The following is a 57,671-nucleotide window of genomic DNA, read 5'->3' on the forward strand; positions in this document are numbered from 1 at the left end:
TTCCATTGTAAATCCCCGAAAAAACAAATAGGAAGATATTAAAAAGAAGCCCGGGACAGCAATCTGCGCTACTGTATTCCCCCAAAAACGCTCCAGTAAGTCTACCCGATAGGCAACGCCGGTCTTTCCTAAAAACAGTACTGCATTATAAGAATGAACCCAGATCACCAGTACACTGAATATAAATGTAAACCAGATCACTTTGTTGCGAAAATATTTTTCTTCCATTGGGTCCCCCCTCTCACTTTCATGCAATCAAATTAACACATCTTATCCAGTACTGATGAAGATACCCTCTCATTCACCTGATTACAGGTGTCAAAATATCGTCTGTAATATTCCGTATACATTAAATCAATCAGAAAGAGCTGACTGATTTCCGAGGATGTGGATCCTCCCTGCAAAGGTCCTTCGTTCGCTCCGCAAAGCAGCGTTATGTCGGCAAATGAGGTAAGAGGAGATTTTACAAAACGGGTGATACAGATAGTAGCCGCACCGGACTTTTTTGCAAGCTCTGCAACATGAATGGTATCTTTCGTAGCACCAGAATAAGAGAATATCACAGCTGCTTCTCCCTCCCTCAGCATGGAGGCTACCATCGCCTGCATGTGGGAATCTGATACACAGGATACCTTGGGTTCAATTCTTAAGAACTTGTTTGCAGCTTTCATGGCGGACAGCATACTGGCTCCCACTCCAAAAAAACATATCCTTTTTGCTTCGTGAAGATAACGGATTACCTGGTCAAAGCTTTCCTCATTTAATAAGGAATACGTTTCCTCAAGTGCGCTCATATTTGTGTTAAGAACTTTCCTGGATACTTCCGCAAAAGAATCTTTCAGGCTGATATCACCTTCTAAACGCCCCTGTCCCGTTGTTTCATCATGCAGACTTAAAGATAACTGCATCTTAAATTCCTGATAACCTTTCAGCTCCAATGTTTTGCAAAAGCGGAATACACTGGTATCTCCAACTTCACACGCTTCAGCCAGATCAGTAATGGACATAAACAGCACCTCTCTGTAGTTCTGGAGTATGTAATCTGCTACTTTCCGCTCAGCCTTCGTAAACTGATTATATTCTGCACGAATCCTGGTTAAAAAATCACCTTTCATCACTCTGCTTCTCCCTTTTTATCTGTTTTTTCTCCAGTGCGGCACTCTGCACCGGTTATAAAATCACGGGTTATCTCTCTGGGTCTTGTAATGGCACTTCCTACTACTGCCGCCCATGCTCCCGCTTTGAATACAGCTTTCAGCTGATCCGGGGTCTTAATACCACCTTCTGCAATCACGTGTTTCCCACTATCTGTGGACAGCCGCCTGATTAGTTCCAGATTTGGAAGAACGGCAGTCCGGGTATACTGGGTATAGCCGCATAAAGTCGTCCCTATCAGATCAATACCAATATGAGCAGCAGTCATTCCCTCTTCGTAATCAGAGCAATCTGCCATAAAAAGCTGATTAGGATATTTTAATCTGATCTTTCTCAAAAAATCCCCCATGCTCTCTCCATCCGGCCGTGGTCTGTCAGTACAGTCCAGGGCAATGATGTCCACACCCTCAGAAACAAGAGCTTCCACTTCCTTCATAGTAGGTGTAATAACAATATCTGCCCCTTTATATTTTTGCTTTATAATGCCTATTATGGGTAAATCCACATTTTTCTTAATTTCACGTATATCAGATATGGAATTAGTCCGGATACCAACCGCACCGCCTTCCATGGCCGCATATGCCATTCGTGACATAATATAAGAACTGAAAAGAGGTTCATCAGGCAGAGCCTGGCATGAGACTATCAGTCCGCCTGCCAACCGGTTGAATATTGCATTCTCCATTTTTCTTCCTCCCTTATCTAAACAAAGTAATCATATCACAGATGAAAAAGGTATTTCAATAAAAAGCCATAAGAGATTTGGATAAAATTAAGATTATTTTCACATAATTTTCCAGCAATCCCCGTAGGGTTTATGATATAATAAGGAAATCGTAAAGACAGTTCATTATATAAGGAGTAAAAAATCATGAAAAAGATAACACGCGCCGCATGCATATCTCTCGCAATTTTATTTGCAGGGATCCTTTTCTTAATGAATCCTGATTCAGCGGACAGCAGACCCGGCGCATCAAAAGAACTGCTTCATATATTTACAAACGAACAGGGACAGGATTTGCATGTTATGGCATTGGGACCCGGGCTTAATAACCTCTCTGCCTCTGATGAATTTTCCACGTATCAGTGGGGCTTAAAGAATGATGGTGAATTCCGCCTCATCGAATTGGTGCAGAAATTTAGAAACGTAGATAATCTATACAACGAAAATGACAACTCAGGTAATCTTGCCATTCCAACACCGGGTCCAGGAAACTATGAATCAAAAGTTACACATGCAGTTTCAGGAATTGACATTAACATTCAGCCTGCCTGGGCTCTCTATGATCAGGCAGAAAATAAGCGATCTGTTATCGTGGCAATCATAGATACAGGAATTGATATCGGTCATCAGGAGCTGCAGAATGCGATCTGGACAAACCCAGGGGAGACAGACGGAGACGGCATTGATAACGACGGCAATGGTTATGCAGATGATATCCATGGCTGGAACTTTTATTCAGGCAACAACCAGATCTTTGCCGGCAGCGAGGATAGCCACGGCACCCATGCAGCCGGAACGATCGGTGCATCAAGAGGAAGTTTTGGAATAGCAGGTATCACGGACAACAACTATGTCAAAATTATGCCATTAAAGGCTCTTGGAGGCAAAGAAGGAGTCGGTTCTCCTGTCGCTGTAATCAATGCGATTCACTATGCAGAACGAAATGGGGCATCCATCTGCAACTTAAGTATGGGAACAACCGGATACAGCGAAGAGCTCGCCCAGACAATTAAGAATTCCCATATGCTTTTTGTTGTCTCCTGCGGGAATGGCGGAATATCCGGTCTTGGGTATAATACGGACGTATATCCGGTTTATCCTGCATCTCTTCCATATGATAATGTTATCTCTGTGGCAAATATCCTGTTTGACGGTTCCTTAAGCAAGGATTCCAATTATGGAGCGGCAAGCGTAGATATCGCTGCACCCGGAACCTATATCCTAAGCACTATACCAGATAATTCCTATGGATATATGAGCGGAACTTCTATGGCAGCACCTATGGTTACAGGTGTTGCAGCCATGCTTTATTCGTATCGTACAGATATTACTTTAGCCGATGTAAAAAACACTATTATAAACTCCAGCAGAAAACTGGATACACTTTCAGGTAAACTGGTAAGCGGAGGTCTCCTGGATGCTTACAGTGCTTTAACCTGGAAATAATGCGTTTGATTCAAATAGAAAGCAAGAAAAAAGCTGCCATGAATTCATGACAGCTTTTTTTTATTTCTCTAATGCTCTCCACTTAAAGTTAGGAATCACATCAGACCATTTTTGTATACCAATAATTGATTTAGCAAACTCCGTTGTTTCTAATGTACTCTTTTTCTTATCTATCTCATGGAAGACCTGCCAGATCTTGCGCCGTCTGGTTGCCACGATATCATCTCCCTTATTCATGTCACATGCCCAGAGTCCAAAGGCAAGACCACTTCTGACTTCCAGGGGAGCATCCACCTGCCGGCTTAAGATATAAGCGTCAATATAAGGATTACTGTCAACCATGTAATAGGAATAAGCATAGGCTGCAGCCTGTATCTGGGAAACATCTTCACCAGACTGGGTTTTTGCCGTAAATCCCTGCTCTGTCAGAATAATATGTCTTACCTTTCCGGTAGGCGCTTTCAGACAATCCTGAGCCATATAGTCAGTCAGCGTATTTAAATTCTTAAAATTAATAACTGGTGAATCAAAATCATTGGTAATCAATCCGGTCTTATCATCATCCCAGAATTCCGGCTCAGTCATCGGGCATGGGTATGGGTGATACGATAATCCCCAGTCCATCTGCCCCTGCTCATTGGCAATGGCATTGAAAGCATTAATCACTTCTTTACCGCCGTATTTCAGTTTATTATCAATCTCATTGTTCCAGTTATAATCCAGGGAAAAGTAAACCCGGTCATTGGCACTGGTACTTTTAATTGCTGTGTAGAAAACGCGGAATGCATTCTGGTATGCATGAAGGTAGCTGGTTAAATCCCTGGCTCCTACGTAATTCCACTGCTGATTGTTGATTTCATTTCCTATAATCCAGTTGGATATCTTACCATACTGGGGATTGGTACCATTATAACGCTCAGCCAGAAATGATGCTATCGCTCTAGTCTGCTCATATCCTTCTGGTGTTGCAGTATTAAACATGTAATAGAATGCCTTGGAATTTTTCTTTGTCCCAGGATAAATCAGGTCAGGATTTGATGGATTCCAACCATTCAGAATAATCGCCGTAACGGTCATTCCTTTTCCGGAGAGAGCACTGATGGTCTCATCGTAACTCTTTATGGCGTTGGTATCAAAATGATAGGTCTTTCCGTCATACTGATAATCAATCCCCTGTCCCAGAATCTGGTGGAATGAAATATTCGTAGCTACATGTTTCACTCCCAGTTCAAATGCATCCCCCAGCATGTTAAGCTGAATGTTTAACCCTTTTTTGGTAAGAGGATCATTGAACTCCTTCTTATTAGCCGCTACTGCTTCCGGATTGGTGATGTAATGAGGTTTACTCACAGGTATATACTTGCTGCCATCCCAGACTGCCACAACAAACCTACTATAAAGTCTGTCCTGCAGGGTATTACGATTCAGGGAAAAAGTGAATGCAGCAGAGTCTCCTAAAGATGCTTTGGCTGCATAATCCGTTCTTCCTTCCAAGCTGTTTTGATAGGGCTGAAGCTCCACCAGATAAAGTACACCATCAGTTCCCTCAGCAGGTGCATGATTTGAAGCTTTTACCGTTACGCTGGTTAAATCTGAATTAACGAGACAGGACTGAATAACCACCTGATCATCGGTAAATACTTCATCCGCTAGCGAAACAAAAGCAGAGGCACAGCATAAAAATCCGGCTGCTAAAAATCCGGCAAAGACTCTGCTTATTTTAAATTTTATCATTTTCGCATTCCCTCCATGTAGTCTTAATCAAGATTCCTTACAATGATACCTAATTTCCCTGATTTTTACAATAACGTTTTTATTACGTATTTGTAATAAAACCTTAAGGCGATCATGATTTTTGTAACCCACCTTAAGAGCTGGTATAAGATATATCTCTCTGGTATTGTCACGCATATGCATTTAACCGGTATACTCCACCAGACCCGTTTGTTTAATTCTCATAAATATTCCATATACCTCATTTGGAGAAATATTTAATTACATTCAATCGAACAGCAAGGATTTTATTTCTCCTTATCATATCTCGTTTTTCTGCATATAATATACGATTTCTCGCTCCACAGTCGAACACAAGCGTTTTATTTCTCTTTACAACCATGCCGCTAATATGCTATATTATAACTACAAAAGGAACAACCGCCCACAAGGGGTTGACCTAGCTTAAGAGTTGAAAGAACCCCTGAACCGGTCAAGTTCACAGGGGTTTTTTCTATGTATTACTTCTTTGTTATAGTATAAACAAAGGTCAGTAACGCAAAAATGAATATTCCGAATTGCATTAGCTCTCCAAATGATATATTCATCTGCCTCACCTCCCTTCATGTAAAATGAAAAGAGGTCAACACACCCTGTAACACGATTGTTCCATGGCACTATGGTAACATATCTCGTTTCAATGTGCAATTACTTTTCCCTGCTGCAGGCCACAATGGTTCTGCTGCTTTTTTCTCGACTTTCTTTCGACTTCATCCCTTTTCTCGTAGTTGGTTTTACCTACTGACGAAAACCTCCTGCACTCTCCGGCTCAACTTTGAGCTCGGCTTCCGGTATGATCCGTATGTGATCGGTACAAAGTATCGCCCCTTGTTCGCCATAACACCTCTTAAAAGGTTCCTCCCCTCTTCTCATTGCAGAACGCCTGGGGCATGAGGATATTAATACTACACTTCAGACATACAGTCACCTATACCCAAATAAACAAAACGAAGTTGTTCAGAAATTCGACTCCTTAAAATAGTACCATTTTAGTACCACAAGACAAAAAGAAAAAGCCGAACCCCTCATAAACAAAGGGTTCGGCTTATTAATTTAATTATTCAACGATAGTAGCAACTCTACCTGAACCTACAGTACGTCCACCTTCACGGATAGCGAAACGAAGACCCTGCTCCATAGCGATTGGGTGAATCAGTTCAACAGACATTTCTACGTTATCGCCAGGCATACACATCTCTGTGCCAGCTGGTAAATCACAAACACCAGTTACGTCAGTTGTTCTGAAGTAGAACTGAGGTCTGTAGTTGTTGAAGAAAGGAGTATGACGTCCACCTTCATCTTTTGTCAGAACGTAAACCTGAGCTGTAAATTTCTTATGGCAGTTTACAGAACCTGGTTTAACAAGACACTGTCCTCTTTCGATTTCAGTTCTCTGAACACCACGAAGTAATGCACCGATGTTATCACCAGCCTGAGCCTCGTCAAGTAACTTACGGAACATCTCGATTCCAGTTACAACAACTTTACGAGTCTCTTCATGGATACCAATGATTTCAACTTCATCAGATACATGTAATGTACCACGCTCTACTCTACCAGTAGCAACAGTACCACGGCCTGTGATGGAGAAAACGTCCTCGATTGGCATTAAGAATGGCTTGTCTGTTTCACGAACTGGATCTGGAACCCACTCGTCAACTGCACTCATTAATTCAAGAACCTTGTCGCCCCAAGTACTTGTAGGATCTTCAAGAGCCTTTAAAGCAGAACCCTGGATGATTGGTGTATCATCGCCTGGGAATTCATACTCGTTTAACAGCTCACGGATTTCCATGTCTACTAACTCAAGTAACTCAGCATCGTCAACCATATCGCACTTGTTCATGAATACAACGATATAAGGAACACCTACCTGACGGGAAAGCAGGATGTGCTCTCTTGTCTGAGCCATAACACCATCGGTAGCAGCTACAACTAAGATAGCACCATCCATCTGAGCAGCACCAGTGATCATGTTCTTAACGTAGTCAGCATGTCCTGGACAGTCAACGTGTGCATAGTGTCTTTTCTCTGTCTCATACTCAACGTGAGCAGTAGAGATAGTGATTCCACGCTCTCTCTCTTCTGGAGCCTTATCGATGTTCTCGAAAGCTACTGCCTCTCCAGTACCTAATCTCTCATGAAGTGTTTTTGTGATAGCAGCTGTTAAAGTTGTTTTACCGTGGTCAACGTGACCGATGGTACCGATGTTACAATGGATTTTGTTTCTTTCAAACTTAGCTTTAGCCATTTTATAACGTCCTCCTTAATTTATGCTCTTTCTGAGCTTAATTATATGTTAGGCTGTTTTTTATTATATGCTATTTGTGCACTATTTTCAAGCCTATTTGAGGGATTCCGGGCGGACTTCGCAGCCCGGAATCCAGTGGAACCTGTTAGGAATTATTTGCCCTTTTTCTCTGTAAGAACTTTTTCCTGAATATTCTTCGGTACCTGCTCATATTTCTCAAAGAACATAGAGAAGTTACCGCGGCCCTGAGTTCTGGACCGTAAATCTGTGGAATAACCAAACATCTCGGAAAGCGGAACGTATGCTTTGATTAACTTACCGCCGCCGATGTCATCCATACCTTCGATACGGCCACGACGGGAGTTGATATCACCGATAACGTCGCCCATATATTCTTCCGGCATAGTTACTTCAACCTTCATGATCGGCTCAAGAAGAATGGAACCACCCTTGTTCATAGCATCCTTAAATGCCATGGAACCGGCAATGTGGAATGCCATTTCACTGGAATCGACTTCATGGTAGGAACCGTCGTATACAGTAGCCTTAACGCCTACTACCGGGAATCCACCAAGAATACCAGCCTTAGTTGCTTCCTCAATACCTTCCCCAACTGCAGGAATGTACTCTTTCGGAATAGAACCGCCGACAACCGCTGACTCGAACTTGAACAGTTCTTCGCCGTTGGCATCCATCGGCTCAAAGCGAACCTTACAGTGACCATACTGACCACGTCCACCAGACTGTTTTGCATACTTGCTGTCAATATCAACTGGCTTTGTAAAGGTTTCTTTGTAAGCAACCTGAGGAGCACCTACGTTTGCTTCTACGTTAAATTCACGAAGCAGACGGTCAACGATGATCTCAAGATGAAGCTCACCCATACCGGAAATGATAACCTGACCAGTTTCCTGATTGGTTTTCGCACGGAATGTAGGATCTTCTTCAGCAAGCTTTGCCAAAGCTTCGCCCATCTTGCCCTGACCAGCTTTGGTCTTTGGCTCGATCGCGATATCGATAACTGGCTCTGGGAATTCCATGGATTCAAGAATTACCGGATGCTGATCATCACAGATGGTATCACCAGTTGTGGTAACCTTGAAACCAACAGCTGCCGCGATATCTCCAGAATATACTTTGTCTAACTCACTTCTCTTGTTTGCATGCATCTGCAGGATACGTCCAACACGCTCTTTTTTGCCTTTAGTAGCATTCAGTACATAGGAACCGGAATTCATAATACCGGAGTATACACGGAAGAATGCAAGCTTTCCAACGAACGGATCAGTCATGATCTTAAATGCAAGCGCTGAGAACGGCTCATCATCAGAAGAGTGACGTTCAATTTCATTGCCGTCCATATCAACACCCTTAATAGAAGCAATGTCAGTAGGAGCAGGCATAAATTCAAGAACTGCATCAAGAAGCTTCTGAACGCCTTTGTTTCTGTATGCGCTTCCGCAGCATACAGGAATGGCTGTACAGTTACAGGTTGCAGCTCTTAAACCTTTCTTTAATTCTTCAACAGAAGGCTCTTCACCCTCTAAATACTGCATCATCAGCTCATCGTCTAATTCGCAGATTTTCTCTACTAACTCTCCACGGTAAAGTTCTGCATCGTCCTTCATATCCTCCGGGATATCAACGATAGAGATATCATCACCCTTGTCATCATTGTAGATATATGCTTTCATCTCAAACAGATCGATAATTCCTTTGAATTCATCTTCTGCTCCGATTGGAAGCTGGATGCAGATAGCATTCTTACCAAGACGTGTCTTGATCTGCTCTACTGCACCAAAAAAGTTTGCACCCATGATATCCATCTTGTTGATGAATGCCATACGGGGTACGTTGTAGGTATCAGCCTGACGCCATACGTTCTCGGACTGTGGTTCTACACCGCCCTTTGCGCAGAATACGCCGACTGCACCATCAAGCACTCGAAGGGAGCGCTCTACTTCAACAGTAAAGTCAACGTGTCCTGGAGTATCAATGATATTGATACGATGCTCTAATGCACCTGGTTTTACCTTGGTGTTTTCATGCATGGTCCAGTGACAGGTTGTAGCAGCTGAAGTAATTGTGATACCTCTTTCCTGCTCCTGTTCCATCCAGTCCATGGTAGCAGTACCTTCATGAGTATCACCGATTTTGTAGTTTACACCAGTATAATAGAGGATACGCTCGGTCAATGTAGTCTTTCCTGCATCGATGTGGGCCATAATACCAATATTTCTGGTTCTTTCCAATGGATATTCTCTTCCAGCCAAAGCTTTTTCCTCCTATTAGAATCTGTAGTGAGCAAATGCCTTGTTTGCTTCAGCCATCTTGTGCATATCTTCTTTCTTCTTTACAGCTGCACCGGTGTTGTTAGCAGCATCAAGGAGCTCATTTGCCAGTCTCTCTTCCTGAGTTTTCTCTCCTCTTTTACGTGAGTAAAGAGTAAGCCATCTCAGGGCCAATGCCTGTCTTCTGTCTGGTCTTACTTCGATCGGTACCTGATAAGTAGCTCCACCGATACGTTTTGCCTTTACCTCAAGTACAGGCATAATGTTGTTCATCGCTTCTTCGAAGATTTCAACGGCTGGTTTGCCGGCTTTTGCTTCGATACGGCCGAATGCACCGTATACGATCTTCTGAGCAACACCTCTTTTACCATCTAACATAATGTTGTTAATTAACTTGGTAACAACCTTGTTATTGTAAAGCGGGTCTGCTAATACGTCTCTTTTTTGAGTATGTCCTTTACGTGGCACGTTACTTCCCTCCTTAATATCGCCGTCTTTTCATACGAATAAACAGCTATTCATTAGATCCTCGGTACTCACAAACATTTTAGTTGCGTTCGCGCTCGGTTTCTATCTATATAATCCTGCAACCTACAGGTTCAATATCTAAAGTCCGGCACTAGAAATTCAAATGTGTGGTATTAATTATTTTTTGTCTTTAGGTCTCTTAGCACCGTATTTGGAACGAGCCTGTCTTCTGTTCGCTACTCCTGCAGTATCCAGTGTACCTCTGACGATATGATATCTGGTACCTGGTAAATCTTTTACTCTACCGCCGCGAATTAAAACAACGCTATGCTCCTGAAGGTTGTGACCCTCACCGGGGATGTAGCTTGTTACTTCGATTCCGTTTGAAAGACGAACTCTGGCGATCTTTCTGAGAGCAGAGTTAGGTTTCTTAGGGGTTGCAGTTTTTACTGCTGTACAAACGCCTCTTTTCTGAGGAGCAGAAATATCAGTCGCCTTCTTCTGTAAAGAGTTGTAACCCTTCTGCAGAGCTGGTGCTGTGGATTTCTTAACGCCTGTCTGTCTTCCCTTTCTTACTAACTGGTTAAATGTTGGCATTCCATTCACCTCCTGTGATATTGTCTGTGGTTGCTGTCATCTTCAGCTTAATTTACGCACAAAAACATGACGCGTTTATGCACGCCTAATTATTATATACATATTGTTTTTTTTTGTCAAGGTTTTCTTTTTTCAATATTATTGATTTAAAAAGGACCGCCGTAATAAGATATTTACGGCAGTCCAGGTTCTTTTTTATTACTCCTTCAGCTCTTTCAGCTTTTCATTGATCAGTCCATCCATTTCTTCTGTATACTGATCAACGGTCAGTTTACCAGCAAGAACCTCTACAAGCTTATCACGCAGATCACTCTGAACAGCTCCTGTCAGCGCCTGATACCCCCACTCTGCGCCGGGTCGGGAAGAAGTCGCAGCCAGTTCCTTTGAAAAAATATTAAAATAATCCTTGCCAAAAGCATAATTTAGACTTTCATTTCCCTTTACCTGAGATAAGTAGCTGTTTTCTTCGCAGTATTTTGCGTTATTCTCCGGCTTTGAGATCCATTCGATGAATTCTGCTGCTTCCTTTTCCACTCCTGTGTTCTTAAAAGCTGCCAGATACTTACCGCCAGGTACGGAAGAGCGCATTGCTTCTTTTGGAAGATACGTCACTCCCCAGTCAAAGTCCGTAATCTGATCTTTGTAATTGGCAATCATCCAGCTTCCGGAAAAGTGCATTGCTACCTGACCGGTACGGAATAAATTGTTTGGATTTTCAGAGCCGAGCCATACAGATGAGGGCACGATGCCTTCATCGTGAAGATCTTTAAAAAATTGTATGGCGTGTTTGTTTTCTTCTGTATTGAAATCTGAGGCATCTAACTCCTTATTTAAAAGTCCGCCTCCTGACTGGTAAAGTAGGGTTGTAAATCTCTGAGGCGATTTGTCGTAAACGAGACCGTATTTACAGCCGCCCTTTTCCATTACCGTTTTCATGGCTGCCTTCCACTCATCCCAGGTCCAGATCTCATCTTCTGACTGGGGAACCGAAACACCGGCCTTATCAAAAGCAGTCTTATTATAAATAAGTCCATTCGCGGTTACATCCATGGGGGCTGCCAGCGCCTTGCCGTCAAAAACAAATTTTAACCCCTCTCCAAAGCTGTTTACAAACGCATCCTTATCTGATACGTATTCCCCCAGGTCGACTAGCTGATTCTGAAATGGTCCTAAATTGGTGAGTCTGGCAATGGCAGGAGCTTCCTTTCCGTTAATCATATTTTTAATCTTGCTCTCCATATCAGAGTACGGAACCTCAATCAGCTCAATTTTGATATCCGGATGCTCTTTCATGTACTCATCAGCAAGCTTCATGAAAGATTCTCCTTCCTTGTTGTCGCTAAACCACACCACATCAAGCTTTTTCTCTTTGCTTTCCGCCTGTTCCCCCCCGCCGGAACAGCCAGTTAAAGCTCCTAACGCCAACACCCCCATAAGCAGCCACAATACCGTTTTTTTCATAAACACCTCTCCTTTGTTTTTTTGTATTTATATTTTATCATTTACAGCAGCTCAAAAACCCCATATTTCAGAGATGAAATCATTCTTTTTTGCTCATTTTCGACTGAGCGTATTTTTTCGGCGTAATTCCCGTCATCTTTTTAAATACAGCGATAAAATGGCTGTCACTGTTATAGGACAGCCTCAGCGCAACATCGGTAACTGAGTGTCCTTTCTTTAAAAGAGCTTTTGCAGCAATGATCTTCTGGTTTGCCACATACTGGGTCAGGGTGAACCCCGTCTCCTTTTTAAAATAGTGGCTTAAATAATACCGGTTCATATAAAACCTGCCTGAAATCTCATTTAAATCAAGCCGTTCTTCCACATGAGCTGTGATGTATTTTTTTAACTGCTCAATTCTTTCCCGGTAAAGTACCGGATCTTTAAATTCCTCTTCTGATTTTTCTTCAAACTCCAGAACAGACTTACTTTTTTCCTTTTCCATAAAAAACTGATACATTTCATTGACAGAGGCAATCAGCTCCAGTATGGACAGCTTCACCCGCACGGTTGATTCAGCCCTGTCCCTGTTCTCTGAATGAATGTTTTGTTCTATTTTTTCAAAAAGCTTTTCCACTTTCTGCAGATTTTCCCCGCATAAATGAAGCCGGTGAAGAAATGGATCGGGGCGGTTTTCAAAGAAACGGGAAAAATCGTAATGAAATACTTCAGCCATTTGGGTCAGCAATTCAGGCTCAAACATCAGGACGTACCTGTAATAAGTATTCCCTGTTCCACCGCTGGTCCTGTGGTATTCCTTGTTATTAATCAGAAACAAATCTCCCGAACGAACATGATATATGCGGTTGCCAATTTCCATCAGTGCCCCGTCAGTGAGAAATAAAATAATTTCATACTGGTTGTGAAAGTGGAACCCCTGCATTGCCCAGTTCTCAGAGCTTCCATGAAAATAATATAATGAGTCAAATTCTTCAAAAAAAACCCGTTCTTTCATCTTCACAACCAGTCCCTTCTAATGCCAATAAGAATTCATGGCCTCTTGCAGCACCAAAATCATAAGCGCCTGTCCATAAGTCATGGGACAGCACGGAATTGTCTTATAAAATTCCCCGTCAAGTCCAATCGGAGTGCCGTAGGAAACATTTTTAACCGTACCGTCTTCATCAATATAATTAAAAAGATGTGTCATGCTCTTTTCAATTAATCCAAGATACTCTTCTTTTTTTAATATTCCAAGGCGCACTCCCTTCATGATTCCATACAGGAATGCAGCACTGCAGGATATCTCTATATAGGAAGAGTCATCATTTATGATGGTATGCCATAAGCCGGTTTCCGGATCTGCATAACGTTTCAGTGCTTCTACCTGATTTTTGTAAACACTTAAAAAGTACCGTTTCAGACCTTCATCCATGGGAATCTCCTCCAGTAACTCCATAATGACAATGGTGTACCAGCAGTTTCCTCTTCCCCATAAAACTTTGCCGTAATTATCATTTCTCTGAAAGTTAAAACCGTGATAAAACAATCCCTCTTCTTTGTTTAATAAATATTTAATATGAGAAAGGATCTGATAGTCAGCCTCATCGTAATATTCCTTCCGTCCAAGAATCTTACCTGCCCTTGCAAGAAATAAAACTGCCATAAACAACGTATCTATCAAAATCTCATGATCATTGGCACTCCCTGTAATCATATGCTGGAAGCAGCCGTCTCCCGTCCGGATCAGTTTTTGATCCTTCATAATCCAGTCAGACCAGTCTCTTATAAATTCTAAGTATTCCGGCTTTCTGGTTTTCTCATACAGATAAGTCAGGGTGAGCATGGGAGAAGTGGTATTCACGTTATGCTCCAGAATCCCCTCCCTGATCCGGCTGTCATACCAGTCAGCGATAAAATCAAGAATCTCTTTTTTCTGACTCACCTCATAATACTTGTAAAGCCCGAAAATCCCCACTCCCTGAGGCCATTCCCAGCAGTTAAAATCAATCAGACTGATAGGGTATATTTCTTTCATTCCATTGTTTCTTAATACCATCATTTTCTCTGATACCAAATTCAGCTTTTCTTCCAGTGTCTTTGAATCTGTCACGTTGTTCTCTCCCTCCATCTGATTGTTCCCATGACCGTTTCCGGATAATGATATACCTCTTCTCCATTGACCTTTAACAAGGTTTCTGGCTCCAGAAGATATTCAGTACCTTTTTCATCTGTTACGAGAGTGCTGATACCATCTGTAATGATCTTCAGTTCTTTAAATGCTGAAAATACAGCATCCAGACTTCCATACTCGCTTAAGCTTCCGACCCGTACCACCCAGACATTGTCTTTTCCCTGGCTGATAAATTCACGGAACTGATTCGGTCCATGTTCCTGTATGATTAGTCCATGAAGGGCTTTTACTGCTATATACGCCCCATCCTTTTCCAAAACCACTATCCCTTCCTCGCCTTTATAACGGGTAAATGAGCAGATGGGAATGTAGGCATGAGTATAACCGATTCTCTCTTCTTCCTCAATATGAAATCTTAAAATTGCTGTATTTTCATATTGGACTCCCAGTGGAAGTACGCCGTTGCCTGCCCAGAAATTAGGTCTTCCGCTTCCATAAGGAAACGATTCCCCTGGGTGATTGATAAACAGCTGTGCGGTTTCATCTAACGTCGCCTGTAAAATATGTTCCTGATATCCCTTCTGAAAGGGCTTAAAGCCTACCGCTGTGGAAAGAAGCGCACGGCTGTTTTTGTAAAGATAGAGATTGACATGGTTTTCAAATCCCTGTGTATTCTGATAAATCATTTCTTCATTATCATTTAACAGTGCATATTTTTTATACTCCTCAGGCGGCTGGTAAGTCCCAAGTATGAGAGGAATGTATCCAATACAGGCCCGGTTTAAATAACCTGTATTATATGCCACATAAAGCAGAGATGTGGTTCCGGCATTATAATTCCCCTTCATTTCTTTTTCGTAGCTCCTTCCAAAGCTGGTCATAACAGCTCCTTTATGGGCATTCACTGCCAGGGAGTAAAAAATCATATCCAATGCTTTTTTCGCTTTTTGATGCAGCGGGTTACCTTCATCCGTCAGATTGTAAAGGGTACCGATTCCCAGTACATCCACAGGAATATAGGCGTTGGAATTCCATTCTGTAATAAATTCCCGGAAAAAGTCTTCAAACCACTGATGAAGCAGTTCCTCTCCTCTTGCCTTTACTTCTTCTCCCAATCTGCCGCTATTGACAAAGATTCGTTCGGGCAGATACGATCCTGCTAAATACTGGCAGCAATGGAACAACAGGGCGTGGTTTTCACTGAAGAACCACATAACATCGTCTCCCGGCTCATCAATCCAGTATCTGTAATTCACCATCGTCTCTTCCAGCGCTTCTTTCAGAGTATCTGAAAGCCGGCTGTTAAATATCCGGTAAATATAAATCATCATAATAAAATGGAAATCAGAACAATCCTTTCTGCTTCTGACCCCTTCCAGCTCTTCCAGTAATATCTCTTCTGCCCGTTGATATTCCCTCTCCATATAAAGCAGAGCCGCAGCCTTATATGTGTTATCCGGTGCAAAGCGAAGAACTGCGTCAAAGGCCAGTTTTTTGCGTACAGCCAGGTCATCATTTCCGCTTTGAAGAAATTCGTTTCTTACCAGCTGATTGCCTATCTTTCTCTTAACTGTAATTCCCTGATAGGTGACTACGGCTGTAAAATAATAATATCCAGGCGAAATTTCATCGGTATGAAACAGTTCCAGCCCCTTTTGTCCTGGTTCCATAGTATATTTTCTGGTTTTTATAAGCTTCCATGAATTTTCCATCTTTTCTATAAATTCTCCTGGCGTAATAATAACTTCCAGATCCAGAGAATTTTCAAATGGATTATTTAAATTCATTTTCAAAAGCTCACTGATATAAGCCTCTTTATCAAAGCTCATTCCATTAAGCATGTGTTCTATCTTTGATAAAACGGTCTCATCCGCCTCTTCTTTCACAGGTATGAGAATTTTTAAATCTGCTCCTCCCAGCCGTTTCATACGGAAATAGTAATCCGTATCCCGCTCGGCCAGATCATCGAGACATACCACCATCGTATTTTCTCCGTTTAACAGCGGGATGGATACTACCGTCTTCTTTACCAGGTTCCTGGTAAATGGTGTAAAATCACAGATGAGCTGCCCATTGACCCAGACCGTCAGGCCCCCACAGGTCTCCAGTTCGAAATCAATTTCTTCCTTTTGATCGGACCAGAGTACGTTATAACCGTACATTCTTAAATACGTGGGACGGTAATAAAAGCCAGATGCATCCACACCCGGATTCCCAAATGGGAAATATTGCTTCAGCATATCCCCATTTGTTACATCTGCCAGTTCAGGATAATCAGGAACTTCGCATTTCCTTTGATTAACGAATTCCTTTCTGCATGGGTTTTCGTGAATGGCAAATCCTTTTTTCAGCCATTCGTTCACCCTGCCGTTTAACGTTGATCTGGTAAATTCCCGGACCTGTGTGTGAACCTCACTTATGAGGAAGCGATTGACAAATCCTTCCGCAAACAGCGGATATTCCAAGTACTTCATGCTTTCTTTCCTCCATTTACTCTTTTACTCCGCCGGCGGTCATTCCTCCTATGATATGACTTTGCAAAGTCACAAATACAATAATAACCGGAATCATGGATATGACGGACATTGCCAGAAGACTGTTCCAGTCAACCGAGTATTCACCGGAATAATTCGCCAGTGCCAGCTGTATGGTATAACGCTCCTTACTGTTAATTACCAGTTTGGGCCAAAGGTAGTCATTCCATCTCCACATAAAGGAAAAAATGCAGAGCACTGAAATAACCGGTCTTGCCAGCGGAAGCATGATCCGCATTAAAATGCTGGTCTCTGACGCACCATCTATTCTGGCAGCTTCCATATAGGCATCCGGGATTCCTACATAATACTGTCTTACCAAAAATACGGCCGTAGGGGATGCAACCGCCGGAATGACCAAGCCCCATAAGCTGTTGTAAAGATGAACCGCTACAATCACCTTGAATATGGGTATCATGATAACTTCCAGCGGAATCATCAAAGTGGCAAGCACGATACCGAATAAAATCCTGTCCCCTTTAAACCGGTATTTTGCAAACGCATAGCCGGACATTACATTTACAACAACTGTAAGAAAGGTAGCAGCCACACTGGTAAACACCGTGTTGAAAAAATAGATGCCAAAATGACCTTCTTCCAGAGCCTGCTGATAATTGGATAAGGATGGATTCTTCCCGAACAGGCTGGGTGGCCAGGAAAACAGTTCACCTGTGCTTTTAAAGGAAGAACCAATCACCCAGAGAATCGGCATCAGAAACAAAAAAGCCAGAATCAGAAGAACGATCCATGTTACTCCCCGTACTAAGTATTTTCTGCTTTTAGTCTGCATCCTGCTCACCTCCCCTGTTTACCCGAAACTGGACTACAGTAAAGACAGCCAGCAGCACAAACAGAATCATAGTCATTGCACTGGCGTAGCCCATCCGGTTTTTTTCAAACCCGGTCTCCTGAATTGTCTGAACCATAAATTTCGTCGCACCTGCAGGTCCGCCCTGGGTGAGGGCATAAACCAATGGATAAGTTTTTATAATAGTAACCGTGGATAATACAAGAACCAGAAGACTGGTTGGTTTTAACAGCGGAAGTGTAATATAACGGAACTGATGGAAAAATCCGGCTCCGTCAATTCTTGCAGCCTCATAATACGTCTCAGAAATGGCCTTAATCCCTGATATGAACATAACCATGTAATAACCGGACATGCTCCATACCGTCACAAAGATCACCACGCCCATGGCATAATTCTGATCCGTCAGCCATTTAACCGGAGAATGTCCCATGGCTGTGAGAAGATAATTGATAACACCAAACTCCTCACCCAGAAGGAACCTCCAGGTCAGTCCTACAATAATACTTGAAATCATTACAGGCCAGTAAAATACTGCCCGAAAGAAATCATTTCCCCTTCTGGCACCTGACAGTAAAAGTGCAAGCCCCATGGCTGATGCATACACCAGAGGCACCGAAACCCCGGTAAAGAAAATGGTTCTCAGAAAAGAATCCCAAAATCCCCGGTCCGAAAAAAGCCTGATATAATTTTTAACTCCCACAAATACCTGTGGATTCACCCCATCCCACTTTGTTAAAGATATCCACATCCCGTTTAGTGCCGGATAGAACAAAAACAGGCCGAATATAAATAACGTAGGAGCAAGCAGCAGATAAGGAAATGCTTTCCGCTCAAACTTCCTCATAGTTTTTACCTCCTTTTTTATGATTATAGCATTAAAAAAGAAAGAAAAATTCAGTTTAATTATGCAAATATTATAGATTATTGTCATTTCTTACATGCAAAGAAGCCCTGACAGGCAAACCTGTCAGGGCTTCTTTAATTTTATTCTTCTATATCAACTTCACTAATGGCTAAAATCTCATCTGCATCCTCAAAACTGTCGTCTGATAACAGGATTTCATCATCTTCAGTCAGAAGAATCTCACCATCTTCCTCAAACTCAGCATCTGTACTTAAGTTAATGGTACGGTAACGCTTCATACCGGTACCAGCTGGAATCGGCTTACCGATAATAACGTTCTCTTTTAATCCGATCAAATGATCCACTTTTCCGTTGATTGCAGCTTCAGTAAGAACCTTTGTGGTCTCCTGGAAGGACGCTGCTGATAAGAAGGAATCGGTAGCCAGAGATGCTTTGGTGATACCAAGCATAACCTGCTTTCCGTCTGCGGGTTCCTTGCCCTCTGCAAGAAGCGCATCATTTAAATCATTATAGTCAAGAACATCCATAGAAGTTCCCGGAAGAACATCACTGTCTCCGCTTTCTTCTATCTTGATTTTTTTAAGCATCTGTCTTACGATCATCTCTACGTGCTTATCGTTGATCTCAACACCCTGAAGACGGTATACACGCTGTACTTCCTGGAGCATATAATCCTGTACGGCACGAACTCCCTTGATCTTTAAAATGTCATGAGGATTCACGCTACCTTCTGTCAGCTCATCACCGGCTTCCAGTACCTGGCCATCCTGTACCTTGATTCTGGACCCATAAGGGATCAGATAAGTCTTGGAATTGCCTGTTTCGTTCTCGGTCACGATAATTTCACGTTTCTTTTTCGTATCTTTAATGGCCACAACTCCGCCGAATTCTGCAATGATTGCAAGACCCTTTGGTTTACGTGCCTCAAAAAGCTCCTCGACACGGGGAAGACCCTGTGTGATATCTCCACCGGCAACACCGCCGGTATGGAACGTACGCATGGTCAGCTGTGTACCAGGCTCACCGATGGACTGAGCTGCTATAATACCAACAGCTTCGCCTACCTGAACCGGCTGTCCGGTAGCCATGTTGGCTCCGTAACATTTTGCACAGACACCTAAATGTGATTTACAGGTCAATACAGTACGGATCTTTACAGAATCACGCCCCTGTTTATTCAGCGCCTTCATCACTGCCCCTGCACGCTTAGGCGTACACATATGGTTTGCTCTTATAATCACTTCTCCGGTATCCGGGTCAGTTATTGTCTCTGCAATAAAGCGGCCTGTAATTCGTTCCTGAAGACTCTCAATCGTTTCCTGTCCGTCTGTAAACGCCTTGATCTCCATAAACGGAGAATCTTTTCCTTCGCAGCAGTCAATCTCCCTGATAATCATATCCTGGGATACGTCTACCAGACGTCTGGTTAAATAACCGGAGTCAGCGGTACGAAGAGCTGTATCGGAAAGTCCTTTACGTGCTCCATGAGCAGAGATAAAGTACTCCAGTACGTCAAGACCTTCACGGAAGTTGGACTTGATAGGAAGTTCAATGGTGTGACCGGTTGTATCTGCCATAAGTCCACGCATACCAGCCAGCTGTTTAATCTGTTTGTCAGAACCACGGGCTCCGGAATCTGCCATCATGTAGATGTTGTTGTACTTATCAAGGCCAGTAAGCAGATCATGGGTTAACTGATCATCCGTCGTTTTCCATGTGTCAATTACTTCTTTATAACGTTCTTCCTCGGTGATAAGACCACGACGGAAGTTCTTTGCAATCTGGTCAACCGTCGCCTGCGCATCTGCGATCAGCTTCGGCTTGCTCTCCGGCACAGTCATGTCGGAAATGGATACGGTCATAGCCGCTCTCGTAGAATACTTATAACCAATTGCTTTAATATCATCTAACGTTTCAGCTGTCTGAACAGCTCCGTGTACATTAATTACTTTTTCAAGAATCTGCTTCAGCTGTTTTTTACCTACATGGAAATCAACCTCAACAGCCAGTTCATTTTCCGGAATGGAACGGTCTACAAAGCCTAAATCCTGAGGTACGATCTCATTGAAAATGAATCGGCCCACTGTGGATTCCACGACTCCGGATTTTACTGTACCGTCTGGCATCTTCTTTGTAACTCTTGCCTTAATTCTGGAATGAAGGGTAACTGCCTGGTTCTCATAAGCAAGAATAGCTTCATTAATGCTCTTAAATACCATACCTTCACCCTTAGCACCAGGTCTTTCCTGTGTCAGGTAGTAGATACCAAGAACCATATCCTGGGATGGTACTGCAACCGGACCACCGTCGGAAGGCTTCAACAGGTTGTTTGGAGATAACAGAAGGAAACGGCATTCAGCCTGTGCTTCTACGGAAAGAGGCAGATGAACCGCCATCTGGTCTCCATCGAAGTCGGCATTAAATGCGGTACAAACAAGAGGATGAAGCTTAATTGCCTTACCTTCAACCAGAATCGGCTCGAAGGCCTGGATTCCCAGTCTGTGGAGGGTAGGCGCACGGTTTAACATAACCGGATGTTCTTTAATTACATCCTCAAGAACATCCCATACCTCTGTCTGAAGACGTTCCACCATCTTCTTCGCATTCTTGATGTTGTGTGCAGTTCCATTGGAAACAAGCTCTTTCATTACAAAAGGCTTAAATAACTCAATCGCCATCTCTTTTGGAAGTCCGCACTGATAAATCTTCAGTTCTGGTCCTACTACGATAACAGAACGACCGGAGTAGTCAACACGCTTTCCTAAAAGGTTCTGACGGAAACGGCCCTGTTTACCCTTTAACATATCGGATAAAGATTTTAAGGCACGGTTTCCAGGTCCTGTTACCGGTCTTCCACGTCTGCCGTTGTCGATTAATGCATCGACAGCTTCCTGAAGCATACGTTTTTCATTGCGGACAATGATATCCGGTGCGCCAAGCTCTAAAAGACGGGCGAGACGGTTATTACGGTTAATTATTCTTCTGTATAAATCATTTAAATCGGAAGTGGCAAAACGGCCGCCGTCAAGCTGTACCATAGGACGGATATCCGGAGGAATAACCGGTACAACAGTCATAATCATCCACTCAGGCAGATTTCCGGAGTTGCGGAATGCTTCCACAACCTCCAGCCTCTTGATAATTCTTGCACGTTTCTGTCCGGTTGCGTCCTTTAAGCCCTTCTTTAAATCCGCAGAATCTTTTTCAAGATCAATGGAATGAAGAAGCTCTAAAATAGCTTCCGCACCCATTCCAACGCGGAAAGAACCATAGCCGTACTTATCCACTTCTTCACGGTATTCTTTTTCTGATAAAACCTGCTTATACTGCAGTCCTGTACTTCCCACATCCAAAACTACATAGGAAGCAAAATACAGTACCTTCTCCAGCGTTCTGGGCGAAATATCAAGGATCAAACCCATACGGCTTGGTATTCCTTTGAAATACCAGATATGGGATACAGGGGCAGCAAGCTGGATATGACCCATACGTTCTCTTCTGACACTGGCCTTTGTTACTTCAACACCGCACCGGTCGCAGATAACGCCTTTATACCGGATCTTTTTATATTTACCGCAATGACATTCCCAGTCCTTGCTCGGTCCGAAAATCCGTTCGCAGAACAAACCATCTTTTTCCGGTTTTAATGTTCTGTAGTTAATCGTCTCAGGCTTTTTCACCTCACCGTGGGACCATTCCAGAATTTTCTCCGGAGATGCCAGACCGATCTTTATGGCATCAAACGTCATTGGGTGGTAAGTTTCATTATTTTCAGGCATGAGCGGTTCTCCCTTCTATTATTCTTCGTCTGAATCGTTAAGTTCTACGTCATCGAAATCCTCTAAAGAATCGTCGACACCGTCCGCTTCCTCTTCTTCATCAACATTTACCAGTTCAGCATCCTTGAATTCCTGTTTCTGATAACCGAATTCACCAAAAGATTCCTCGTCATGGTAATGTTTGTCGCCTTCAATGATGGATCTTAAATCAGTTTCTTCATAATCCATGCTTTCAGCAATCTGAACCTCTGTATTATCGTCGCGCAGCACTCTTACATCGAGAGCCAGAGACTGAAGCTCTTTTAACAATACCTTAAATGATTCCGGAATACCCGGCTCAGGAATATTTTCACCCTTAATGATAGCCTCATAGGTCTTCACACGTCCTACTACATCATCGGATTTCACTGTCATGATTTCCTGCAGTGTATAGGAAGCACCATAAGCCTCCAGGGCCCAAACCTCCATCTCTCCGAAACGCTGTCCGCCGAACTGTGCTTTACCGCCCAGTGGCTGCTGTGTAACCAGTGAGTATGGTCCTGTTGAACGTGCATGGATCTTATCATCAACCAGATGGTGCAGCTTCAGATAATGCATATGTCCAATGGTAACCTTACTGTCAAAAAATTCTCCGGTACGTCCGTCACGAAGGCGTACTTTTCCGTCTCTGGTGAGCGGAACACCTTTCCATAAGCCTCTGTGATCCAGATGTTCTCCCAGATATTCGATTACGTCAGGTCTTAAGGTATCTTTATATTTTTCCTGGAAATCTTCCCACTCCATATTTACGTAGTCGTTGGCTACATCCAGGGCATCCATAATATCAATCTCGTTAGCTCCGTCAAATACCGGTGTTGATACGTTAAATCCAAGTGCTCTTGCAGCAAGGCTTAAATGGATCTCCAGCACCTGACCGATGTTCATACGTGATGGCACGCCCAGAGGGTTTAATACGATATCAAGAGGGCGGCCGTTTGGAAGGAATGGCATATCTTCAACCGGAAGCACGCGGGAAACAACACCCTTGTTACCATGACGTCCAGCCATCTTATCACCAACAGAAATTTTTCTCTTCTGCGCGATGTAAATGCGGACTGTCTGATTAACGCCTGGTGAAAGTTCATCTCCATTTTCTCTGGTAAATACTTTTGCATCAACGATAATACCATATGCACCGTGAGGTACCTTTAAGGAAGTATCGCGGACTTCTCTCGCCTTCTCACCGAAAATCGCACGCAGCAGTCTCTCTTCTGCAGTCAGTTCTGTCTCTCCCTTAGGAGTAACCTTTCCGACCAGAATATCTCCTGCACGGACTTCTGCACCGATACGGATTATTCCTCTTTCATCTAAATCCTTTAACGCATCCTCACCGACACCAGGAACATCTCGTGTGATCTCTTCCGGTCCCAGCTTGGTGTCACGGGCTTCTGCCTCATATTCTTCAATGTGGACAGAAGTATAAACGTCTTCCTGCACCAGTCTCTCACTTAAGAGAACCGCATCCTCGTAGTTATAACCTTCCCAGGTCATGAATCCGATCAGTGGATTCTTGCCCAGGGCGATCTCGCCTTTTTGTGTTGAAGGACCGTCAGCAATAACATCTCCCTTTGCCACATGGTTATTCTTAAATACGATTGGCTTCTGGTTGTAGCAGTTGGACTGGTTGCTTCTCTTAAACTTGGTTAAACGGTAAACATCTTTTCCGCCGTCGGAATCACGTTTGATAATGATCTCGTTGGAAGCGGAACGCTCAACCACACCAGAGTTTCTTGCAACAACACACACACCGGAGTCAACAGCAGCCTTGGACTCCATACCGGTTCCTACAACAGGTGCATCGGTAGTGAGCAGCGGCACGGCCTGACGCTGCATGTTTGATCCCATGAGCGCACGGTTAGCATCGTCGTTCTCCAGGAAAGGAATCATAGCAGTCGCTACGGAAAATACCATCTTCGGAGAAACGTCCATTAAATCAATATTCTTTCTCTGGAATTCGGATGTCTCCTCACGGAAACGTCCGGAAATATTCTTATGAACGAAGTGTCCCTCTTCGTCAATCGGCTCATTCGCCTGAGCAACTACAAAGTTATCTTCTTCATCTGCGGTCAAATAAATAACTTCATCGGTAACCACCGGGTTGTTTACATCTATTTTATCTACAACACGGTACGGAGCTTCGACAAAACCGTACTGATTCACTCTCGCATAAGTAGCAAGGGAGTTGATCAGACCGATGTTAGGACCTTCTGGCGTCTCAATAGGGCACATACGTCCGTAATGAGTATAGTGAACGTCTCGAACCTCGAATCCGGCACGGTCTCTGGAAAGACCTCCAGGCCCTAAGGCTGATAAACGTCTTTTATGGGTAAGCTCAGCAAGCGGGTTATTCTGATCCATGAACTGGGACAGCTGGGAACTGCCGAAGAATTCCTTAACAGCCGCAGTTACCGGCTTGATATTAATCAAAGACTGAGGTGTAATGCCATCCATATCCTGTGTCGTCATACGTTCACGTACAACACGTTCCATTCTTGACAGACCGATCCGGTACTGGTTCTGGAGGAGTTCTCCTACCGCACGGATTCTTCTGTTGCCCAGATGATCGATGTCATCTGCGTTACCGACTTCTTCTTCCAGATGCATATTGTAGTTGATGGAAGCAAGAATATCTTCCTTCGTAACATGCTTCGGAATCAGCTCATTCACATGTCTGTGAATTGCCTTCTTCAATGCTTCTTCGTCGTCACTTCCAACTTCTGACAGGATTTTTTCGAGAGCAGGATAGAATACTAATTCTGTAATCCCTGCTTCCTTCGGATCAAATTTAACATGGGCTGACAAGTCAACCATTAAGTTGGAGAGGACTTTCTGTTTGTGCTCCACTCCTTCCAGCCATACGAAAGGAACAGCTGCGTTCTGGATATCTGTTGCCAGCTGCTTGTCTACAGTTGTTCCAGCCTCTGCTAAAATTTCACCGGTTGTGGTATCTACCACATCCTCAGTCAGAACATGACCGGTAATACGGTTTTTAAAATGAAGCTTTTTATTGAATTTATATCGTCCGACTTTGGCCAGATCGTACCGTCTTGGGTCAAAGAACATACTATTTAACAAACTTTCAGCACTATCAACAGATAAAGGCTCACCTGGGCGGATCTTTTTATATAATTCCAATAAGCCATCCTGGTAATTATCAGAAGTATCTTTACCAAAGCTGGCCAATAATTTGGGTTCCTCACCAAACAGTTCAATGATCTCTGCATTGGTACCATAACCAAGTGCACGGATCAGAACGGTTACGGGAACCTTTCTGGTTCTGTCCACACGTACGTAGAAGATGTCATTGGAGTCAGTCTCATACTCCAGCCATGCACCACGGTTTGGAATTACCGTACATGAATATAATTCCTTACCTACCTTGTCGTGTTCGATACCATAATATATACCTGGGGAACGTACCAGCTGGCTAACAATTACACGTTCGGCACCGTTGATCACGAAGGATCCGGTATCTGTCATAAGCGGAAGATCACCCATGAAGATCTCATGTTCATTAATTTCATCTTTATCTTTATTGCAAAGCCTTACCTTTACCTTTAAAGGAGCTGCGTAAGTTGCATCTCGTTCTTTGCATTCTTCTATTGTGTACTTGATGTCATCCTTACATAATGTAAAATCGACAAACTCAAGACTTAAGTGTCCAGCAAAGTCTGCAATTGGAGAGATGTCTTCAAAGACTTCCTTCAATCCTTCATCAAGGAACCACTGATAGGAATTCTTCTGAATCTCAATCAGGTTTGGCATCTCAAGCACTTCTTTTTGTCTTGAGAAGCTCATTCTCAGGCTCTTACCGGCCGGGACCGGACGCATTCTGCTTTTCTCCATTGACGTTTCACCCCTGTTTTCTTTCTAATCAATTCTGTTTTGGGCATAAATGTCCCATTAAGGCACACAAAGCCACAATAGTGCACATTCCATAATATCATAGTGCTGTCAAGGTGTCAAGCATTTTTTACTTGTATTTCCCAATAAAATGTGTTATACTATTACAGATAGGCCCAATTTACAATATGAACTATTGGAGGTATTCCCGGTGAGCACATTTTTAAACGTATTATTAGTGATTCTTTTCATCGTAGTGATAGCTCTGGCAGTCCTTTACTTTCTTGGAAGAAAGCTGGAAAAGCGTCAGGTAGAACAGCAGCAGGCATTGGAAGCTGCGGCACAGACCGTTTCCATGCTTGTGATCGATAAGAAAAAGATGAGGCTAAAGGATGCCGGGCTCCCGAAAATCGTGTATGATCAAACGCCAAAGTACATGCGCCGTACAAAGCTGCCGATCGTAAAGGCAAAGGTCGGACCAAAGGTTATGACGTTAATAGCAGATGCAAAGGTATTTGACGTACTTCCTGTTAAGACAGAGGCAAAGGTTGTGATAAGCGGTATCTACATAACCGAAATCAAAAGCCTTCGCGGCAAAGCAGTTCCCCCGACGCCAAAGAAGAAGTCTTTTTGGGACAGGTTTAAAAAGAAAAAAATTTAGACCATGTTACGATTCCTATCACCGGAACGTCTGTGATAGATGCCGATGAGCGATTAAATTCGTCCATCGGCATTTTTATTGCTCTTTAATGAAAATAATTCAAAAATGTCAGATAAATCTATTGACATACAGGAAATATATGATATAATCAAGCCACAAGGCAGTTAGCAATAACTAACCGAACTTCAAAATCAAATTTATATAAATGAAAACCCGAAAGGAGAACTATTATGTTTAATCAAATTTTATTACCTTATAAATATGAAGCTTTAGAACCCCATATCGATGCACTTACAATGGAAACACATTATTCCAAGCATCACGCTGCTTATACAAAGAACTTAAATGATGCGGCTCAGATTGCAGGAGTTGAAAATATGGATATTGTTTCCCTTCTCTCTTCTCTGGATCAGATTCCGGATGAAGCCTTAAGAAAAACTATCAGGAACAATGGCGGCGGCTTTTATAATCATAACTTATACTTCTCTGCTATGAGTCCTGATGGAGGCGGAGAACCGGAAGGTCCATTAAAAGCAGCTCTAGATGATGCTTTTGGTAGTTACTCACAGTTTAAGGTCCAGTTAAGTGCACTGGCAGCCGGACAATTTGGATCTGGCTGGGGTTGGTTATCCGCCGATAAGGCTGGAAAGCTTCATCTGTCAGCAAGCCCTAATCAGGATAATCCACTGATGGAAGGAGGCGGTATGGTACCTATTCTGGGAATTGACGTCTGGGAACATGCTTACTATCTGAAGTATCGGAATTTAAGAGCTGACTACATCAAGGCATTCTTCGATGTGGTAAACTGGAAAGAAGTTTCGAATAATTATGATAAAGTGATAAAAGGTTAAGAACATAATTTTGAGGAGGGAAAACAAAACTGTTTTCCCTCCTTAACTCATTTATTAATCACATATGAGGTCACCTTCACCTCCGATTTTCTTACGCCCTAATCTGTAAACAAATCGGTAAAATGCAGGAAGTAAAAGAAGTATCAGAGCGGTGGATGCAAGCAGTCCTCCTACGTTAACTAATGCGAGTCCCTGCATCATCTTACCGGATTTACCATATGCCAGCGCATTGGGGACCATGGATATAATGGTAGTTAAGGTAGTCATAAAAATAGGTCTCATACGGATTGCACCCGCTTCCACCAGAGCTCTGTCTAATGACATTTCTTCAATCATTTGGTTAACCGTCTCCACATAGAGAATACCATTATTTACAACAGTGCCCACAAGCATCAGAAATCCCAGCATGGATACCATGTCAATGGGTGCACCTGCAGAAAATAATAAGCCGAAGGAACCGATCAGACTAAATGGAATTGAGGTCATTACCATTGCAGAATATTTCGGTGACTCAAACTGAATTGCCATAACTATAAATACTAAAAAGACGCCAGTAAACAAGGCTCTTCCCAATGCCCCAAGCTCTTCATTTATTATTTTATCCAGATCATTGGTCATGGGCTTCACTCCTGCAGGAAGCTTCCAGTCTTTAACAAATTTCTTTACATCATTCTTGGCCGTTTTTAAATACTCGGACTGAGGCTGCATGGTAATTGCAACTTTGTACTGTTTATTCTTCCGTTCAATCTGCTGAGGGCTGTCTTTATAATAGATATCAGCCAGATCGCTTAGCGGAAGTGTTGTTCCCGCAGCAGTTGTAATCATCATTCCCTGCAGTTCTTCTATGGCATCATACTTATCGGGAGCATACTCAATCTTAACATCGATATCTTCTCCGTCAACACGAATCGTTGATGATTTAACCCCACTTAAAGCAGAATAAACATTAGAACCGATGACAGCTGGAGTCAGCCCCTCTGCCTGAGCTTTTACCGGATCAATACGTACCTTTATAACAGGTGCTGCGTTTTCCACACTTGAATGAACCTGCATGACATCTTTTCTTTTCCGCAGTTCTGTCACTAATTCTGAACTGGCCTTTTTCAGTGTTTCATAATTGGTACTTTGGAGATCGACCTCTATTTCATCACCTGACTTCATGGTGCTGGACATGGTACTGCTTCCTTCTTTTAAGGTTACGGAGCTGTCTTTAAAATCAGTCAGCTGTACTCTCCACTTATCGATTACCTGATCCGTGGTCTGCTTTCTGTCATCTTTCAGATAGGCATTTAAGGTTATAGCAGTTGAATCTATACTAAGTCCCCCTGAACCATACGTCACAAGATAATGATCCACATTTTCATCTTTTGTAACAAATTCTTCCATTCCTGCCAGAGACTGATTCATTGCATCAATGGAAAGGCCTGGTTTCATCTTTATTGTCATACTGACGATACCTTCATCCACCGTTGTCATCAGATCAACTCTCAGCTTTGATGCCATTCCAAAGGCAATTGCCAAAAGCAGGATGCTGACAGTAAACACCAGTTTTGTCTTTGTTATAACATAAGGCATATGCTTTCTATAAAAATTCTGCAAAGACTTGATAAGGCCGTTTACCGGTGCCTTTTCTTTCTCTGCCGGATGCCAGTGTACAAAGCTTAAAGGAACAATGGTTACTGCAGAGAACAAAGATGCAACCATGCAAAAAACAATCGTATAACCCAGCTGTCTGAAAAGCTGCCCTGACATACCGGTTAAAAATACCAGAGGAAGAAATACCACGCAGGTTGTAATCGTACCACCTGTAATGGAACCGATCATAATCCGGCTGCCTTCAATGGCAGCATCATAATAATTTCTGGTTTCTTTTGCACGAAAACAGCCATCTAAAACATTAATGGAGTTATCAACCATCATACCCACCCCCAGAACCAGTGAGGTCAGTGAGATAACATTTAAGGAAAAGCCCATGGCACTCATGCAGATTAGTGACAGTACCACAGATATCGGAATAGAAGTACCAACTATAACAGAAGCACGAAGGTCTCCGTAAAACAGCCACAATATTATCATGGAGAGGATAATTGCCATGATCATGGTCTGAACTACATTTGAGATTGATTCCCTGATGACATCGCTGGAATCATTGACAACTGTTATCTGTATTCCAGGATTAACAGCTAAAGTGCTGGCGATTTGTTCAGATACCTGTTTGGAAACATCAATAGCAGTGGAATCTGACTGTTTCTTTATATCCAGTGAAATAATATTTTCTCCGTTGTAACGTCCGATGGACTCCTCTTCTTCCAGAGCATCATACACCTCAGCAATATCCGATAAATGAATGGTATCTCCATTGTCTAACGGAATTGCAATTTTTTTAAGGCTGTCTGTATTGTCATAGTCATTTCCTGCACTGACGTTCAGCTTTTGCCTTCCCACATCAATATCACCAGCGGGAATCGTAAAATCTGCAGCACCAACAATCTGGGCAACTGTCTGCATATTAAGGTGATACTGTTTCATTTTTTCCGGATCCAGCTGAACACTTACGTAACTTTTTTGTCCTCCGGAAACAGAAACCTCGCTGACAGAACTGAGCTTTTCAAATTCCGGAACAATTTTGTTATCCACATATGTATATAGATTCTGTCCCACATTTCCACTGACCGCAAGTGTTACTGCAGCACCTGATGTAAGGTTAAGCTCCAGTATTCTGGGTTCCTCTATATTTTTAGGCATATCATTGCGGATTCCATCAATTGCTTTTTTTAAGTTAATATAAGCAGTATCTATATTCGTTCCATATTTATACTTTACCAATAAAATAGATACGTTATCTTTTGAATAAGAATTAATTGTATCAACGCTGTCAAGAGATGATATGGCATCCTCCTGCTTGGTTGTAATTAAGTCATTGATATCCTCTGGACTGGCACCAGCATAAACGGTACCAATAACCAGCATGGGAAGATCCATTTCAGGGGTAAGCTCCACTTTAGTCCCTAATAAGGACTGAATGCCAAAATAAGCAATCGTAATCAGACAGAGGATAATAGTCACAGGCCTTCTTACCGCGAATTTTGTTAAATTAACCATATTATTCACCTTCTTCCAGCAAAACCTCTGCTCCATCAATCAGTTCATTGCTCCAGCTGGTAATTACAAGGCTGTCATTTGTAATTCCTGATTTTATTTCCATTTTATCTTTGTCATATATTCCTGTGGAAATTTCTGTTTTGTGGGAAATTCCATTTTCGTAACAGTAAACAAATGGTACTCCTGCATCATAGCTTACCGCATCCACTGGAATTGTCATGACTCCTGCTGCCTTGCTCATAACAACCGTAATCTTGACCCGCGTTCCTGTGGTCAGGCCCTTTGAATCAGCAAGCAGCGCCTTTACATCATAAAGACCGGTCCCGGAATTAACAACGGAACTGATTTCTGTTACTGTTCCTTCATATTTCACTCCATTTTTTTCTACTGATACGGAATCGTTGACTGTCATATTCTGCAACGTTTTTTCCGTAATTCCAAACTGTATCTGTATTTGGTTTGTTCCTGAAATTTTACAGATTTCCGAGCCGACGGTAATATTATCATGTGGTTCAACCGTCCGTGACTCAACAACACCGCTTATAGGTGCTGTCACTGTCGTGTACTTAAGCTGCAGGTCATATTGGTTTTTTGCTGCCTCATATGCCAGCCTTGCATTGTTTGCCCCATTTTGAGCCTGTTCCAAAGACTGATGGGATACCGCGCCTGTAGAATAAAGCGCCTCTGTTCGGGCGAGTGTGTTTTGACTGTCGGTAACTGATATTGCTGCAGAATCCACGTTTATTTTTAAAGTAGTTAAAGCATCTGAATCAATTTTGCAAAGTGGCTGGCCCGCCTCAACCATATCTCCTGCACGAAAATAAACTTCAAGTACTTCCCCGTTCATTTTAGGCATCACATTGGCTTTCAGCTCAGGCTCTACCGTTCCTGTTAAATCTGTATATAAGGTTATATCCCCGGACTGAGGCTTCTCTGCCGACACAAGCGGCCGTGTCTCAAACGGAACCTCTTCCTTTTTTTTCCCAAAAATGCTAATTAAAGTGATAATGACGGCAATTATGATAACCGCAGCGAGAACCAGTTTTTTCCTACTCTTCATCTCATTTTCCTTTCTCAAAATCCCTTGATGTAAATTCAAGCCAATCATCTGAGTTTTAAATATCCAACAGCCCTTCTGTCGCCCAATAATACAGCTCCATAGCCTGGCGCAGAGAAAGATCTGCATTTGTTTTTTCTCCCTCTGCCTGATAGTAAGACAACATCTGTCCCAGGTATTCAATCTGACTTATGGAACCATTCTGCAGCTGGATTTCAGCTGCATTTTTTATAACCACAGCCTGATCATATGCAGTAAGAGCTGCCTCATAGTTTTTCTTTTTTTCCATAATCTCCTGATACAGCTGTTCTATTTCAATAGACAGATTTTGTTCTGTCTGTTCCTCATTTCGAAACTTTGATTTCACTCGAGTCGTGCTTCTGTCCGTTTTTTTATGGCGTTCATCAATAAGCGTATAATTATTGCAGATTGCCTTAGCTGTATCTTCCTGCAGATTCAATTCTTCTATTTTGCTTAGATCAACTGGGGAGATGGACTGTATCTGCGGTATGCTTTCTGCCGGCCAGCCAGTCAGAAGTTTCAGTGTCGCCCCCAGACTATCCACGGTATTATTAAGATTTTCAAGAGAACTTTCAGCATTCAGGAGATTTTTTTTTGCAGCTGTCACATCTGCCTCCGTAGCCATTCCCAGATTTTGCATGGAGACAGTCGCAGAATAAAGCTTTCCATACATCTCCTCCATGGTCTGCAGTGTCTTTAGCTGGGCCGCTGCCATATTATAGCCAATCATCGCCTGCTGGGCACCGCTTGTCAGCTGTTTTTCTCCTTTTCTCACCGGTTCATAGGAAGAGGCATCAGGTCTGGTATTATATTTGTAAGCCCTGCTGATCTTGTCACCGGCACTTTTCATTGCCTTTTCATAGGCCCGGAGAGTGGCATAAAGGGTCTGGCCTTCCTTGGTGGAAAGTCCGCCCTCATCCTTTAAATCCTCCGCACCATCTTTATAATCCCTGGAATCCTTATAGGCTGCCATATACTGGTCTTTCACATCGTCCATAGCAGAGCAGTACATTTCATTTGCAGAAATCATATCAGGATTAAATAATTTAATCCTGTCACCCAGTTCCTCATACTCTAAAATATTGTCCTGAAGCATTTCCCACTGTTCTTCATCATACCCGTCCGGAGCGGCATTTTCCGCTTTTCCAGGCTCCTTCGTTCCAGCTGCAAATGCCGGAAGTGACATGATATTCCCTGTAATGGAAACAAGAACTGTTATAAGCAGCACGGTCTGCCTCATGTTTTTTGTATTCCGATGCATGGTATTCTCCTCCTTACTGAACTGATGCCATACCATTTACCGACCAGTCATACATTTCCATGGTCCAAAACCAGTCCATATCAGCTATTTTTAATGCATCCTGTTTTTTCTCATAATCTGTCTGCTGCTGTAAATACTCAAGCTGGCCAATGGATCCCAATTGTTTTTTCTGATATGCAATTTCCATTTGACTTGTTGATTCCTCAAATGCACTTTGGGCCTCCTTGTAAGCAATCTGAGCCTGCAGAACATCCCGGTATTTTTTATCAAGATCCGTACCTATTTTATCTTTGATATCCTTTATTTTAATCCGATAAGAGTCTTTCACCACTTCTGATACTGCATTTTCCAGCTTCCTCTGGTTTATCTTTCGTTCATAATTATTATTAACCGCCGCAGGATAATCTGCATCGGGATTCATAATGGATATTCTGGCAGGATCGGCTGCCGGCACTGGTCTCATATCCGGCGAGTCCTGGTATCCCCACCCCAGCATGACACAGAGTGATTTCCTTAATTTACTAATAGAAGCATCTGTCTGTATGATGGCAGCCTCTGTCTTCTTAAGATTATTTCTTGCATTCAGAACTTCCACATCCGTTGAAGATCCAATCTCTCTTTGCACTTCAGTCACACGCAGCTTCTCTGTAAGCATCTTCTCATTCTGCTTTAATTCTTCCAGGTTAAGAATGGACTTATAATAGGAAACCATATTTGACTGAGCCATAATAGACAGATTTTTTTCTGTCTGGAGGTTGGAATAGCGCATTACCTCTAAGTCAAAGACATTATCATCTGCCTTTTTCTCCAACGACCGGGCCTGTGCCTCTGCCATGGCATCAGACAGGTCATCATCCCCCGTTATTCTTGATCGCAGATCAGCTGCATCATTGCGATAGGACCGTGCTACATCATCCGCCGAAGGATCATCTCTCTGTTTGGAATATTCCACCTGGTTACTTAAAACCGTTGCATTGTATTCATGAACTAAATCCTCAATTTCCTGGTATTCCATTGTATTATCGCGAAGTTTTTCCCACTCTGCATCGGAACGGGAAAACGCTGGGCTTGCATATGCTGGTTTTGAATGGGACAGCAAAACTGCCGATAAAAGAATTAGTACAAATTGCTTCTTTTTTCCATTAAACATTACTATTACTCCTATCCTGTCTTTTTAGTGTGTTCTGGCGAACCCCTTCTTCTACAATCTTAAACTGATATTTAATCCCATTAAGAACTTCATCAATATCTGCCGACTCCATAAAATACATCGCCATGGATTTCGCCACAAGAAAAAGCAGAAGCTCCAAAAGATCTGAAAGTTCCTTTGCACTTAAAACCGGACAGATATTATGATCCAGCTTATTGAAACAGCAACGGATTAGTTCCTGCTCTTTCTTATTTTTGTAGAATAATTCTTTGAACCCTATGATACTTGTTTCAGTCATCAGCTTTTCATTTAAAAATATATTTCTGTAAAATACAAAATCCTCCTGTTCCCGCCCAAAATGAATCAGCATCAGGATTGCATTCCAAAATACCTGATAAATATTTCCTTCACATAACTCCAGATTCTGAAAAAACCACCGTTTGCAGGAGTCCTGAAAATCACGGAGAAGATAAGCAAGCAAATCTTCCTTATCTTCAAAATATGTATAGAAACTCCCTCTGGAGATATCCGCCTCTTTAATAATCTGGTTAATAGAGACATCAGAAAAGGAAAATCTGGAAAACTCGTAAATTGCTGCCCGTTTTATTTTTTCACGCTTTAGATCAGGCAAATGTAAAAAACGCTGTGTTGGCATAAATCCTTCCACCTTCTTAATTATAAAAAATTCGTAAACTTTATTAAAAAAATGACAGCTTGTCATCTTATAGTCAAAACCTATGGCGGAAATTTTCCGCCATAGGTTTATATAATATCTTTATCAGAGCTCAATTAGCTTTCTACGTAGAGAGATACGATATCATTTCCCTTCTGATCATAGCAGCGGTCACTGCCATCTTTTGCTTTGTGTTTATTCTTCTGAACAGTACCAGAGGTATTCACAAGCTTATAGGTAATTCCGGCTTTTTTAGCCGCGTCGGAGTTAACCTTATAATATTCGTCATATTTGTCTTTGGAAGACAACATAGCGTTATCTTTTACAAGCCAGCTCTTGCCATCAGCACTTGCCTTGCCTTCTTTCTCCAGATCTTCCATGAACTCGTCTGTATCAAGAATGCTGTATCTTGTCTTTGTAACTCCGTCTTCTTTTGTCTCTTTGATTTTAACTACAGAGTACTTATCATCTTTATCTGCCTTTAAAAGCATACCGGCCATATAGTACTTGTTATCATCAACGCCTGTCTTGCCTGCACCCTTAAAAGTACCGGACTTGTTAAAGAAGAAGTTGAAAGATTCACCGTCAATTTCAACATTCTGCTTATTTGTCTTCATGGATCCATCGCTTCCACTGCCGAAGTTATATAAGTAGTAGCCTTGATCCAGCCAGTAATTTGCATTGTCCTTGAAACGGTCTTTTGTATCAAATGGGAAATCATCATCATCATCATCAATAATGTTAACAATATCTTTATTAGGGTTGTTATCCTCAAATTTATAGAATTTCATACCGCTCTTCATTCTTCCATTTGAATCAAACGCGTACTTTTTGCCATTAATGGTTTTGATTTCACCGGCAACCAGCTGTCCATCGTTGTCTGAATAATACCAATAATCCTCATCATCATTATATTTCTCTAAATGAAGATTCTCATCTGGTACAACTTTAAACCAACCCTTGGTTAATCTTGCTCCATCTTCAGGAGAGCCGAAATATCTCCATTCTCTGGTGTAATCATTGGCGCCCTGACCGGAAGAAGCTGTAGCAGCAGTTGCTTTTGAAGTTGTTGCAGCTGCATCCCAGAGAATCCATTCTGCATTCATACGGCCCCACTCATCAAAGCTGTATTTCTTGCCGTTGATGGTTTTTCCGTCTTTATTTGTCTGCTTCTTACCATTGTTCTTGAACCAGAACCAACGCTCCTGTTCTTCATCATCAAATATATTATGACTGGAAACTCTTCCGTTGCCATCTTTTCCGGCATCGTCATAATCACTGTCTTTAATATTAATGTTTGCCCACCCGATGGTTTTAGCGCCGTCATTTTCTTTGCCGCAGTAATAAATTCCCTCTTTCCATGCGTCATCGCCGGTTTCTCTTTCACCATCGTTGTTGACCCAGCCGTAAAGCATCTTTCCATCATCGTCAAAGATATACTCTTTGCCATTAATACTTTTGAAGGAAGCATTATCACTACTGGTAGAACTCTTGTAAGCTTTACCATTTGATCCGAAATAGTACCAGTGATTTACAGGTTCTTCATCATCGTCACCGCCGTCATAGTTATCATTCTCCATGGATACCCATTTGTTGTTTACCATAGCCCCGTTTTCATCTACATAATAGTAATCATCATTGTATTCAACAATAATATCGGTAGCCATCTCGCCGCTGTCATTTAAGTAGAACCAGTTGTCACCAGACTTTGCCCACTTCTCGGTTTCTTTATCTCCGCTTCTGTTGTAGTACACCCATGTACCGTTTTCTTCCTGCCAGCCGGTAGCTGCAAAAGAAGACATGGACGCACCTAATGCCAGCAGTGCTGCTGTAGATAATACAGCAACTAATTTAGTCTGCTTTCTCATAATTAATGCACTCTCCTTTTTTTCTTTTTGAAATATTTTAGGTGAAATTCCTAATTGCATCACAAAACCATTATACTTCTAATATTGGAAATTATCGAAAGTAAGCCCATATTTACATGCTATTTATGCTTTATTTTTACTATTTTTTCGAATTTTTCTTGATTTTTTTATAAACAGTTTATATACTTGTGTTAAACTGTTTATTGATTGATCCCAGAAGGAGATGGAAGAATATGACGAACGAAAAAAGTACGAATGAAATTTCAAAAGAGAACAAAAGCGTCGTCGATCAGAGCCTGGAGGATTTCCAGGAATATTTAAAAGTCAACAATATGTCTGTGAATACTATCCACGTATATTTATTTGCAGTCAGACAGTTTCTTGAACGTTATCATGTAATCAGCCATGACAATCTGATGCTTTATAAGTGTTATTTGATGGAGCACTACAAACCGCAGACAGTAAATTTAAGGATCCGGGCGCTGAATTGTTATATGGAATCTTTAAAACTTTCTACCTCCAAGATGCTGATGATACGCATCCAGCAGAAAACATTTCTGGAGAACATTATCAGTCAGGCGGACTATGAATATCTGAAAAGCTGCCTCATCCGGGATGGAAATATGCTGTACTATTTTGTGGTACGGTTTATAGCCGCTACCGGAGTGCGCGTCAGTGAACTTGTAATGGCAAAAGTGGAACATGTAAAATGCGGATACATGGATATCTACTCCAAAGATAATAAAATACGAAGAGTTTACTTCCCAAAAAATCTGCGTGTGGAAGCACTTAAATGGCTGAGTCAGATCAACCGTGTCAGCGGCTATATTTTTTTGAACCGCTACGGCGAACCTATCACTCCAGCCGGCATACGGGGACAGTTGAAAAAATTCACCGTTTTATACGGACTGGATCCGAAGGTCGTCTACCCTCACTCCTTCCGCCATAGATTTGCTAAGAATTTTATTGAGAAATGTGGAGATATTTCCATGCTATCTGATATTCTGGGCCATGAAAGCATCGAAACTACGAGAATTTATCTGCATAGAAGCAGTACAGAACAAAAACAGATTGTAAATCAGATTGTGAATTGGTAAAAATTATGTTTAATGATGACTTATTAAATGACTTTAAAAAATATCTAAAAAAAAAGAATTTATCAGGCAATTCCATCACCGCCTATGCAGGCAGTGTAAGACTTTTTTTCACCTTGTTCAAAGAAGTTACGCCTGAAAATCTCCAGCAATATAAAAGCTATCTGATCCCGCGTTTTCGGCCTGCAACTGTGAACCAGCGGATTTATGCCATCAACCATTTTTCCCGTTATCTGGCGGAGACGAATGAAGAGGATTCCATTCTATTGTCATCCTACCATCTTCCTTCTGTAAAAGTGCAGCAAAAAACGTTTCTGGATACTGTGATATCCAATGAAGATTATGAAACTTTTAAGGAGAAGCTGAAAAAAGAGAAGAATTATTTCTGGTACTTTATAGTACGCTTCCTTGCTGCTACAGGAGCCCGGGTCAGCGAACTGATTCAGATAAAAGAAGAGCACCTGAAGCTTGGTTATTTAGATTTATATTCCAAAGGAGGGAAAATACGCCGTATTTATTTTCCCGACTCACTCTGTGAAGAAGCTCTTACATGGTGCCTGGACAGCGGAATCCGAAGCGGCTTTCTTTTTTTGAATAAAGGAGGAAATCTGATTACCCCCCGAGGTATTAATTATCAGCTGAAACATCTCGCCACCCGTTATGGAATAGATCCCGATACAGTCTACCCTCATTCATTCCGGCACCGTTTTGCAAAGAATTTTCTGGCCCGCAATAATGATATTTCACTTCTTGCGGATTTAATGGGTCACGAAAGCATCGAGACAACCAGAATCTATCTTACCCGCTCCAGCCAGGAGCAGCAACAGCTGCTTGACGAAATTATCACATGGTGAGTGCATTTTTTTGTTATTCTTTATTTCTTTTTTCCAATTTTTGCGATATAATTTCAAAAAGGAGGATAAAATGTAATGCTAATCTCTTTTCGATTTAAAAACTTCCGTTCCTTTTTGGACGAGACATTTATTAATATGAGAGCGGTCACCTACAAAGAACTTCCTGACCACTTAATTCCAATCAGCAACCAGAAGCTGATAAAAACACTGGCTGTTTATGGTCCCAATTCAAGCGGTAAAACCAATTTATTTCTTGCCTTTGCCAGTTTTCACTCCCTGATATTCTGGCAGCTGTTCCCATCACAGGCATCTTACAAAAACCGCTTCCTCAACCTTTTACAGATGAATTCCATGGACAAGATTATTCCCTTTCGTCAAGACAATCCGGAGGTCTCTCCCACAGAGATGGATATATCATTTATCAGTAACGGCAAAATTTATGAATATGGTTTTTCCATCTGCTCCCAAAACATTATATCAGAACACTTAACAGTGGATAACCATCTGGTATTTTCCCGTACAGCATCAAAGCTGGCCTATGGCCGTCACTACGAAAAATGTATGCGTTTGAAATCAGGTATCCGCCCCCATGACAACCGGCTGTTCTGTTCTATTTTATCGTCCCTGAATACACCGGAGATAATTGCAATTATGAAGCCTTTTGAGAATTTTTTTTCCACCAAAATTTATTACTATTTTGATGATCTGGAACTGTTTCAGATTCTTGGCAATACGCTGATGGATGGAATGATGTTTAAAATATTGGAAAATCCGGAAGCGGTCAATTTCAGTCTGTGCCAGCTTCGTAAGCTTGGTATCCCGGTAGAGAATGTAATTGTTGATAAAGGTATTCCAAAACTTGGATATCTTACCATGTCCCGGACAAATAAACAGCCATATGTCCGGTATATGGATTTAACAGATATCTCTTCCGGTACGCTGAAAAATCTGTTCATGTTTTTAAGAATATATGAGCTGAACCAGAACGGTGGAATCCTGATGGCGGACAGTATCTCCAGTGAATTTCACCCTGCAGTAACCAAATTTATCGTTGATTCGTTTCAACAGGAATCCAACAAGAATGTGCAGCTTATTTTTTCCACTCACGATATTTCAATTTTAAATAACCAGCAATTCCGCCGTGATGAGGTGGCTTTTACAGATATTAACCAATACGGAGAGTCAAAGCTTTACACATTGGCAGATATTAAAGTCCGGTCGGATGCCAGCTTCTCCAAGGACTACCTATTGGGAAAATACGGAGCGATCCCCCTTGTTAAGGATACAATTTTCTGATCGAGAATGTATACGGAAATAAACTGCCCCCACAAGTCAGACCAAAAATCCAACTTGCAGGGGCAGTTTATTTTTTTAACTCAAAAGATGAATATTGGCAGCATCCTTCGAGCATACCTCCAACATAATATTACATTCCGAAACATGCTGGTAATTGATATCCAGAGAATAATCCACCTGAACCTTTAAGCGATCCTCTTCCTCCGCAATCCTGATATCATTGGTTCTGATCCCGATCATCAGCTCTCCAAATGGCGTTGCATAACAGGAAATGTTTTTCTTTTCCTTTTCAAAGGTCATATGGACGCTGGTGCCTCCTCGCTTTATAATATCCATTCCGGCAGGGTGGATCTTTATGGTATTCTTGGTAACACCTTCCAGCCCCTCCTGAACCTCATCATAAATAATATAATGATTGCCGTTTTTCATAAAATAATCACCTCTTGTGATCATTTCCATGGCCTGATTATCATTTTCCACAATCTGTGCGCCGCTGATACTGATCAGAACGTCTCTTGTCATAGTATATAACTCCTTTAGAACTCTTCTATATTAATTTGTCTCGTCTCTTTCACCTGACCTGGGAGAATGGAAGCTGCAAAACTCGTAAATTTTTCTGCCAGATCGCTGACATAAAAATGATATTTATCTATGCTGCTGCCGTTATCAGGGTCACAAATCAGTCCCTGTTCCTCTAATACCTGCTTTAATTCTAAAGCCGTTTCATAGGCTGGATTTACCAATGTCACTTCCGGTCCCATCAGTCTTCCCACAGTGGAACGAAGAAGCGGATAATGAGTGCATCCAAGTACAAGTGTATCAATATATTTGCCTTTTAATTCACTTAAATATCTGGATGCGATTTCATCGGTAACGGAATCGTGAAGCAACCCTTCCTCCACAAGAGGAACCAGAAGCGGACACGGCTTTCCCGTAACTTCAATGTCTTCCCGCATTTCTTTTATTACCCGGGAGTATACCCCACTTCTTATGGTACCTTCCGTACCAATGATCCCAATCTTTCCATTCTTTGTTGACTCGATCGCTGTTCTTGCTCCTGCATGAATCACACCCAGAATAGGAATATCCAAATCATTCTCCACTGTTTCCAGCGCACAGGCAGTCGCAGTATTACAGGCGATTACGATAGCCTTTACATCCTGTGTCATCAGAAAACGTATGATCTGCCTGGTAAAACGGATTACTGTACTGCACGATTTGTTTCCATAAGGAACCCTCGCCGTATCTCCGAAATAAACGATTTTTTCATCCGGCATCTGCCTCATAATTTCTCTCGCTACCGTAAGTCCGCCTACGCCGGAATCAAACACTCCAATGGGAGAATTTCTGTCTGCCATACCATCTGCTCCTTAATCATCAAATCTTCTCATCGCGTCTTCCATCAGACGGTCCACAAGCTCATCCTTGCTAATTCCTGCTGTCTCCCAAAGCATGGGATACATGCTGATTGCCGTAAATCCCGGCATGGTGTTGATCTCGTTAAATATTACAGTTCCATCTTTTTTTACAAAAAAATCCACTCTTGCAAGCCCACAGCCATCTACTGCCTGAAATACAGCCTTCGCTGCTTCTCTCACCTGCTCCGTGGCACCCTCCGGCAATTCCGGATCAAGAACCGTTTTTGAGTCTGCATTGTGATACTTTGCATCAAAATCGTAAAACTGCGCTGCAGCAAGGATCTCTCCTACCCCTGAGACTGTAACCGGCTGATTGCCTCCGCCCAGAACGGCACATTCAATCTCCCTGCCAACAATCATCTCTTCCACCAGAATCTTACGGTCATGTCTGGCTGCTTCCAATAAGGCTGTCTCCAGTTCCTTCCGGTCCGCAGCACGGCTGACGCCCTTGGAGGACCCTGCATTGGAGGGTTTTACAAATACCGGATACGAAAAACTTGCTTCCACTCTGGCAGTTATCTCATCCATCTCCTTCAGCTGATGACGCATAACCGGTACATATGCAGCCTGCCGGACACCCAGGTCATCCACAATAATCTTCGTATATAATTTATCCATGGAAACGGCAGAGGATAAAACGCCGCAGCCCACATAGGGAATTCCGGATAGCTCCAGAAGACCCTGGACTGTGCCATCCTCCCCTAAAAGACCGTGAAGCACTGGAAATACCACGTCAGCTTTAACAAGCTCTATTCTTTCCCCATCCAGTAACAGCACGCCTTTCATACCTGCGTCAGGGGAAAGGACGGCTCTGATTTTCCCCTCTCTCCATGATTCGTCTCTGATTTCCTTTACAGACTCTGTCTTAATCCAATGGCCTTCCTCTGTGATTCCGATCAAAAGCAGATCATATTTGTCTTTATTTATATGGTCTATGACATTAACAACCGACATACAGGAAACAACATGCTCCGATGACTGTCCGCCGAATAACACAACCGCAGTTTTTTTACTCATTCCAATCTCCTTAAAAAAATCTTGATTTACAGCGTTTATATTATAGCACATATGGTTACAATTACAAATAGATTCCAGAAAAAAGGAGGAACCCCATGAAACAGAAACGTGATTTATTCTTATGTATTACCTGTCTGCTCATCGCCTTATTACTTACACTGGCACATGACAGATCTGACGACGAAGCCCTCGCCGCCCGGATTGCCCCTGAAATCCTGCGGTTTCATGTTCTTGCAAACAGTAACAGCACCAGAGATCAGAATTTAAAGTTGAAGGTACGGACCATGCTTCTCAATTCAATATATGAAGACCTTGGCGAAAAGGCATCACTGGAAGAGACAAAAACCTATATCCGCTCCCACGAATTTATTCTGGAGAAAAAAGCAGAAAACTACATGAAGAAACTGGGATTTAATTATCCCGCACATATGGAGCTGACCTATAGTTACTTTCCAACAAAAGTTTACGGGGATATGGTATTCCCCTGCGGAACGTATGAAGCAGTGAGAGTAAAAATAGGCGAAGGAAAAGGACACAACTGGTGGTGCGTCCTCTATCCTCCGCTCTGTTTTACAGATTCATCCTATGCAGTGGTACCAGATACTTCAAAAAAGATTCTGGAGCACTCCATCGATGAATCCGATTATTTAAAATTAAGAAAAGAACCATTAAAAATCCATGTTCGGCTTAAAGTTTTGGATCTGTTAGCTGCCGGCAAAAAAGAAGTTACTTTGCCGAGTCCAAAATAATACCATCAACAGCCCACTGATAGGTGTTATATGCCTGGTAGAAGGTGTTGTATGCACTCTCCTTTTCCCCCTGTGCCTTTAAGTAGGCCATCTGGGCCTGAAGATACTGGATTTTGCTCAGCATTTTCAGATTATAGGAACGGTCTGCCTTCTCCTTTTCCAGTGTAGCTTTCTGGAATGCGGTATTCGCTGCCTCATAAGCTGTTTTTGACTGAAGAATTTCCTGATAATACGCCTGCATGGTAACGATTATATTCTGCTCTGCCTCTGATACATAATCATCTTTATTTTTCATTCCGGTTGTGGTTTTCCCGGAAGAGATATGACGTTCAGAAATAACATCATAATTATTGGAGACTGCCTTTTGGGTATCTTCTTCCAGATTCAGAGCCGATATCATCTCGTCGGTAAGCTGGGGAAGTCCTCCGATTGCAGGTGATGTATCCGCAGAGTATCCAGTCATCAGGCACAAGGAACTGCTTAAATTATCAATTGTGCTGTTGATTTTCAAAAGAGATCCCTGGGCAGACAGCAGATCTTTTTGAGCAGATAATATATCTGCTTCTGTAGCCAGCCCAAGACCTGCGCTTAATTTCTGAGCCTCGTATGCAGCATTACTTAATTCTACCACCTTTTCAACCATTGAACGGCTTACCAATGCACTATTATACCCAATCATTGTCTGATCTGCATAGTAGGTAAATGTCTTAATCCCTTTATCTATATCAGCTCTTGCAGATGAATCCGAACGATTCATGTAATCCAGAATTTTCTTTCCCATTTTCGCTTTTACTTTCAGAGTCCCAATCCCAATGTTTAAAGCAAGATACTGGTCTGCGCCACCAGGAGTGTTAATTGCTCCAGACTCTTTAATCTCATCTGCATTATCCTGAAGATCTTTAATCTGCCGTCTCATCTTGTCATAGACATATTGATAATCATCTACCGCCGTAGAGTACGAGACCTCTGCATTCTTCATGGTAGGATTAAAATATCTTACCAGATCCCCCAGCTCATCGAATTCAATCGTCTGATCATTCAGCCTGTTCCACTGCTCCTGTGTTACTTCCTCCGGTATGGGATCTTCTGTCTGTCCCGGGCCTGCTGCAAGTGCCGGAAACGCCATTGTTATTGAAAGCATGACAGCAAGCAAAACCGGTGATATCCATTTTTTTCTCATATCATCAGCCTCCCGTCGAAGCCAGACCGTTCACCGCATTATGGTAAGTCTGAACAGACTGAAACAATGCAAGCTGTGCGGTGTGTACGCCATTCGACTTTGTAATGAAGGCATTCTTCTGTTTTCTGTAATCCAGCTGGCTCATACTGCCAACTGAAACTTTTCTTTCGGCAGCTTCCATATTTTTACTTTCCAGATTGAATTCTGTAACTGACTGGTCGTATGCAGCCTTCGCCTGCAGTACTTCCTGATAGCTTTTCACCAGATCTGTACTGATATTCTGTTCGTTGCTGGCGATCGTCCGGTTCAGAGTGTCTTTTGTTACGTCTGCAGTTGCATTGGCCAGCTTCTGCTTATTGATTTTCAGAGTATAGTTGTTATTTAAAGCATTTTCCCTGTCTGCATCCGGATTCATGGCTTCAATCTGAGCCATATCCACCTCAGGGATGTTCCTGATTTCGGGAGAATCATTGTACTTCCAGCCCAGCATAATACAAAGCTTCTGTCTTGTCTGCTCAATGGAGGCGGTCTGTTTTTCAATAGAGGACTGGGTATCCTGTACTTTCTGCAATGCATCAAGCACATCTGTCTGAGTTACCAATCCCGCGCCCTGCTTTACCTGCACAGACTGGTAAAGTGCCTGTAACAGTTCCAGATTGTCTTTTAATGTTTCCAGCTCATATTTTTGCTGAAAATAGGAAATCATAGAGTTTTTCGCAGTTGCCACCAGATTGGCTTCTTCCTGGTCATAAGTAAGCTGATATACCGTCAAATCCTCCACGTTTCTATCTGCCTGTTCCTCTGCCTTTCTTGCCGCTACTGAATTGTTGGCATCTGCAACCGGATCATCTCCCGCAATGTTACTGCGTGCACTGTCTGCAGCATCCCGGTAATAGTCGGCATACTCATCACTGGTAACCCGGTCGTCTTTTTTCTTATCATTAATATCAATCTGATTTTTCTTTACCGTCACATTATATTCATGTATTAAATCTTTCAGTTCTCCATATTCCATTACATTATCTCTAAGCTTCTCCCACTCCTCAGAAGTCCTGGCAAATTCCGGACTTCCGGCCCAGGCTGTTGATGCCGGTCCGGAGAAAGCTAAAACAGCAGCAAGAACAAATGCTCCGGTCTGTTTCCATTTTCTCATCCTATATCCTCCTTAACTGGAATTTATATACTATGTTCTTCTATTATCATATCACAGGCTGTCAAAGGGTGGGAAACCACATTCTTCCATCATACATAGCTAAAACGGGTTCCCCCTCCCGCAGTATTTAATCCGGCAGCTGGGTAGTGTCAACCTTTCCGCTCATCAGAGAATAATAAATCGGCAGCATAAGCATTGATAATATGGTAGATGCAGCCAGACCACCCACATTAACAAGCGCAAGTCCCTGCATGGTCTCTGTGTTGCGTCCGATTCCCAACGCCATTGGAATCATGGATACAATGGTTGTCAGAGTTGTCATAAGTATGGGACGGAGTCTGGTAGCTCCTGCTTCAATCAGAGCAGTATTCTTATCCATGGTGGCACGATACTGGTTAACCGTATCCACATAAAGAATACCGGCGTTTACTACCGTTCCAATCAGCATTAAAAATCCAAGAAGCGATGGCATACTGATCTTAACATCTGCCGCCATCAGACAGGCAAAGGATCCAATCAAGCTGAACGGTATGGTGGTCATAACCATGAATGAGAATTTAGGTGATTCAAACTGAGCTGCCATTACCACAAAGATTAAGAATGCAGCGATGAGAATGGCTTTTACCAGATTCCCGAATTCTTCCTGCATGGATTCGTCTTCGCTGTTTTTCGCCCGGGAGACCCTGTCGTTTAAATATTTACTTACAACTTTACTGTCAAGGTCTTTAATTGCTGCTGCTTTCTCTTTCTTTGTCTTAATAACGTCGGTAAAGGAACCAGTTATAGTAACCTGGTACTGCTTGTTTTTTCTGTTAATCGCAGTTGGGCTGTCTTCGTAACCAATGCTGGCGATATCCGTCAGAGCAGCGGAGCCTCCTGAACTATTAGGCACAGTAACGCCCTCAACCTTTTCCAGAGTATCATAGGTACCCTCCGGATATTCAACCTTAACATCTACATTCTGTCCGTCAACATCCATGGTTGTTGCTTTCACCCCGCTTAACATTCCGTTCAGCAGACCTCCCACTGTCGCAGGAGCAACTCCTTCCGCAGCCGCCTTAATGGGATCAACACTTACTTTTATAACAGGGGCTGCATTCTCAAGATCAGAATGTACCTTAATCATCTCCGGGCGGCCGCTTAATTCAGCAACCATCTGATCAGACGTCTGCTTTAACAGATCCAGCTGGGCACTTTGAAGAATTACCTCAAAATCGCTGCTGCTGCCTCCCGTCTGGCTTACACTGGAGGTTGATTTCACAGTGACATTACAGTCCGGAATCTGGTTCATTGCCTTTTTCCATTTATTAACAACCTGATCGGTCGTAAGCGTTCTGTCACTCTTTAAATAGGCGGTTAAAGAACCATTGGTACCGCCGCTGAAGCTGAGCTCGCCTCCGCCATAGCTGACCATGTAGGATTTTAAATCTGGCTCACTGGTAACGATCGTCTCCAGCTTTTTTAATAGCTGATCCGCTTCTTCAACTTTCAGACCCGGCTTCATCTTTGCAGTAATGGAAATCGTACCCTGATCTACAGAAGGCATTAATTCAAACCCAAGCTTTGTTGCAAATACAAATGATGACAGAAGCAGTAATACGGACAGAATCATGACAAGTGCCCGTCTTTTTAACAGTGCTCCGACTACCTTTCTATAACCATTCTGAAGGGTCTTAACAATTCCTCCCATAGGAGAATTCTGTCTTTCTGAAGGGCAGAACCTGCTGTAACATAAAGGTACAACCGTTATTGCTGAAACAAAGGAGGCCAGCATACAAAATACGATGGTATATCCGAGGGGTTTAAACATCTGACCCGTCAGACCTTCTAAGAATGCCAGCGGAATAAATACCACGCAGGTTGTTAACGTACCTCCGAGAATGGACTGTATGACAAGTCCTGTTCCTTCCATGGCTGCTGATAAATATTCCCGGAATCCTGTTCCTTTCTGAGATCGGAAACAGCTTTCCAACACAACGATGGAGTTATCCACCATCATTCCGACTCCCAACACGATACTGCTCATGGTAATTACGTTTAAAGAAAAGCCCATGGCTGACATCATAATCAGTGATACCAGAATGGATACCGGTATGGAACTGCCGACAATCAGTGACGCTTTAATATCTCCAAAAAAGAGGAATATAATGATCATGGAAATAATAACAGCCATAATCATGGTATTCTTAACACTGTTAAGCGCGCTGGTTATCTGCTCACTGTTATCGTCTACTACAACAATATCAAGATTTGGATTCTCATTTTTTAAAGAAGTAATTGTTTTATTAACAGATCTGGAGACATCAACCGCACTGTTTTTCTGCTGCTTGTTAATGGATAATGTGATAGTATCCTCTCCATTATACCGGCCGATCGCCTTTTTCTTCTGAGAAGTTTCGGAGATGTCTGCAATATCCTCCATGTAAATCGTCTTTCCCTGACTGACTACAACCGGTACTTTTTTCAGACTTTCCACCGTCTTAACTTCCACTCCGGTACTGACAGATAAATCTCTTTTTCCCACTCCGGTATTTCCCGCAGGATAAGTGAAATCTGCAGCCTTGATCGCCTGACCGATGGAATCCATACTAAGATGATACTGATTCATCTTCTCTGGTGAAAGGGTAACTCTTACATATCCCTCTTCTCCTCCGCTGATGTTGACACTGGCAACAGAAGTTATTTTCTCAAGCTCAGGTACGATCTTATCATTTACATAATTGTATAAATTACTCTGTGAGGGATCGTTCACAGACAGAGTCATGGACGGCATATCATTGATGTTAAATTCCATAATGGACGGCTTTTCTGCATCCTTTGGAAGATCCAGACTATCCATTTTCTTTTTTAAATCATTATATGCCTTGTTCATATCAGTTCCATAATTGTATTCCATGTACACGATGGAAATATTCTGCTGAGAACTGGACTGAACGTTTTTAATACCGGAAAGAGTACCTACTGATTCTTCAATCGGCTTTGTAACCAGATCGTTGACATCTTCCGGGCTTGCTCCCACATAAGTAGATGTGACTAACAGCATGGGGAAATTCATTTCCGGGATCAGTTCCATCTTCGCAGAAAAAACAGAAGATAAACCGAATACCAGAAGGCATAAAACAGCTAATACGGCAGTTATGGGCCGCTTTAAAACAAATTTTGTAATTCCCATTGTACCGCCTCCTTATTGTGCAGAAGCAGAAGTCTCTACCTCGGTTCCATCGCCTTCTGTATTCTCTTCTGCTAAAGTCACTTTAGAGCCGTCATACAATTCGCTGGTCCAGGTCACAATTACCTGGTCATCTGCGGTGATGCCGGACTGGACTTCTGCATATTCATTGTTTGTCAGGCCGATGGTTACTGCATTTTTTTTCAAGGTTCCTTCGGAATATGTATAAATAAATGGGTTACCAGCATCATAATAAATGCAGTCAACCGGAACCGTAAGCACATTCTCTGCTTTCTGAGCCGTTACATAAAGTTTAACAGAGGTTCCTGTGGCAAGATTATCCCCGGAAGGAATAGAAGCCTTCACTTTAAATAATCCGCTGCTGCTGTCAACCATGGTGCTTACTTCTGTTATGGCTGCCTCATGATCGGTACCATTTTTCTCAACCCGAATGGAATCACCGGTTTTCAGTCCGTTTACAATTCGTTCAGATACATAGAATGTCAGGGATTTGCCGCCATCTCCTGAAATTACGCAGATAGGCGTCTGGGGTGAAATCATATCGTGAATACTGATATTGAAGCTTTCCACTTTACCGGAAATAGGTGCAGTCACCTGACTGCTTTCCAGCTGGAGGTTATAGGAAATCTTAGCATTTTCATATTGAAGTCTGGAGATTTCAACCTTATCCGCAGTGGATTGATAATCAGCATCAGAAACATCTCCTGCAGCATGAAGGACTGTATAACGGTCTAGATTCTTCTTTGCATCCTCATATGTAATTCTGGAGGTCTCCATGGCAATACGGGTACTTTCTACCTTTTTTGTGTCAATGACGCAGAGAAGCTGGCCTGCTGTCACTGTATCCCCGGTCTTCACTGCTACACTTGTAACTTCTCCTGAGTCAAGGGGTGTTACCTGAACAATACTGTCCGGTTCTATGGTACCAATCAGTTCATTGCTGATTTCTATGGACCGGATCTGTGGCTTCTGGGCTGTTACTACCGGTGGTTCCTCTGCTACCAGCTCTTCTTTGCTTCCATTTAAAATCTTTGGAAGTACAAGCCCTGCGAGAACAGCAACCAGTACGACTGCTCCTGCGATTATAAATATTTTCTTCTTTGTCATATCAAGCTCCCTATTATCCTTTCAGTCATAATATGATTTTAATTAGATTTTTCGAATTCCATATTGTAATATCTCTAATTTTTCCTGAAATATTTTCTTAATTTTTTCTTCATCTTCCGGATGATGGTAATACCAGCCCATACAGCGGGCAAGTTCAAAAAGAATCATGGAAACAAGTCTTCCAAAAGTTTCAATATCGGAATACCTAAAATTTGACGTATCAATACAACGATACATTACCTCACGTAATTCAGACTGTTTATCCTTTTTTCCCCGGCATAAATTATGTATCACACCGAAAAGTTTTTCACTATCAAGAATATTTTCAACCAGCCTTAATACCCTTTCTTGTGTATTATTAATAGAGTACCCTAGAAATATCTCCGCCGTCTTCCATAAATCACCATTACTTTTCTCTGCACATCTGACCCAAGACTCCTGAAAATTATCACCGGCATCTTCAAAAATATATCCCAGCACATCCCGCTTATCCACAAAATAAGTATAAAAACTTCCTCTTGATATTCCTGCGCTTTTTATTATCTTATTAATTGAAGCCTTTTCAAAGGGCACTCTGATAAACTCCTCGGTTGCAGCATCCCGTATTAATTTCTTTTTCTCCGCCGGAAGATTATAAAACCGCTCCGTAGGCATCCTTACACCTCATTTCCATTCTTATTCCGCATGTATTATGTATTAACTAAAAAAAGTGACAACATGTCATCATTATAATGACACACTGTCACCTTGTCAAGAAAGGTTATACTTATTTAATAATTTTTCAGTTTAGTTTATTTATTACTGTCCAGAAATTCTTTTAATGCTTCATCACTTTCCTCAATCCACAAGTCCTCTTCCTCTTCATTCAGTCCCAGGAACTTCGCAAGTGTGTCTGGAGTCGTGCTGTTATTCCATTCCTCAATATAATCATCAATTAACTCAAATTCGATTTCACCGGCCAGATATTTTTCTTTAAATGTCATACCATTCTTCTTTCTAATCCTGTCCCTTTATATTCTTGGACACTGTGATTTCCTGATTGTCGATATGTTCACGCATAGCTACTTTGGCTTCTTCCACTCTGCGCTGTCTTACTGCCTTTAGTATGTGGTCATGCTCCAGCAATAATACCTGCCGTTTGTCCTCATCCTTGATATACTCCAGACGGTACCGGTACATCTGCTCTCTTAAATTATTGATCATCTGTATCAGTCTGTCGTTGCAGGTTCCCTTATAGATTACATCATGGTACGCCTCATCTGTTTCCGCTATATCCATAGGTCTTCCATTGAGTACTGCGTCGCGGAACAGATCCTGCTTCATCTCCAGCTCTGCAACCTCCTCAGGTGTCATTCGCTGGCAGGCAAGCTCGATCGCCAGCTCCTCCAGCGATCTTCTGACCTCCAGTACATCCCTTAGACTTTTCTCTGATATCTTAGCTACTTCAGCGCCTTTTCTTGGAATCATGAGAACCAGGCCTTCCAGCTCCAGTTTACGGATCGCCTCCCTGATGGGTGTACGGCTTACTCCCAGGCGTTCGGCAAGCTGAATCTCCATCAGACGTTCGCCTGGTGCCAGCTCTCCTTTTAATATTGCCTGCCTTAAAGTATTAAACACCACATCACGAAGCGGCAGATATTCATTCATATTGACTTTTAGATCATTACCCATGGGGTACCTCCTTGGTATTATAAAAATTCGTTAAATATACTTGTTTCGCCAGATTTCTGCTTTCTCCATAACGCAGTTCCTCATACGCGTTTGAAGCTGCAATCGGATTGGTAAAGATGCCGAAAACGGTAGGCCCGCTTCCACTCATTAATGCATTAACCGCACCCAGCTCCTTCAGCTTCACTTTTATGTCTGCTATCACAGGATATTCCGGGATAGTAACTGTCTCCAATATATTCCCCAGGCGCTCAGACACCTGATAAATGTTGCGGCTCTTAATCGCATCTATGAGACCGTCTATATCCGGATGGTCTTCTTTTTTTAAACCGGCCAGATTCAGATGCTCATATACGAACTTGGTGGATACACTAACTGACGGTTTAGCAATCAGCACCTGGCACTGAGGCATATCCGCAAGGGGGGTCAGGATCTCTCCAATCCCTTCAGAAAGAGCCGTTCCTCTCATGATGCAGTAAGGAACATCTGCACCGATCTTAACGCCCCGCTTCATCAGTTCTTCTCTGGTAAGCCCAAGCTGAAACATCTTATTCACGCCAAATAAAACAGCTGCTGCATCGCTGCTCCCTCCTGCCATACCTGCGGAAACAGGAATAAATTTTTTTAAGTGTATGCGGATTCCATGGGGCACATGAAACTCTTCCATAAGAAGCTTGGCTGCTTTATAAACCAGATTGTTTTCGTTGACCGGCAAATAATATAAATTTGTAATTACCTCGATCCCCGGTGTTTCTTTTAAGTAAATATCAATTTTATCATATAGACCTACGGTCTGCATAATCATCCGAACTTCATGGTAACCATCATCCCGCTTCCTTAATACGTCTAAACCCAGATTGATCTTTCCATAGGCCTTTAATCCCAGATGTCTTATCATAAGCAAACATCCCTCACTTTTTGGTTTTCGGATTGTATTTTTCTATTATTTTGTATACAGTATTTATTATATAACGAAGTACATAAAAGCACAAGTGTTTTATAATCTTTTGTCCATTCTTTCTTTCATTAAATTTTTGTTAACTTTTCATAAAATTTTAAGCTGTTTCTATTAAAAATTTTTATTTGACAATCTCCAGGATCCATGTATAATGTTGTTATAACGAACGAGGGCGTTCCAAAGTGGAACTGCTCTCTTTTGCTGTTATTAAATCAAGGAGGTAGTGCTGTATGAAAAAATTGGAAATTATCATTAAGCCAGAGAAACTTGAAGACCTTAAGGCTGTACTGGAAGGCTGTAAAGTAAATGGTATTATGATCAGCAATGTCATGGGTTATGGTAACCAAAAAGGTTATACTCAGATGTACCGTGGTACCAAGTATAATGTAAACCTGCTCCCCAAAGTCAAAGTTGAGACTGTCGTACCAAAGGAACTGGCTGATCCAATTGTTAAGGCAGTCGTCGAAGAAATCAATACCGGTACATTTGGCGACGGTAAAATATTTGTATACGATGTTCAGGATGCAGTACGAATCCGAACCGGTGAGCATGGACGTGAAGCATTGTAGTTAAACCGGAATAAAATTAACTGAATATGGAATGTATATAAATTATCAAAGAGGATAATTGCTTTTCTTAAAGCGGTTATCCTCTTTTAATTCTACATTCCAGCTATTCCATTATAAAAATTCAGGAGGAGTTATAATTATGGAAAACACCACTTTATTACTAAACATTATGTGGACGATGCTGGGCGCGATTTTAGTCTACTTTATGCAGGCTGGTTTCGCACTGGTAGAAACTGGTTTTACCAGAGCGAAGAATGCAGGAAACATCTGCATGAAAAATATGATGGACTTCGTACTTGGCTCTCTTTTCTTCTTTTTACTTGGTTTCCCTCTTATGTTCGGAAACAATATCGGAGGAATCCTTGGAGGTTCCGGATTTTTCAATCCCTATTCTCTTGCAGATTCAGACGGATTATTTAACGGTCTTCCCATTGCCGTATTTATGATTTTCCATACAGTATTCTGTGCAACCGCCGCAACAATCGTATCCGGTGCCATGGCGGAACGTACCAAGTTTTCTTCTTATCTGATCTATTCTGCCTGCATCAGCGTACTGGTCTATCCCATAACAGGACACTGGATCTGGGGCGGAGGCTGGCTGGCTGATATCGGTTTCCATGATTTCGCAGGTTCAACCGCTGTTCATATGGTAGGCGGTGTATGTGCCCTGGTAGGTGCAAAAATTGTCGGTCCTCGTATTGGAAAATACAATGAAGACGGAACTCCCAATGCAATTCCGGGACACAATATTCCTTTAGGCGTTCTGGGCGTATTTATACTTTGGTTCGGCTGGTTTGGTTTTAACTGCGGTTCTACAACTGCCGCTACAACAACACTGGGTGATATCGCCATGACAACAAACCTGGCTGCTGCCGCTTCCACTTTGGTAACCTTGCTATTCACCTGGAAGCGTTACGGGAAACCCGATGTATCCATGACCTTAAACGGATCCCTTGCTGGTCTGGTTGCTATCACTGCTGGCTGTGACGTGGTAACCCCGTATGAAGCAATCATCATTGGTGCAATTGCTGGTCTGGTTGTTGTTCTTGCAATTGAGTTCATTGATAAAGTTATTAAAATTGATGATCCGGTTGGTGCCGTAGGCGTACACGGCTGCTGCGGTCTTCTCGGTACTCTTCTTACTGGTGTATTCGGCGAAGGCGTAAGCTTCCTTCCCCAGTTAATCGGTGTTACAGCTGTACTGGTTTATGCAGCAGTGATGGCATTCATTATCTTTACTGTAATCAAGAAAGTCTTCGGCTTAAGAGTCTCAGACCAGGAACAGATCGATGGTCTGGATATGCACGAACACGGCATGTCCGCTTACAACGGATTCCGTATGGATAAATAATTCGCTTTCCCTCATATTTATATATCATACTTCCAAAAACCCCGGCTAAACAGTGCCGGGGTTTTTCCTGTCCATTAATCAGAAAGAAATCCTTCCATTTCCTCCTCCATCTGCTTTAACGCAGCTCCATAGTTTATAAACTCTGCAGCGACCTCAGCCTTTTTTTCTCCCTTGTAGCAGATTCTGTGCTCCATACTCGCCCATAAATCCATGGCCATGGTGCGAAGCTGAACCTCTACCGGAAAGTACTCCATTCCATCTGTATGATAAACGGGAACACCAAACACGATGTGATAGCTTCTGTACCCGTTGGGTTTAGGATTTTCAATGTAGTCACTTTCCTTTATTACAACAATGTCCGTTTGTCTTCTTAACAGACCGATGATTCCATAAATATCTCTGATAAAGTAGCAGATTACCCGGATTCCTGCAATATCAGTCAGACATTCTCTGGCCAAATCAACGGTAGGAGCCTTTCCGTTTTTTATTAACTTATTTTCAATGCTCTCTTTTTGTTTCAACCGGTATTGTACATGATGAATGGGATAATTAAGTTTTTTTCTCCGATAGTCCTTATTCAGCACATCTACTCTTACCTGTATATTGTTCAGCGCATCCTCATAGGGCTGAATAAAACTCAAATACTCTTCTTCGGTCATACTCCACCTCCAAAACAGATCTCATATAAGACTTAAGTATATCTTTTTTTTGTGTCCATAGCGTGTACAAATTTTGAATGTTCCTTCCATCAAAAAAAGAACCGGTCCCATGCGGATCATTCAAGGGACCGGTGTATGTTCTCATTATTCTGTCATATCTTCTTTTGCTCTATCCTGATCTTCTGACTTCTTAAGCTGTTCATCACCTTTCGCCATCAGAATACTGCTTACCGGTTCACTTTCATCAGCAAACAGCGGCCTTAATTCTTCTTCCTCTGTCCGCTCTTCCTTCGGCATATAAAGATTAAATACCGGTGATAAGATGTAGGAATTGATAAATGCCAGCAACGGGAAACCAAACAACATGAAAATCATCAGCACAGGCGGTATCATAAATACAAAACCGGCTGCTACAAGCACACCATCAATCACAATCATTCCAATGGTACGGAATAAATGACGGATAGACATAAAGAATGCATTGAAAAAAGTACGTTTGATTGGGTTGTAAAATCTTGATTGCAGCGGGAAAATATACATAACTACAGCCAAATAGATCAGTGCCATAGCCAGAAATACCGTCAGCATAACAGTCTTAACCGTGGAAGAACCGTTAAAAAGGCGGGCAAAGAAATATAAATCCACTCCCAGAATAGCTCCTGCCAAAAGAAGGATCAGCCAGATCAGCGTAGCCTGTTTAAAATTTTCTTTAAAAGATTTAAAAAAGGAACGGATGGTATAGCCGTCATCGTCTCTTGCAAGCTTCATCGTTACATAATACACCGCAGTAGTAGAAGCTCCGATTGTAAAAACCGGCAGACTGCAGACAATCCACAAAACATTTAAAATAATAAGGTCTCCGAACTTGCCGATAAAACGCCAGACCGGATTATCATAATTAAAAAAACCAGATAACATATGTTATTCCCCTTCTCTCGTTAACGTCTAAATTATTATAGCGGATTTAGTTTTAAAAAGCAAATATTCTCTTCCATTTCATCAATTTTTTATATTTATATATAGAGGAAATTTTATCAATCTGTGATATAATCTAAAAAGTATATGGATTAATAACAGAAAGAGGCGCAGACTATGACCCCCTATGAAGACAAATCATTAAAAGACACACTGCAGGAAGAAAAAAACAAGTTAAAGACCATGAACTTAAAGGACCGACTGTGGTACATCTGGGAATATTATAAATTACCCATAATTGGAACTGCAGTGGCAGCTGCCCTTATTATCTCCATTTTCTCTGCAGTCCGAAGTAACAGTTTTGAAACCGCTCTCTCCTGCGTGATACTAAACAGCCATCCCACCAGCCAGGAGGATCTGGCAGGCGAATACTTTGACCAGGGCTTTCGTCAGTACCTCGGCCTGACCGACGAGACGAAAATCGATGTGGATCACTCTATGACTGTAAGCTTTGGCAACTCCGATATGACAGAATTCACCTATGCGGAGCTTGCTAAGCTTTCTGCACTTATCACCAGCAAAGAGCTTGATGTGATGATCGGCAGAAAGGACAGTATCGATCACTTTGGAGAAATGGGCGGCTTTTTAAACTTAAAGGAGGCTCTTCCGCCTGATGTCTATGACAAGGTGAAGGACCAGCTTTACGAGGTGACCAACCAGGAGACCGGTGAAACTATCGCATGCGGTATCCGGATCGGCAGCACGGATTTCTTAAAAAAGACAGGCTTAGATATAGAAGATCCCATTCTGGGAATCATCAGCAATTCCACTCGTACAGACAACGCGGTGAAGCTGATCCGCTACGTATTCGGCCTGTAAGCTGAAAACCCAGACTCTCCAAAAGTCTGACAGAGGCACGGTTTTCTTCCTGAACCCTGGCGTAGATTCTGTCTGTTATAGAGGATGCAGTATATGTTAAAATCGCCTGGCAGGCCTCTTTTGCATATCCCTGACGTCTATATGGTGTAAAAATATGATATCCCAGTTCCAGAGGGGTATCATTTTTTTTAATAAAAGTATATAACTCCTCATCTGCGCTGATATCCAGATTAAAAATACCGGCTTTTCCGACTATGATCTTACTGTCTCTGTCGCAAAGAGCCCAAATCCCATATTCGTAGAATCCATACTGATTTCTGATATAATCTTCTAACGACAATCTGCTGCAAAATACTGCACCATCCCGTCCTCCATCGGGTTCCCGCAGCATTTCATCTGCATCCGCTGCTGCAAACTCCCGGATCTGCAGACGTCTGGTATCTGTAATATGCCATGGAATCCCTTCCTTTCTTCTGACAACACGTTCAAGCAATTCAGGCGTAATATCCGCCAAAGATTCCACCAGGTAAGATGCCGGTGAAAGACATTGGTCCGCCCGGTTCCGGTCCCATAAACCAATAACAGCCCTGCCTTCTGCCAAAGCAGAGCGCAGGGCTTCATATTCGTCTGATATGGTAACCCGGAAATTCTTCCCTTCAAAGGTGATTTCCCGCTCCCATATCATAATTTATAAAGTCTCCGGTTGTGGATACTCTTCTCCAAAGGTATCTGCCGTCATTGACTGAATCTTCTGTTCCGTCATCGGGCGGTCATTGTAATCCGTTTTCACATCTGCGATCTGATTGACAATATCCATTCC

At 42.3% G+C, this 57,671-nt stretch carries 47 protein-coding genes and 1 pseudogene (2 of these 48 cut by a window edge); 11 read left to right on the plus strand and 37 right to left on the minus strand.

Translation table 11 applies throughout. The features are described 5' to 3' along the window. The 3 genes in view from RZO55_RS13200 to RZO55_RS13210 are tightly spaced (at most 32 nt apart) and all read right to left on the minus strand, a layout consistent with a single transcriptional unit that may run on beyond the window. Positions 1-228, minus strand: partial view of an acyltransferase family protein gene (locus RZO55_RS13200; RefSeq protein ID WP_318064741.1) — the 5' end (the start) only. It extends 810 nt beyond the left edge of the window; 228 of the gene's 1,038 nt are visible here — the first part of the coding sequence; the start codon lies at positions 226-228; its stop codon lies beyond the left edge, outside the window. A 32-nt stretch (positions 229-260) separates the two neighbouring features. Further along, positions 261-1,115, minus strand: a complete 855-nt coding sequence (locus RZO55_RS13205; RefSeq protein WP_318064742.1) for a MurR/RpiR family transcriptional regulator — start codon at positions 1,113-1,115, stop codon at positions 261-263. Further along, positions 1,115-1,840, minus strand: coding sequence for an N-acetylmannosamine-6-phosphate 2-epimerase (locus RZO55_RS13210; RefSeq protein ID WP_318064743.1), 726 nt, complete (start codon positions 1,838-1,840; stop codon positions 1,115-1,117). Before RZO55_RS13210 ends, RZO55_RS13205 begins: the two co-directional genes overlap by 1 nt. Before the next feature lie 186 nt (positions 1,841-2,026). Here RZO55_RS13210 and RZO55_RS13215 point away from each other — a divergent pair, with 186 nt between their 5' ends. After that, entirely contained in the window at positions 2,027-3,325 is a 1,299-nt protein-coding gene (locus RZO55_RS13215) for a S8 family peptidase (protein ID WP_318064744.1), read from the plus strand. 60 nt (positions 3,326-3,385) lie between these two features. Here RZO55_RS13215 and RZO55_RS13220 read toward each other — a convergent pair whose 3' ends face one another. After that, positions 3,386-5,059: a DUF5722 domain-containing protein gene (locus RZO55_RS13220; RefSeq protein ID WP_318064745.1), complete on the minus strand. Its 1,674-nt coding sequence runs from the start codon at positions 5,057-5,059 to the stop codon at positions 3,386-3,388. An 892-nt stretch (positions 5,060-5,951) separates the two neighbouring features. On the opposite strand from RZO55_RS13220, the pseudogene RZO55_RS13225 reads away from it, so the two are divergent. Then, positions 5,952-6,080 (plus strand): annotated as a pseudogene (locus RZO55_RS13225) (site-specific integrase); the annotation flags it as partial. A gap of 75 nt (positions 6,081-6,155) precedes the next feature. Here RZO55_RS13225 and tuf read toward each other — a convergent pair. From tuf to rpoB, 12 genes are all read right to left on the minus strand, one after another. Next, complete coding sequence (gene tuf / locus RZO55_RS13230; RefSeq protein ID WP_318064746.1) at positions 6,156-7,349, minus strand: elongation factor Tu; 1,194 nt, start codon at positions 7,347-7,349, stop codon at positions 6,156-6,158. Between the two features lie 152 nt (positions 7,350-7,501). Further along, positions 7,502-9,622: an elongation factor G gene (gene fusA / locus RZO55_RS13235; RefSeq protein ID WP_318064747.1), complete on the minus strand. Its 2,121-nt coding sequence runs from the start codon at positions 9,620-9,622 to the stop codon at positions 7,502-7,504. A 15-nt stretch (positions 9,623-9,637) separates the two neighbouring features. Further along, a complete protein-coding gene (rpsG, locus tag RZO55_RS13240) occupies positions 9,638-10,108 on the minus strand; it encodes a 30S ribosomal protein S7 (RefSeq protein ID WP_318064748.1) in 471 nt (156 codons plus the stop codon). A gap of 177 nt (positions 10,109-10,285) precedes the next feature. Beyond that, positions 10,286-10,705 carry a 30S ribosomal protein S12 gene (gene rpsL / locus RZO55_RS13245; RefSeq protein WP_097002558.1) on the minus strand — a complete coding sequence of 140 codons (420 nt, stop codon included), beginning with the start codon at positions 10,703-10,705 and terminating at the stop codon, positions 10,286-10,288. A 198-nt stretch (positions 10,706-10,903) separates the two neighbouring features. Further along, complete coding sequence (locus RZO55_RS13250; RefSeq protein ID WP_318064749.1) at positions 10,904-12,166, minus strand: ABC transporter substrate-binding protein; 1,263 nt, start codon at positions 12,164-12,166, stop codon at positions 10,904-10,906. Between the two features lie 79 nt (positions 12,167-12,245). Further along, a complete protein-coding gene (locus tag RZO55_RS13255; RefSeq protein ID WP_318064904.1) occupies positions 12,246-13,160 on the minus strand; it encodes an AraC family transcriptional regulator in 915 nt (304 codons plus the stop codon). An 18-nt stretch (positions 13,161-13,178) separates the two neighbouring features. Further along, entirely contained in the window at positions 13,179-14,258 is a 1,080-nt protein-coding gene (locus tag RZO55_RS13260) for a glycoside hydrolase family 88/105 protein (protein ID WP_318064750.1), read from the minus strand. After that, positions 14,255-16,753, minus strand: a complete 2,499-nt coding sequence (locus RZO55_RS13265; RefSeq protein WP_318064751.1) for a hypothetical protein — start codon at positions 16,751-16,753, stop codon at positions 14,255-14,257. Before RZO55_RS13265 ends, RZO55_RS13260 begins: the two co-directional genes overlap by 4 nt. Positions 16,754-16,769: 16 nt before the next feature. Further along, the gene (locus tag RZO55_RS13270; protein WP_318064752.1) at positions 16,770-17,603 is read right to left on the minus strand and encodes a carbohydrate ABC transporter permease; all 834 of its coding nucleotides are present in this window, start codon (positions 17,601-17,603) and stop codon (positions 16,770-16,772) included. After that, a complete protein-coding gene (locus RZO55_RS13275; RefSeq protein WP_318064753.1) occupies positions 17,593-18,468 on the minus strand; it encodes a carbohydrate ABC transporter permease in 876 nt (291 codons plus the stop codon). Before RZO55_RS13275 ends, RZO55_RS13270 begins: the two co-directional genes overlap by 11 nt. A 140-nt stretch (positions 18,469-18,608) precedes the next feature. After that, a complete protein-coding gene (gene rpoC, locus RZO55_RS13280; protein ID WP_318064754.1) occupies positions 18,609-22,268 on the minus strand; it encodes a DNA-directed RNA polymerase subunit beta' in 3,660 nt (1,219 codons plus the stop codon). Positions 22,269-22,286: 18 nt separating this feature from the next. After that, complete coding sequence (gene rpoB, locus RZO55_RS13285) at positions 22,287-26,153, minus strand: DNA-directed RNA polymerase subunit beta (RefSeq protein ID WP_318064755.1); 3,867 nt, start codon at positions 26,151-26,153, stop codon at positions 22,287-22,289. A 208-nt stretch (positions 26,154-26,361) separates the two neighbouring features. On the opposite strand from rpoB, the gene RZO55_RS13290 reads away from it, so the two are divergent. Together RZO55_RS13290 and RZO55_RS13295 are read left to right on the plus strand one after the other, a co-directional pair. Then, positions 26,362-26,811, plus strand: a complete 450-nt coding sequence (locus RZO55_RS13290; protein WP_318064756.1) for a hypothetical protein — start codon at positions 26,362-26,364, stop codon at positions 26,809-26,811. Positions 26,812-27,041: 230 nt separating this feature from the next. Further along, positions 27,042-27,662, plus strand: a complete 621-nt coding sequence (locus RZO55_RS13295) for a superoxide dismutase (protein WP_318064757.1) — start codon at positions 27,042-27,044, stop codon at positions 27,660-27,662. Positions 27,663-27,716: 54 nt separating this feature from the next. On the opposite strand, the gene RZO55_RS13300 is transcribed toward RZO55_RS13295, so the two are convergent. The 6 genes from RZO55_RS13300 to RZO55_RS13325 all read right to left on the minus strand — a co-directional run bounded on the left by RZO55_RS13300 (position 27,717) and on the right by RZO55_RS13325 (position 36,794). Beyond that, positions 27,717-30,764, minus strand: a complete 3,048-nt coding sequence (locus tag RZO55_RS13300; protein ID WP_318064758.1) for an efflux RND transporter permease subunit — start codon at positions 30,762-30,764, stop codon at positions 27,717-27,719. Between the two features lies 1 nt (position 30,765). Then, positions 30,766-31,824, minus strand: a complete 1,059-nt coding sequence (locus tag RZO55_RS13305) for an efflux RND transporter periplasmic adaptor subunit (protein ID WP_318064759.1) — start codon at positions 31,822-31,824, stop codon at positions 30,766-30,768. Positions 31,825-31,879: 55 nt separating this feature from the next. Continuing rightward, positions 31,880-33,103, minus strand: a complete 1,224-nt coding sequence (locus RZO55_RS13310) for a TolC family protein (RefSeq protein WP_318064760.1) — start codon at positions 33,101-33,103, stop codon at positions 31,880-31,882. 13 nt (positions 33,104-33,116) lie between these two features. Further along, on the minus strand, positions 33,117-34,253 hold the full coding sequence (locus RZO55_RS13315; RefSeq protein WP_318064761.1) for a TolC family protein: 1,137 nt from the start codon (positions 34,251-34,253) through the stop codon (positions 33,117-33,119). Next, the gene (locus RZO55_RS13320) at positions 34,246-34,908 is read right to left on the minus strand and encodes a TetR/AcrR family transcriptional regulator (protein ID WP_318064762.1); all 663 of its coding nucleotides are present in this window, start codon (positions 34,906-34,908) and stop codon (positions 34,246-34,248) included. Before RZO55_RS13320 ends, RZO55_RS13315 begins: the two co-directional genes overlap by 8 nt. A gap of 134 nt (positions 34,909-35,042) precedes the next feature. Next, positions 35,043-36,794, minus strand: a complete 1,752-nt coding sequence (locus tag RZO55_RS13325) for a cell wall-binding protein (protein ID WP_318064763.1) — start codon at positions 36,792-36,794, stop codon at positions 35,043-35,045. A gap of 233 nt (positions 36,795-37,027) precedes the next feature. Here RZO55_RS13325 and RZO55_RS13330 point away from each other — a divergent pair, with 233 nt between their 5' ends. The 3 genes from RZO55_RS13330 (at position 37,028) to RZO55_RS13340 (ending at position 40,038) form a co-directional block, all read left to right on the plus strand. After that, entirely contained in the window at positions 37,028-37,891 is an 864-nt protein-coding gene (locus RZO55_RS13330; RefSeq protein WP_318064764.1) for a tyrosine-type recombinase/integrase, read from the plus strand. Between the two features lie 5 nt (positions 37,892-37,896). After that, positions 37,897-38,742 (plus strand): tyrosine-type recombinase/integrase, encoded by an 846-nt coding sequence (locus RZO55_RS13335; protein WP_318064765.1) that lies wholly within the window; start codon positions 37,897-37,899, stop codon positions 38,740-38,742. 75 nt (positions 38,743-38,817) lie between these two features. Then, on the plus strand, positions 38,818-40,038 hold the full coding sequence (locus RZO55_RS13340; RefSeq protein ID WP_318064766.1) for an AAA family ATPase: 1,221 nt from the start codon (positions 38,818-38,820) through the stop codon (positions 40,036-40,038). Between the two features lie 75 nt (positions 40,039-40,113). Here the strand turns inward: RZO55_RS13340 and RZO55_RS13345 are convergent, their stop codons facing one another. The 3 genes from RZO55_RS13345 to RZO55_RS13355 are packed head-to-tail and all read right to left on the minus strand — an operon-like array spanning position 40,114 to position 42,473. Beyond that, positions 40,114-40,560 (minus strand): YwiB family protein, encoded by a 447-nt coding sequence (locus tag RZO55_RS13345; RefSeq protein WP_318064767.1) that lies wholly within the window; start codon positions 40,558-40,560, stop codon positions 40,114-40,116. A 14-nt stretch (positions 40,561-40,574) separates the two neighbouring features. Next, on the minus strand, positions 40,575-41,396 hold the full coding sequence (gene murI / locus RZO55_RS13350; RefSeq protein ID WP_318064768.1) for a glutamate racemase: 822 nt from the start codon (positions 41,394-41,396) through the stop codon (positions 40,575-40,577). Positions 41,397-41,408: 12 nt separating this feature from the next. Beyond that, entirely contained in the window at positions 41,409-42,473 is a 1,065-nt protein-coding gene (locus RZO55_RS13355) for a D-alanine--D-alanine ligase family protein (protein WP_318064769.1), read from the minus strand. Positions 42,474-42,568: 95 nt separating this feature from the next. Between RZO55_RS13355 and spoIIR the strand changes: the two genes are divergently transcribed. Continuing rightward, on the plus strand, positions 42,569-43,222 hold the full coding sequence (spoIIR, locus tag RZO55_RS13360) for a stage II sporulation protein R (RefSeq protein ID WP_318064770.1): 654 nt from the start codon (positions 42,569-42,571) through the stop codon (positions 43,220-43,222). Here the strand turns inward: spoIIR and RZO55_RS13365 are convergent. The 8 genes from RZO55_RS13365 to ispE form a co-directional block, all read right to left on the minus strand. Beyond that, positions 43,200-44,402, minus strand: coding sequence for a TolC family protein (locus RZO55_RS13365; RefSeq protein ID WP_318064771.1), 1,203 nt, complete (start codon positions 44,400-44,402; stop codon positions 43,200-43,202). The two genes, spoIIR and RZO55_RS13365, sit on opposite strands and share 23 nt — an antisense overlap. Positions 44,403-44,406: 4 nt before the next feature. Next, on the minus strand, positions 44,407-45,555 hold the full coding sequence (locus RZO55_RS13370) for a TolC family protein (RefSeq protein WP_318064772.1): 1,149 nt from the start codon (positions 45,553-45,555) through the stop codon (positions 44,407-44,409). Between the two features lie 127 nt (positions 45,556-45,682). Continuing rightward, positions 45,683-48,727, minus strand: coding sequence for an efflux RND transporter permease subunit (locus tag RZO55_RS13375; RefSeq protein ID WP_318064773.1), 3,045 nt, complete (start codon positions 48,725-48,727; stop codon positions 45,683-45,685). Between the two features lie 12 nt (positions 48,728-48,739). Next, positions 48,740-49,852, minus strand: coding sequence for an efflux RND transporter periplasmic adaptor subunit (locus RZO55_RS13380; protein WP_318064774.1), 1,113 nt, complete (start codon positions 49,850-49,852; stop codon positions 48,740-48,742). A 42-nt stretch (positions 49,853-49,894) separates the two neighbouring features. Continuing rightward, positions 49,895-50,506: a TetR/AcrR family transcriptional regulator gene (locus tag RZO55_RS13385; protein WP_318064775.1), complete on the minus strand. Its 612-nt coding sequence runs from the start codon at positions 50,504-50,506 to the stop codon at positions 49,895-49,897. Between the two features lie 137 nt (positions 50,507-50,643). Next, positions 50,644-50,835 carry a hypothetical protein gene (locus RZO55_RS13390; protein WP_318064776.1) on the minus strand — a complete coding sequence of 64 codons (192 nt, stop codon included), beginning with the start codon at positions 50,833-50,835 and terminating at the stop codon, positions 50,644-50,646. Positions 50,836-50,848: 13 nt separating this feature from the next. Continuing rightward, positions 50,849-51,523, minus strand: a complete 675-nt coding sequence (locus tag RZO55_RS13395; protein ID WP_097002577.1) for a GntR family transcriptional regulator — start codon at positions 51,521-51,523, stop codon at positions 50,849-50,851. Further along, a complete protein-coding gene (ispE, locus tag RZO55_RS13400) occupies positions 51,516-52,418 on the minus strand; it encodes a 4-(cytidine 5'-diphospho)-2-C-methyl-D-erythritol kinase (protein WP_318064777.1) in 903 nt (300 codons plus the stop codon). The genes RZO55_RS13395 and ispE overlap by 8 nt, the downstream gene beginning before the upstream one ends. A gap of 290 nt (positions 52,419-52,708) precedes the next feature. Here ispE and RZO55_RS13405 point away from each other — a divergent pair, with 290 nt between their 5' ends. Continuing rightward, positions 52,709-53,047: a P-II family nitrogen regulator gene (locus tag RZO55_RS13405; RefSeq protein WP_318064778.1), complete on the plus strand. Its 339-nt coding sequence runs from the start codon at positions 52,709-52,711 to the stop codon at positions 53,045-53,047. Positions 53,048-53,186: 139 nt separating this feature from the next. Beyond that, positions 53,187-54,398: an ammonium transporter gene (locus RZO55_RS13410; RefSeq protein WP_318064779.1), complete on the plus strand. Its 1,212-nt coding sequence runs from the start codon at positions 53,187-53,189 to the stop codon at positions 54,396-54,398. A 74-nt stretch (positions 54,399-54,472) separates the two neighbouring features. Here the strand turns inward: RZO55_RS13410 and RZO55_RS13415 are convergent, their stop codons facing one another. Continuing rightward, positions 54,473-55,057 (minus strand): GTP pyrophosphokinase, encoded by a 585-nt coding sequence (locus tag RZO55_RS13415; protein WP_318064780.1) that lies wholly within the window; start codon positions 55,055-55,057, stop codon positions 54,473-54,475. A 144-nt stretch (positions 55,058-55,201) separates the two neighbouring features. Further along, positions 55,202-55,975, minus strand: coding sequence for a YesL family protein (locus tag RZO55_RS13420; protein WP_318064781.1), 774 nt, complete (start codon positions 55,973-55,975; stop codon positions 55,202-55,204). Between the two features lie 174 nt (positions 55,976-56,149). On the opposite strand from RZO55_RS13420, the gene RZO55_RS13425 reads away from it, so the two are divergent. Beyond that, positions 56,150-56,851, plus strand: coding sequence for a hypothetical protein (locus tag RZO55_RS13425; RefSeq protein WP_318064782.1), 702 nt, complete (start codon positions 56,150-56,152; stop codon positions 56,849-56,851). On the opposite strand, the gene RZO55_RS13430 is transcribed toward RZO55_RS13425, so the two are convergent. Then, on the minus strand, positions 56,790-57,536 hold the full coding sequence (locus tag RZO55_RS13430; RefSeq protein WP_318064783.1) for a GNAT family N-acetyltransferase: 747 nt from the start codon (positions 57,534-57,536) through the stop codon (positions 56,790-56,792). The genes RZO55_RS13425 and RZO55_RS13430 overlap by 62 nt on opposite strands. Positions 57,537-57,539: 3 nt before the next feature. Beyond that, positions 57,540-57,671, minus strand: partial view of a peptidylprolyl isomerase gene (locus tag RZO55_RS13435; RefSeq protein WP_318064784.1) — the 3' end only. The gene runs 387 nt beyond the window's last position; only the last 132 of its 519 coding nucleotides appear in the window; its start codon lies beyond the right edge, outside the window; its stop codon occupies positions 57,540-57,542.

Source organism: Clostridium boliviensis (assembly GCF_033342255.1).
Taxonomy (GTDB): Bacteria; Bacillota; Clostridia; order Lachnospirales; family Lachnospiraceae; genus Lacrimispora; species Lacrimispora boliviensis.

Excerpts from the sequence above, each read along its gene's own strand:
- RZO55_RS13265 (WP_318064751.1), bottom strand. The coding sequence starts at position 16,753 with ATGAAGTACTTGGAATATCCGCTGTTTGCGGAAGGATTTGTCAATCGC.
- RZO55_RS13310 (WP_318064760.1), bottom strand. The coding sequence starts at position 33,103 with ATGCATCGGAATACAAAAAACATGAGGCAGACCGTGCTGCTTATAACA.
- RZO55_RS13430 (WP_318064783.1), bottom strand. The coding sequence starts at position 57,536 with ATGATATGGGAGCGGGAAATCACCTTTGAAGGGAAGAATTTCCGGGTT.
- RZO55_RS13295 (WP_318064757.1), top strand. The coding sequence starts at position 27,042 with ATGTTTAATCAAATTTTATTACCTTATAAATATGAAGCTTTAGAACCC.
- RZO55_RS13320 (WP_318064762.1), bottom strand. The coding sequence starts at position 34,908 with ATGCCAACACAGCGTTTTTTACATTTGCCTGATCTAAAGCGTGAAAAA.
- RZO55_RS13325 (WP_318064763.1), bottom strand. The coding sequence starts at position 36,794 with ATGAGAAAGCAGACTAAATTAGTTGCTGTATTATCTACAGCAGCACTG.
- RZO55_RS13355 (WP_318064769.1), bottom strand. The coding sequence starts at position 42,473 with ATGAGTAAAAAAACTGCGGTTGTGTTATTCGGCGGACAGTCATCGGAG.
- RZO55_RS13410 (WP_318064779.1), top strand. The coding sequence starts at position 53,187 with ATGGAAAACACCACTTTATTACTAAACATTATGTGGACGATGCTGGGC.
- ispE (WP_318064777.1), bottom strand. The coding sequence starts at position 52,418 with ATGATAAGACATCTGGGATTAAAGGCCTATGGAAAGATCAATCTGGGT.
- rpoB (WP_318064755.1), bottom strand. The coding sequence starts at position 26,153 with ATGGAGAAAAGCAGAATGCGTCCGGTCCCGGCCGGTAAGAGCCTGAGA.
- RZO55_RS13220 (WP_318064745.1), bottom strand. The coding sequence starts at position 5,059 with ATGATAAAATTTAAAATAAGCAGAGTCTTTGCCGGATTTTTAGCAGCC.
- spoIIR (WP_318064770.1), top strand. The coding sequence starts at position 42,569 with ATGAAACAGAAACGTGATTTATTCTTATGTATTACCTGTCTGCTCATC.
- RZO55_RS13275 (WP_318064753.1), bottom strand. The coding sequence starts at position 18,468 with ATGAGGAAGTTTGAGCGGAAAGCATTTCCTTATCTGCTGCTTGCTCCT.
- rpoC (WP_318064754.1), bottom strand. The coding sequence starts at position 22,268 with ATGCCTGAAAATAATGAAACTTACCACCCAATGACGTTTGATGCCATA.
- RZO55_RS13335 (WP_318064765.1), top strand. The coding sequence starts at position 37,897 with ATGTTTAATGATGACTTATTAAATGACTTTAAAAAATATCTAAAAAAA.
- RZO55_RS13395 (WP_097002577.1), bottom strand. The coding sequence starts at position 51,523 with ATGGGTAATGATCTAAAAGTCAATATGAATGAATATCTGCCGCTTCGT.
- RZO55_RS13425 (WP_318064782.1), top strand. The coding sequence starts at position 56,150 with ATGACCCCCTATGAAGACAAATCATTAAAAGACACACTGCAGGAAGAA.
- RZO55_RS13270 (WP_318064752.1), bottom strand. The coding sequence starts at position 17,603 with ATGCAGACTAAAAGCAGAAAATACTTAGTACGGGGAGTAACATGGATC.
- RZO55_RS13305 (WP_318064759.1), bottom strand. The coding sequence starts at position 31,824 with ATGAAGAGTAGGAAAAAACTGGTTCTCGCTGCGGTTATCATAATTGCC.
- RZO55_RS13385 (WP_318064775.1), bottom strand. The coding sequence starts at position 50,506 with ATGCCTACGGAGCGGTTTTATAATCTTCCGGCGGAGAAAAAGAAATTA.
- RZO55_RS13300 (WP_318064758.1), bottom strand. The coding sequence starts at position 30,764 with ATGGTTAATTTAACAAAATTCGCGGTAAGAAGGCCTGTGACTATTATC.
- RZO55_RS13380 (WP_318064774.1), bottom strand. The coding sequence starts at position 49,852 with ATGACAAAGAAGAAAATATTTATAATCGCAGGAGCAGTCGTACTGGTT.
- tuf (WP_318064746.1), bottom strand. The coding sequence starts at position 7,349 with ATGGCTAAAGCTAAGTTTGAAAGAAACAAAATCCATTGTAACATCGGT.
- RZO55_RS13255 (WP_318064904.1), bottom strand. The coding sequence starts at position 13,160 with ATGAAAGAACGGGTTTTTTTTGAAGAATTTGACTCATTATATTATTTT.
- RZO55_RS13420 (WP_318064781.1), bottom strand. The coding sequence starts at position 55,975 with ATGTTATCTGGTTTTTTTAATTATGATAATCCGGTCTGGCGTTTTATC.
- RZO55_RS13370 (WP_318064772.1), bottom strand. The coding sequence starts at position 45,555 with ATGAGAAAATGGAAACAGACCGGAGCATTTGTTCTTGCTGCTGTTTTA.
- RZO55_RS13345 (WP_318064767.1), bottom strand. The coding sequence starts at position 40,560 with ATGACAAGAGACGTTCTGATCAGTATCAGCGGCGCACAGATTGTGGAA.
- RZO55_RS13205 (WP_318064742.1), bottom strand. The coding sequence starts at position 1,115 with ATGAAAGGTGATTTTTTAACCAGGATTCGTGCAGAATATAATCAGTTT.
- RZO55_RS13210 (WP_318064743.1), bottom strand. The coding sequence starts at position 1,840 with ATGGAGAATGCAATATTCAACCGGTTGGCAGGCGGACTGATAGTCTCA.
- RZO55_RS13250 (WP_318064749.1), bottom strand. The coding sequence starts at position 12,166 with ATGAAAAAAACGGTATTGTGGCTGCTTATGGGGGTGTTGGCGTTAGGA.
- RZO55_RS13365 (WP_318064771.1), bottom strand. The coding sequence starts at position 44,402 with ATGAGAAAAAAATGGATATCACCGGTTTTGCTTGCTGTCATGCTTTCA.
- RZO55_RS13315 (WP_318064761.1), bottom strand. The coding sequence starts at position 34,253 with ATGTTTAATGGAAAAAAGAAGCAATTTGTACTAATTCTTTTATCGGCA.
- RZO55_RS13405 (WP_318064778.1), top strand. The coding sequence starts at position 52,709 with ATGAAAAAATTGGAAATTATCATTAAGCCAGAGAAACTTGAAGACCTT.
- RZO55_RS13415 (WP_318064780.1), bottom strand. The coding sequence starts at position 55,057 with ATGACCGAAGAAGAGTATTTGAGTTTTATTCAGCCCTATGAGGATGCG.
- rpsL (WP_097002558.1), bottom strand. The coding sequence starts at position 10,705 with ATGCCAACATTTAACCAGTTAGTAAGAAAGGGAAGACAGACAGGCGTT.
- RZO55_RS13340 (WP_318064766.1), top strand. The coding sequence starts at position 38,818 with ATGCTAATCTCTTTTCGATTTAAAAACTTCCGTTCCTTTTTGGACGAG.
- RZO55_RS13215 (WP_318064744.1), top strand. The coding sequence starts at position 2,027 with ATGAAAAAGATAACACGCGCCGCATGCATATCTCTCGCAATTTTATTT.
- murI (WP_318064768.1), bottom strand. The coding sequence starts at position 41,396 with ATGGCAGACAGAAATTCTCCCATTGGAGTGTTTGATTCCGGCGTAGGC.
- RZO55_RS13330 (WP_318064764.1), top strand. The coding sequence starts at position 37,028 with ATGACGAACGAAAAAAGTACGAATGAAATTTCAAAAGAGAACAAAAGC.
- RZO55_RS13390 (WP_318064776.1), bottom strand. The coding sequence starts at position 50,835 with ATGACATTTAAAGAAAAATATCTGGCCGGTGAAATCGAATTTGAGTTA.
- RZO55_RS13375 (WP_318064773.1), bottom strand. The coding sequence starts at position 48,727 with ATGGGAATTACAAAATTTGTTTTAAAGCGGCCCATAACTGCCGTATTA.